The 55724-nt window shown below is 57.7% G+C and carries 56 protein-coding genes, 1 tRNA gene and 1 pseudogene (1 of these 58 cut by a window edge); 24 read left to right on the top strand and 34 right to left on the bottom strand.

The genetic code is table 11. From position 1 onward, the window contains the following. A protein-coding gene (locus ACYZT7_RS27335; RefSeq protein WP_462038949.1) for a methyl-accepting chemotaxis protein crosses the window boundary here: on the bottom strand, positions 1-1774 show its 5' portion. The gene continues 284 nt to the left of window position 1, outside the view; 1774 of the gene's 2058 nt are visible here — the first part of the coding sequence; it begins with the start codon at positions 1772-1774; its stop codon lies off the left edge, out of view. Positions 1775-2106: 332 nt separating this feature from the next. On the opposite strand from ACYZT7_RS27335, the gene ACYZT7_RS27330 reads away from it, so the two are divergent. Beyond that, on the top strand, positions 2107-3324 hold the full coding sequence (locus tag ACYZT7_RS27330; protein WP_462038948.1) for an MFS transporter: 1218 nt from the start codon (positions 2107-2109) through the stop codon (positions 3322-3324). A 246-nt stretch (positions 3325-3570) separates the two neighbouring features. Here ACYZT7_RS27330 and ACYZT7_RS27325 read toward each other — a convergent pair whose 3' ends face one another. From ACYZT7_RS27325 to ACYZT7_RS27300, 6 genes are all read right to left on the bottom strand, one after another. Beyond that, complete coding sequence (locus ACYZT7_RS27325) at positions 3571-4254, bottom strand: helix-turn-helix transcriptional regulator (protein WP_462038947.1); 684 nt, start codon at positions 4252-4254, stop codon at positions 3571-3573. A gap of 125 nt (positions 4255-4379) precedes the next feature. Next, entirely contained in the window at positions 4380-5444 is a 1065-nt protein-coding gene (locus ACYZT7_RS27320) for a hypothetical protein (RefSeq protein ID WP_462038946.1), read from the bottom strand. Beyond that, on the bottom strand, positions 5431-6639 hold the full coding sequence (locus tag ACYZT7_RS27315) for an SDR family oxidoreductase (RefSeq protein WP_462038945.1): 1209 nt from the start codon (positions 6637-6639) through the stop codon (positions 5431-5433). The genes ACYZT7_RS27320 and ACYZT7_RS27315 overlap by 14 nt, the downstream gene beginning before the upstream one ends. Next, positions 6636-7070 carry a hypothetical protein gene (locus ACYZT7_RS27310; protein WP_462038944.1) on the bottom strand — a complete coding sequence of 145 codons (435 nt, stop codon included), beginning with the start codon at positions 7068-7070 and terminating at the stop codon, positions 6636-6638. Before ACYZT7_RS27310 ends, ACYZT7_RS27315 begins: the two co-directional genes overlap by 4 nt. 24 nt (positions 7071-7094) lie before the next feature. Continuing rightward, complete coding sequence (locus tag ACYZT7_RS27305) at positions 7095-8024, bottom strand: permease (protein ID WP_462038943.1); 930 nt, start codon at positions 8022-8024, stop codon at positions 7095-7097. 43 nt (positions 8025-8067) lie between these two features. Then, entirely contained in the window at positions 8068-8916 is an 849-nt protein-coding gene (locus ACYZT7_RS27300) for a long-chain fatty aldehyde decarbonylase (protein ID WP_462038942.1), read from the bottom strand. A 159-nt stretch (positions 8917-9075) separates the two neighbouring features. Here ACYZT7_RS27300 and ACYZT7_RS27295 point away from each other — a divergent pair, with 159 nt between their 5' ends. From ACYZT7_RS27295 to ACYZT7_RS27260, 8 genes are all read left to right on the top strand, one after another. Next, on the top strand, positions 9076-9954 hold the full coding sequence (locus ACYZT7_RS27295) for a phosphate ABC transporter substrate-binding protein (RefSeq protein WP_462038941.1): 879 nt from the start codon (positions 9076-9078) through the stop codon (positions 9952-9954). A gap of 30 nt (positions 9955-9984) precedes the next feature. Next, entirely contained in the window at positions 9985-10881 is an 897-nt protein-coding gene (gene pstC / locus ACYZT7_RS27290) for a phosphate ABC transporter permease subunit PstC (RefSeq protein WP_462038940.1), read from the top strand. Then, entirely contained in the window at positions 10878-11753 is an 876-nt protein-coding gene (pstA, locus tag ACYZT7_RS27285) for a phosphate ABC transporter permease PstA (RefSeq protein WP_462038939.1), read from the top strand. Before pstC ends, pstA begins: the two co-directional genes overlap by 4 nt. After that, entirely contained in the window at positions 11754-12608 is an 855-nt protein-coding gene (locus tag ACYZT7_RS27280; protein ID WP_462038938.1) for a phosphate ABC transporter ATP-binding protein, read from the top strand. It begins immediately after the preceding gene. A 131-nt stretch (positions 12609-12739) separates the two neighbouring features. Further along, positions 12740-14254, top strand: a complete 1515-nt coding sequence (locus ACYZT7_RS27275) for an AMP-binding protein (RefSeq protein ID WP_462038937.1) — start codon at positions 12740-12742, stop codon at positions 14252-14254. Between the two features lie 79 nt (positions 14255-14333). Next, on the top strand, positions 14334-17477 hold the full coding sequence (locus tag ACYZT7_RS27270; protein WP_462038936.1) for an outer membrane lipoprotein-sorting protein: 3144 nt from the start codon (positions 14334-14336) through the stop codon (positions 17475-17477). Between the two features lie 9 nt (positions 17478-17486). Then, complete coding sequence (locus tag ACYZT7_RS27265; RefSeq protein ID WP_462038935.1) at positions 17487-18731, top strand: hypothetical protein; 1245 nt, start codon at positions 17487-17489, stop codon at positions 18729-18731. Between the two features lie 253 nt (positions 18732-18984). Then, positions 18985-19455 (top strand): arsenate reductase ArsC, encoded by a 471-nt coding sequence (locus ACYZT7_RS27260; RefSeq protein ID WP_462038934.1) that lies wholly within the window; start codon positions 18985-18987, stop codon positions 19453-19455. Between the two features lie 276 nt (positions 19456-19731). Here the strand turns inward: ACYZT7_RS27260 and ychF are convergent, their stop codons facing one another. From ychF to ACYZT7_RS27220, 8 genes are all read right to left on the bottom strand, one after another. Further along, on the bottom strand, positions 19732-20832 hold the full coding sequence (gene ychF, locus ACYZT7_RS27255; RefSeq protein WP_449643090.1) for a redox-regulated ATPase YchF: 1101 nt from the start codon (positions 20830-20832) through the stop codon (positions 19732-19734). A gap of 22 nt (positions 20833-20854) precedes the next feature. Next, positions 20855-21439 carry an aminoacyl-tRNA hydrolase gene (gene pth, locus ACYZT7_RS27250; RefSeq protein WP_008153430.1) on the bottom strand — a complete coding sequence of 195 codons (585 nt, stop codon included), beginning with the start codon at positions 21437-21439 and terminating at the stop codon, positions 20855-20857. Between the two features lie 169 nt (positions 21440-21608). Then, entirely contained in the window at positions 21609-22211 is a 603-nt protein-coding gene (locus ACYZT7_RS27245) for a 50S ribosomal protein L25/general stress protein Ctc (protein WP_282379058.1), read from the bottom strand. A gap of 141 nt (positions 22212-22352) precedes the next feature. Continuing rightward, on the bottom strand, positions 22353-23294 hold the full coding sequence (locus ACYZT7_RS27240; protein WP_003208392.1) for a ribose-phosphate pyrophosphokinase: 942 nt from the start codon (positions 23292-23294) through the stop codon (positions 22353-22355). Positions 23295-23340: 46 nt separating this feature from the next. Then, a tRNA-Gln gene (locus ACYZT7_RS27235) sits at positions 23341-23415 on the bottom strand. A 36-nt stretch (positions 23416-23451) separates the two neighbouring features. Then, positions 23452-24303 carry a 4-(cytidine 5'-diphospho)-2-C-methyl-D-erythritol kinase gene (gene ispE, locus ACYZT7_RS27230; protein ID WP_462041871.1) on the bottom strand — a complete coding sequence of 284 codons (852 nt, stop codon included), beginning with the start codon at positions 24301-24303 and terminating at the stop codon, positions 23452-23454. A gap of 2 nt (positions 24304-24305) precedes the next feature. Next, entirely contained in the window at positions 24306-24923 is a 618-nt protein-coding gene (gene lolB / locus ACYZT7_RS27225; RefSeq protein ID WP_462038933.1) for a lipoprotein insertase outer membrane protein LolB, read from the bottom strand. 4 nt (positions 24924-24927) lie between these two features. Then, positions 24928-26652 (bottom strand): tetratricopeptide repeat protein, encoded by a 1725-nt coding sequence (locus tag ACYZT7_RS27220; RefSeq protein ID WP_462038932.1) that lies wholly within the window; start codon positions 26650-26652, stop codon positions 24928-24930. Between the two features lie 181 nt (positions 26653-26833). On the opposite strand from ACYZT7_RS27220, the gene hemA reads away from it, so the two are divergent. The 6 genes from hemA to ACYZT7_RS27190 all read left to right on the top strand — a co-directional run bounded on the left by hemA (position 26834) and on the right by ACYZT7_RS27190 (position 32198). Next, positions 26834-28123 carry a glutamyl-tRNA reductase gene (hemA, locus tag ACYZT7_RS27215; protein ID WP_449643086.1) on the top strand — a complete coding sequence of 430 codons (1290 nt, stop codon included), beginning with the start codon at positions 26834-26836 and terminating at the stop codon, positions 28121-28123. Next, positions 28120-29202, top strand: a complete 1083-nt coding sequence (gene prfA / locus ACYZT7_RS27210) for a peptide chain release factor 1 (protein WP_462038931.1) — start codon at positions 28120-28122, stop codon at positions 29200-29202. The genes hemA and prfA overlap by 4 nt, the downstream gene beginning before the upstream one ends. Further along, the gene (gene prmC / locus ACYZT7_RS27205) at positions 29203-30033 is read left to right on the top strand and encodes a peptide chain release factor N(5)-glutamine methyltransferase (RefSeq protein ID WP_462038930.1); all 831 of its coding nucleotides are present in this window, start codon (positions 29203-29205) and stop codon (positions 30031-30033) included. It abuts the gene before it with no gap. Beyond that, the gene (locus tag ACYZT7_RS27200) at positions 30027-30782 is read left to right on the top strand and encodes a molybdopterin-synthase adenylyltransferase MoeB (protein WP_462038929.1); all 756 of its coding nucleotides are present in this window, start codon (positions 30027-30029) and stop codon (positions 30780-30782) included. Before prmC ends, ACYZT7_RS27200 begins: the two co-directional genes overlap by 7 nt. Beyond that, on the top strand, positions 30775-31566 hold the full coding sequence (gene murI, locus ACYZT7_RS27195) for a glutamate racemase (RefSeq protein ID WP_462038928.1): 792 nt from the start codon (positions 30775-30777) through the stop codon (positions 31564-31566). Before ACYZT7_RS27200 ends, murI begins: the two co-directional genes overlap by 8 nt. A gap of 113 nt (positions 31567-31679) precedes the next feature. Further along, positions 31680-32198 (top strand): acyloxyacyl hydrolase, encoded by a 519-nt coding sequence (locus ACYZT7_RS27190; protein ID WP_462038927.1) that lies wholly within the window; start codon positions 31680-31682, stop codon positions 32196-32198. Positions 32199-32265: 67 nt separating this feature from the next. On the opposite strand, the gene ACYZT7_RS27185 is transcribed toward ACYZT7_RS27190, so the two are convergent. The 11 genes from ACYZT7_RS27185 to ACYZT7_RS27135 form a co-directional block, all read right to left on the bottom strand. Next, positions 32266-32571 carry a YkgJ family cysteine cluster protein gene (locus tag ACYZT7_RS27185; RefSeq protein WP_282378837.1) on the bottom strand — a complete coding sequence of 102 codons (306 nt, stop codon included), beginning with the start codon at positions 32569-32571 and terminating at the stop codon, positions 32266-32268. A 53-nt stretch (positions 32572-32624) separates the two neighbouring features. Further along, positions 32625-33128 carry a DUF2878 domain-containing protein gene (locus tag ACYZT7_RS27180; RefSeq protein ID WP_462038926.1) on the bottom strand — a complete coding sequence of 168 codons (504 nt, stop codon included), beginning with the start codon at positions 33126-33128 and terminating at the stop codon, positions 32625-32627. Further along, the gene (locus tag ACYZT7_RS27175; protein ID WP_462038925.1) at positions 33121-34392 is read right to left on the bottom strand and encodes a class I SAM-dependent methyltransferase; all 1272 of its coding nucleotides are present in this window, start codon (positions 34390-34392) and stop codon (positions 33121-33123) included. Before ACYZT7_RS27175 ends, ACYZT7_RS27180 begins: the two co-directional genes overlap by 8 nt. Further along, positions 34379-35194, bottom strand: coding sequence for a DUF1365 domain-containing protein (locus ACYZT7_RS27170; RefSeq protein ID WP_462038924.1), 816 nt, complete (start codon positions 35192-35194; stop codon positions 34379-34381). The genes ACYZT7_RS27175 and ACYZT7_RS27170 overlap by 14 nt, the downstream gene beginning before the upstream one ends. After that, a complete protein-coding gene (locus ACYZT7_RS27165; RefSeq protein ID WP_462038923.1) occupies positions 35191-36438 on the bottom strand; it encodes an NAD(P)/FAD-dependent oxidoreductase in 1248 nt (415 codons plus the stop codon). The genes ACYZT7_RS27170 and ACYZT7_RS27165 overlap by 4 nt, the downstream gene beginning before the upstream one ends. Beyond that, the gene (locus tag ACYZT7_RS27160; protein WP_462038922.1) at positions 36435-37217 is read right to left on the bottom strand and encodes an SDR family NAD(P)-dependent oxidoreductase; all 783 of its coding nucleotides are present in this window, start codon (positions 37215-37217) and stop codon (positions 36435-36437) included. Before ACYZT7_RS27160 ends, ACYZT7_RS27165 begins: the two co-directional genes overlap by 4 nt. Next, entirely contained in the window at positions 37214-37636 is a 423-nt protein-coding gene (locus ACYZT7_RS27155) for a nuclear transport factor 2 family protein (RefSeq protein ID WP_462038921.1), read from the bottom strand. The genes ACYZT7_RS27160 and ACYZT7_RS27155 overlap by 4 nt, the downstream gene beginning before the upstream one ends. After that, the gene (gene phrB / locus ACYZT7_RS27150) at positions 37629-39074 is read right to left on the bottom strand and encodes a deoxyribodipyrimidine photo-lyase (RefSeq protein WP_462041870.1); all 1446 of its coding nucleotides are present in this window, start codon (positions 39072-39074) and stop codon (positions 37629-37631) included. Before phrB ends, ACYZT7_RS27155 begins: the two co-directional genes overlap by 8 nt. A 20-nt stretch (positions 39075-39094) precedes the next feature. Then, the gene (locus tag ACYZT7_RS27145) at positions 39095-40036 is read right to left on the bottom strand and encodes a MerR family transcriptional regulator (RefSeq protein WP_462038920.1); all 942 of its coding nucleotides are present in this window, start codon (positions 40034-40036) and stop codon (positions 39095-39097) included. 10 nt (positions 40037-40046) lie between these two features. Further along, a complete protein-coding gene (locus ACYZT7_RS27140; protein ID WP_462038919.1) occupies positions 40047-41006 on the bottom strand; it encodes a YbgA family protein in 960 nt (319 codons plus the stop codon). 132 nt (positions 41007-41138) lie between these two features. Further along, positions 41139-42125: an NAD(P)/FAD-dependent oxidoreductase gene (locus ACYZT7_RS27135; RefSeq protein WP_462038918.1), complete on the bottom strand. Its 987-nt coding sequence runs from the start codon at positions 42123-42125 to the stop codon at positions 41139-41141. A 196-nt stretch (positions 42126-42321) separates the two neighbouring features. Between ACYZT7_RS27135 and ACYZT7_RS27130 the strand changes: the two genes are divergently transcribed. Then, positions 42322-43224: a TIGR01777 family oxidoreductase gene (locus ACYZT7_RS27130; protein WP_462038917.1), complete on the top strand. Its 903-nt coding sequence runs from the start codon at positions 42322-42324 to the stop codon at positions 43222-43224. A gap of 13 nt (positions 43225-43237) precedes the next feature. Next, positions 43238-44263, top strand: coding sequence for a ferrochelatase (hemH, locus tag ACYZT7_RS27125; protein ID WP_462038916.1), 1026 nt, complete (start codon positions 43238-43240; stop codon positions 44261-44263). A gap of 38 nt (positions 44264-44301) precedes the next feature. Here the strand turns inward: hemH and ACYZT7_RS27120 are convergent, their stop codons facing one another. Further along, entirely contained in the window at positions 44302-45576 is a 1275-nt protein-coding gene (locus ACYZT7_RS27120) for a uracil-xanthine permease family protein (RefSeq protein ID WP_347803319.1), read from the bottom strand. 2 nt (positions 45577-45578) lie between these two features. Further along, on the bottom strand, positions 45579-46217 hold the full coding sequence (upp, locus tag ACYZT7_RS27115; RefSeq protein WP_131059473.1) for a uracil phosphoribosyltransferase: 639 nt from the start codon (positions 46215-46217) through the stop codon (positions 45579-45581). Between the two features lie 163 nt (positions 46218-46380). On the opposite strand from upp, the gene ACYZT7_RS27110 reads away from it, so the two are divergent. The 3 genes from ACYZT7_RS27110 (at position 46381) to ACYZT7_RS27100 (ending at position 47888) form a co-directional block, all read left to right on the top strand. Continuing rightward, the gene (locus tag ACYZT7_RS27110) at positions 46381-46938 is read left to right on the top strand and encodes a hypoxanthine-guanine phosphoribosyltransferase (RefSeq protein WP_462038915.1); all 558 of its coding nucleotides are present in this window, start codon (positions 46381-46383) and stop codon (positions 46936-46938) included. A gap of 113 nt (positions 46939-47051) precedes the next feature. Continuing rightward, positions 47052-47537, top strand: coding sequence for a hypothetical protein (locus ACYZT7_RS27105; RefSeq protein ID WP_462038914.1), 486 nt, complete (start codon positions 47052-47054; stop codon positions 47535-47537). A 63-nt stretch (positions 47538-47600) separates the two neighbouring features. After that, positions 47601-47888, top strand: a complete 288-nt coding sequence (locus tag ACYZT7_RS27100; protein ID WP_462038913.1) for a PA4642 family protein — start codon at positions 47601-47603, stop codon at positions 47886-47888. A gap of 64 nt (positions 47889-47952) precedes the next feature. Here ACYZT7_RS27100 and mqo read toward each other — a convergent pair whose 3' ends face one another. Continuing rightward, positions 47953-49461 (bottom strand): malate dehydrogenase (quinone), encoded by a 1509-nt coding sequence (gene mqo / locus ACYZT7_RS27095; protein ID WP_462038912.1) that lies wholly within the window; start codon positions 49459-49461, stop codon positions 47953-47955. A 739-nt stretch (positions 49462-50200) separates the two neighbouring features. Beyond that, positions 50201-50434 (bottom strand): hypothetical protein, encoded by a 234-nt coding sequence (locus tag ACYZT7_RS27090; RefSeq protein WP_462038911.1) that lies wholly within the window; start codon positions 50432-50434, stop codon positions 50201-50203. Positions 50435-50639: 205 nt separating this feature from the next. Here ACYZT7_RS27090 and ACYZT7_RS27085 point away from each other — a divergent pair, with 205 nt between their 5' ends. Continuing rightward, positions 50640-51224 carry a YajG family lipoprotein gene (locus ACYZT7_RS27085; RefSeq protein ID WP_462038910.1) on the top strand — a complete coding sequence of 195 codons (585 nt, stop codon included), beginning with the start codon at positions 50640-50642 and terminating at the stop codon, positions 51222-51224. A 178-nt stretch (positions 51225-51402) separates the two neighbouring features. Here the strand turns inward: ACYZT7_RS27085 and ACYZT7_RS27080 are convergent, their stop codons facing one another. Together ACYZT7_RS27080 and ACYZT7_RS27075 are read right to left on the bottom strand one after the other, a co-directional pair. Next, positions 51403-51609 carry a hypothetical protein gene (locus ACYZT7_RS27080; RefSeq protein WP_462038909.1) on the bottom strand — a complete coding sequence of 69 codons (207 nt, stop codon included), beginning with the start codon at positions 51607-51609 and terminating at the stop codon, positions 51403-51405. 222 nt (positions 51610-51831) lie between these two features. Then, positions 51832-52995 (bottom strand): 1-acyl-sn-glycerol-3-phosphate acyltransferase, encoded by a 1164-nt coding sequence (locus ACYZT7_RS27075; RefSeq protein ID WP_462038908.1) that lies wholly within the window; start codon positions 52993-52995, stop codon positions 51832-51834. A gap of 142 nt (positions 52996-53137) precedes the next feature. Here ACYZT7_RS27075 and ACYZT7_RS27070 point away from each other — a divergent pair, with 142 nt between their 5' ends. From ACYZT7_RS27070 to ACYZT7_RS27060, 3 genes are read left to right on the top strand one after another with little or no spacing between them, the layout of a single operon-like run. Next, positions 53138-53320 carry a CPXCG motif-containing cysteine-rich protein gene (locus tag ACYZT7_RS27070; RefSeq protein WP_214378625.1) on the top strand — a complete coding sequence of 61 codons (183 nt, stop codon included), beginning with the start codon at positions 53138-53140 and terminating at the stop codon, positions 53318-53320. A 9-nt stretch (positions 53321-53329) separates the two neighbouring features. Continuing rightward, complete coding sequence (locus ACYZT7_RS27065; protein WP_462038907.1) at positions 53330-53590, top strand: putative signal transducing protein; 261 nt, start codon at positions 53330-53332, stop codon at positions 53588-53590. A 35-nt stretch (positions 53591-53625) separates the two neighbouring features. Beyond that, complete coding sequence (locus ACYZT7_RS27060) at positions 53626-54249, top strand: SOS response-associated peptidase (protein WP_462038906.1); 624 nt, start codon at positions 53626-53628, stop codon at positions 54247-54249. 119 nt (positions 54250-54368) lie between these two features. Here the strand turns inward: ACYZT7_RS27060 and ACYZT7_RS27055 are convergent, their stop codons facing one another. Then, the gene (locus ACYZT7_RS27055; RefSeq protein ID WP_415773844.1) at positions 54369-55112 is read right to left on the bottom strand and encodes a methyl-accepting chemotaxis protein; all 744 of its coding nucleotides are present in this window, start codon (positions 55110-55112) and stop codon (positions 54369-54371) included. Between the two features lie 114 nt (positions 55113-55226). Further along, a pseudogene (locus ACYZT7_RS27050) lies at positions 55227-55421 on the bottom strand (HAMP domain-containing protein); the annotation flags it as partial. Between the last annotated feature and the right edge of the window lie 303 nt (positions 55422-55724).

Below are 55724 nucleotides of genomic sequence, written 5' to 3'. Positions count from 1 at the left end.
AGGCGGCTTCCATCAGGCTCACCGCTTCGTTCACCGTGCTGCGCAGGCTGTCGACTGTGCCGGCAATCTGCGCGGTGGAGGACTGGGTGCGTTGCGACAGGCTGCGCACTTCATCGGCCACCACTGCAAAGCCGCGACCTTGCTCACCCGCGCGAGCGGCCTCGATGGCGGCATTCAGTGCCAACAGATTCGTCTGCTCGGCAACCCCGCGAATGGTATCCACCACCAACTGAATCTGCTGCCCTTGTTCACTGACCCGGCCCAGTGCTGCAGCGGTGTCGTTCAAGCGCTGATTGAGTTGCTGAATGCTCGCCGTCGTGCGCTGGCTGTCACGGCTGCTGTCGGCGGCAATGCGCTGGGTGTGCTGAGCGCTGCCGGAGGCCTGTTCGCAACTCTGGGCAACCCCTTGCGAGGTGGCGGCCAATTGTGTGGCGGCCGCGGCGATCTGGCTGATCTGCAGCTGCTGAGCTTCGACTTCCCCCAAGGCACCGCTGGAGTGATGGTTGAGGGTGCGCACCGCGTTGCTCAGCTGCAAGGTTTCATGATCGACCCCCAGCAGGCTGTTGCGCAGCTGCACTACCGCAACATTGAGGGCGGTGCTGATGGCGGCCAGTTCGTCGCGGCCCTGCACCGGTACTTGAAGGCTCAGATTGCCGTCACGCAAGGCTTCGGCCAGCAGGGTGATGCCGCTGGCGCTGCGACGGATCGAGGCTTGCAAGCAGATGAACAGGTACAGCGCGGCCAAGAGCAGACAGCCAAAAATTGTCGCTACGAGGATGAACTGGCGAATTGCCGAACCGTGGTAGTAATCCAGACGCTGATCCAGCGACACCAACGATTGCTGACGCAACGAAGCGAAATCGGAGAGCAGGGCGTCGAGATTGCGTTCGAACTCTTCCGGCTTGAGCTTGATGCTACCGCCGAACACGCCGTCATCGAGGACTTTCAACTCGGCGTCCAGGTGCTTGAGGCTGTCATGGTATTGCCCGGACCAGGCTTGCAACGCGCTGGGCAGCCGCGCCTCCAGCAGGCTCGCGGTTTTGACCAGCTGCTCCCGGGCATCGCCGATGCGGCTGCGCAAGTCGCGCAATTGCAGACGGCTTTGCAGGGTGAACTGTCCAGACACCACTGATGCCTGGCCGACGCTGGCGAGGCGGCCCACTCGTTCAATCAGGTCTGGTGCGTGCTGCGTGGAGATCTGGGTCAGCAGATAAGTTTCCAGCCACGGCGCCAGCGTCAGGCGATTGTCCATGGCGATCTGCTCGCGCAAGGCTTGCAGGGCACTCAAGGCATTGGTGAACCGATCGTAACCGTCCGGCCACCAACCGACGCTGCTCAAGCTTTTCGAGTCCAGGCCGTTGAGGGCGGTTTGCAGGGTTTGATAACGGGCCAGGGTTTCGCCCTCGGCGCCTTCGGTTTGCAGCGCGTTGCCGAGGTCCGAGGTGGCTTGGGCGAGGGCTGGCTGAACCGCATCGAACGCGGCCATCGCCGCGATCGTCGCTGGCGTCGGCTGGCGATTGGTTTCCGTGGCGCGCCAGCGAGCCGCGCGGTCACGCTGGGCGGCGAGCAGGTTATCGAGTGTATCCAGAGCAAGCAGTTGCCGAACCCCGGCACGTTCGCCGGAGATCAGGTTCAGTTTGTCGCGATAGTCCTGACCGATCATCCACAGACTGCCCGTCAGCGGCAGGATAAACAGCAGAAACAACAGCTGAAATTTGCGTGCGAAGCCAAAACGCCCCAGCAGCCCGATCCCCGGTGATAAAAAAGCCTGCATGCCCCAAAACTCCTTTGGACACCACGCGCCATTGGCGTGCGTCGCAACCGTTGCGGTCGCGACCTGTGCCCTTTTAAAAGGCCTCGAAAGTTCACCCTCGCCAGCTCTGTAGGCCGGCTCTGTAGCGAAACTTCCCATTCTCGGTCCCCTTTGTAAGGGGCCGCGTTGAAGCGGATTACCAAGGCAAGATTCAGACCATGGCGTTGCGCTATCACCTTTTCAGCGATGAAAATCGAGGTCGTTAGCAGGCTAAGGGGATGGCGCTGCTGCACCGAAAAATGGCACATTGATGCACCTGCCCGTGTGCACCCATCTGTTGTACGGAAACTCTTATGGCTATCAGCAATGTCCAGACCGGCGCGCAGCCGGCATCCGCGACTTCACAAAGCAGCCCTTTGGTCATGCGCATCATCGGCGCCGTGGCGCTGGCGCATTTGATCAACGACTTGATCCAGTCGGTGCTGCCGTCGATCTATCCGATGCTCAAGGCCAACTACGGCCTGACCTTCACTCAGGTTGGCTTGATCACTTTGACGTTCCAGCTGACGGCTTCGCTGTTGCAGCCGTGGGTCGGTTACTACACTGATCGGCATCCCAAGCCCTGGCTGCTACCGGCCGGGACGGTCTGCACGTTGATCGGCATTCTGATGATGTCAGTGGTGGGCAGCTTTCCGATGATTCTGCTGGCGGCCGGGTTGATCGGTATCGGCTCCTCGACCTTTCACCCGGAAGCTTCTCGCGTGGCGAGGCTGGCCTCGGGTGGGCGATTCGGTTTGGCACAATCGACCTTTCAGGTGGGTGGTAATGCGGGCTCGGCCTTTGGGCCGTTGCTCGCTGCAGCGATCATTATTCCTTACGGTCAGGGCAAGGTGGCCTGGTTCGGATTGTTCGCGGTGTTTGCGCTGTTCGTGCTCTATCGGATTAGCCGCTGGTACGCCAACCATTTGAGCCTGTTCAAACTCAAGCAAGGCCAGGCGGCGACGCATGGTTTGTCGAAGAACCGTGTGATCAGTGCACTGGTGGTCCTCGGGCTGCTGGTGTTCTCCAAGTATTTCTACATGGCCAGTTTTACCAGTTACTTCACTTTCTACCTGATCGAGAAATTCGACCTGTCGGTGGCCAGTTCGCAGCTGCACCTGTTCCTGTTTCTCGGAGCGGTAGCGGCGGGGACGTTCTTCGGTGGGCCGATTGGCGACAAGATCGGGCGTAAGGCGGTGATCTGGTTCTCGATCCTCGGCGTTGCGCCGTTCACCCTGATCCTGCCTCATGTTGACCTGTTCTGGACCAGCATTCTGAGCGTCGTGATCGGCTTCATCCTGGCTTCGGCCTTTTCAGCCATCGTGGTGTATGCGCAGGAACTGGTGCCGGGCAATGTCGGAATGATTGCCGGGGTGTTCTTCGGATTGATGTTCGGCTTTGGCGGGATTGGTGCGGCGTTGCTTGGGTATTTGGCGGACATACACGGCATCGAATACGTGTATTTCCTGTGTTCCTTTTTGCCGTTGTTTGGTGTGCTGGCGATCTTCCTGCCAAGAACCAAAAAAGTATAAACATCACCTGTCTAGTCCTGAAACAGGTTTACACCTGCTTCACCCCAACGCCCGATGCACCGCATCGGGCGTTTTGTATTTCAAAGCCAGGTGCGGCCGTTCCTGGTTATAGATCGCGACCGGCCGGAATCGACCCTGGTTGTGTAAAAACGCAGGCGCCATTTTGAAGTCTGCGCTGTGCGTAAGGGCTGCCAATCCTTGCTCAATCAGCGAACCTGAAATGCGCTCAAATCGTAAACACCTGCATCAAATCGTTGCGGCAACTCTAAGTGCCAACTCTGTTCGGTTTGTCACTTCTGCCTTGCGGAACAACGTATGGATCTGATTTCGGACCGTATTTGGGCTTGAGCCTAGTTCCCGGGCGATCTGCTTGTTGCTGATTCCGCTGGCTACTAGCTTCAGAATTTCAACCTCCCTGGTCGTAAACTGATACCAATCCAGCCCTGCGCCTATTTGCTCGAGTGGTACACAAGGTTGGAAATCGTCAGCTGCGTGAATTTGAGCAGCATGTTGAACGAGTACTGTGACCAGGCTTTTGGCAGTTTCAACGTTGTTCCAGCGCTTAGTCGAACTAATGACAGCAAAGAGAAGGTTGTTCTCGTCGAGTTGGGTGGCGTGGACGGCAAACCTTCTACCAAGGGTCGGCTCCTGTAGGAGCAAGCGACGTCCTATGCAAGTGCATTTGCCAAGGTCTATCAAGGAAGGGGCTCTCACTGCAGCCCATAGAGCGAGCAGCGAAGCACAGTGGCTCTGCAGAGTTTCGGGCTCTTCGTGAATTTCGCCTTCGAGAAAGAGGATTTTCTTGAAGTGAACGGCGGGGCCATTCACAGAGGCGATGCCAATGGCAGTGCAGTCCACGTCCAGGTCTAGAAAGGATGGCGTTCCGATGCTTGTTTGAAGCACTTGCCAGCTGTTCTTGACGCTTTCCATATTCGCTCTCCCTGCCCGATGTAAGCACATCAGATGCCCGGTTTCAGACACCTGATGCACTTTGGATTTGGATTATATGGCCAAATGGTATCCCTCGCGACAGGTGTCGACCGATTGGTACTTGTCTAGCAACATCCGCTTTCTGTGGAGCAGCAAGCTGCTGCCTGAGCCCCTTGAAAAGGAGCCAGCCCTTTGGTCACCTTCGGATCTCGAAGAGCAGGAGTGTTGCAATCGAAAGGCGCGGCCTGACCCAGCGGTGGTTCGTTCATGCTGCGAAGTCCGAGGAAGGCTCCTTGGTAAGGAGCACGCATCATCAGGTCATACGTTTTTGCACATACAGCGACCCGCTCACCACGGCGATACGCATGTCCATCATCATCATGCACCTCAAGCCAAGGACCGCGATAGATAACGGCCTGTCCTAACTCCCAGCATGGGCCCTGTTTACCTTTGTATGCCTTGACGGTGCACATGCGTACTTCAGCATCGCCAATTCTGTCGATAGCGCTTGCTGCTGTTGGCGACCAATGGAAGGTGATGCCATGGAAGCCGGCTTGTTCGAACGCAGCTATCACAGCAGTTTCTGAAGGTAACCGAAGTGGCGCTCCGGCAGGTGCGGACCTGACGGTGTGGTGAGAGGTTAAAGGTTCATCGCTTACAAGTACTGCGCAGACTACGCAACCGGTTACGTTCAGAGCGCGGAATGCTTCCCCCAATACCTGTTTTTCATCCTCGGCATCCACACGATTGAGGGTGAAGTCCATCAGGATTCGACTGGCCCAGCCATCAGAAACAGCGGGCGAACGCTCAACACCAAATCGCAGTTTCTCCTCCAATGCGATGTAACCATCGATGTCACGAAGTAATGCGCCCTGGAGTAGTGGCTCAATAACGTTGGCATCACGTGACAAATCGGAAAGCGCCATCAGGCGCACGCTGCGAGCGTTGTCCATCATCGCGGCGCTTTTGCGTAGTCGTCGTGGATCGCTATCAGCGATGATCAGTTCGCCGCGCATCTTATCTACACACATAGACAGCAATTCAGAATACGCACCTCCCCACCAAAGGATATGAGGAGTGGAGTCAGAGTGCTCATCTGTCTCGAGACCGCCATTCACTATAGCTGCTGTGTGGATCAATTCACGTTGCCAAGGCTCCAGTCGAAAGGCCGCGGTATCAAGCATGTTCATTGGCGGAAACGTCCCAGGCATCGAGGTGGTCACGGTACTCAGTGCGAGCAGGCAGGTCCGCGCCGAAGCGCTCAAGGTACCGTTGTATGGGCTGAGAGGAACGTATAAATCGGTCTTGGCAGATCTGCAGTGTGCTCAATGTAGTTTCAGTGAAGTTCAGGCCGCGCTGGCTCAAAGCCTTAAGCCACTGACGGTCGAACTGCCAAGGGTAGGCACCGATTTCGAGGTTGGTCTGAGCGAACGTCAGGTAGCCTCGCTGGCGAATGTTGATGGCCTTTAGATCAACCGCTTGGAGGCTGTCGTAGAAAATTACGGTCTTGGGGCGCGTGACTTCGCAGAACAGCCGCCATAGGTCTTTCATCGACGGACTGGTCTGATCGTCAACGACCAGGTTGACGTATTCACCTTTGGGTACCCACCGAAATACGCTGGCGATGCTGGCTTGGAAAACGTCCTGGTGCAGGAGATTGAGCGCTTGGTCTGTAGCGACCGTATGCAGTTCGGCATGATGGCGATCAGAGAGCAGCCTCTCGATACCCATCCATTGTTGATAGAGGCCATAGCGCTTACCGCTGTAGCGACCATCAGCAGAGCTACCAATCACGATTGATGGTCTGACAACAAGGAATGGAATGCCACATTCAGCAACTACCCGCTCAGCTGCCCGCTTGGTCAGCGTGTAGTTGGTAGGATCGCTCGGCGGCTCATTCAGCGCCGTTTCCGGCACTACACCTCCAGAGTAACCAGCGGAGTAGGCCGTGGAAACGAAGATAAAGAAGCTCACTCCTGCTTGTTTGGCAGCGATAGTAAGCCTTGCAGTGAAATCGACGTTCAGAGCTTGCAGCGCCTCATTATCGAAGTAGTCGAGGCAACCTGCGCAGTGAACTACCGTGTCCACTTTTCCTGAGCGAAGCATACTCTCCAGCAGCTCTACCGATGCCGTTTCAGCACCCTGCCAGTGAACAGTGGTCACCTTTTTATCGAATTCGTCAGCACTTCTTCCCAATGCCAGAAGCTCACGCTGCACTTCTTCTGGAATACCAATCTTATGGTCACCTCGCCTGGTCGGGATGACCAAGTGATCTGCCCAGCCATCGCTAAGCACTTGAGCGGCCATGAGTGCCCCGAGGAATCCCGTACCTCCTGTTAGGAAGACGCGTTTTCCGTGGCGTGGGGTCTGGAGAGGCGTTTTCATCGGACCTCTCCACTCGTGAAACCAAGGTCAGTTTCAGAAGCTGCAGCCAGTGCGTTATGAATCATCGCTTGGTCTGGCACTCCACCGTAGGAGACCAGAGTCTGGTCAACAATGACGATCGGGAATGCACTCAGACCATGAGCCATGAACAGCTCCGTGACTTGCTGGGCTACCGCGCCTTCTTTTGCGTTCAGCTCTGCGGATAGCTTCGGAAGGATCGATTGCGCAGTAGTCACGGTAATCGTGAGTACTGGCCAGTCCAGCTTGGCCTGCGTCAATGCGTTACGTGCTGCCGCTTCGATCTGTTCGTCAACCTGCGTAGTGCCTGGCATACAGCAACTTGCAGAGAGCACCACGATAGCTTCGGGCCCCAATGCGCGTTTGACTTGGGTGATATCTGCGTCCGAAGTCTTTTTGAAAAAATTGAGCATGTCTTGCCCTCTTTATTTAGATGGTTACAGCACGAGTGCGACAGCCAGGCCAAGGACCAGAGCGCAAACAATGACTGTTAGCGTGTGGGCTATCACCAGTGGGAGTTTGAAAAGCCTGAACAGCAGCATGATCTCGGGAGGGCTTGTGCCGATTGCCGCCACCAGAAAGGTCACAAGCGGTCCGACTGGAAACCCTTTCTCGATTAGGGCAAATCCGATTGGCAGTGCGGCTATGGGCGAGATGTACAGCGGTACGCCAACTAAGGCGCATGCCAGATACAGCCAGCCGGCCGGTAGCCGATCGACGAGGCTCATCAGTGTGTCTTTCGGTACGGCACCGTAGATCAAACCTCCGATGAACAAACCGATTAGCAGGTACGGCGCGACCGTCCGTAACTCCAGCTTCGCTGCAAGCCAAGCGAATCGACTCGCAGGTTGCCAACCGGGCCAAGTTCGAATCCCCTGGCCCAGGAAGGCGGCACTGCTCTTGGGGGCAGGTGCCATCGTCACGTGTCTTGCCAGTCCGAGCCTTCCTGCTACCACACCAGCAGCGGAAGTCAGGGCCAGGCCGCCGATGATGAAAACAGCGCCAGGGACAAAACCCACAGTGAGGAACAGCAGAATAAACACACCCTCGTTCACTACTGGCGAGGCCACCAGAAAAGCGAAACTGGGCACGAAGCCAACGCCTGCCCTGAGCATGCCGCTCAGCACGGGAATCGTGGAGCAGGAGCAAAAGGGCGTAATGACGCCCCCAACACTGGCGGCAAATGCCGACCGCCAGCCCGAGGATCCAAGCAGCGAGCCTTGTGTCGCTTGAAAGGGCATACGTTGTTGCAGCATTACCACAAACCAGGTGACCAGCAGGAAAAGCCCAATGAGCAGGGCACCGTCCATGAGCAGAAACTCGAAGAAGGCTTGAATACCCTGCGTTAAGGTCGTGTTATCGGACATATGAGCTCCGCCGGTACTGATGAGAGCGGGCTGATGCAACGCGTCAGGCGTTGGCCAGCCCAGCGTTCATTGACGGGGTGCCGCCATAGGTTTGCATCGACTCGATCAGTGCCGCTGTGACAACCGGATCGAAGTCCGCCTTATCGAGGGTTTCTACGTAGGTGTCCAAAGCTTCGATGCGAATTTCGTCGATGTCGGTCTTCAGTTCACCCAGTGAAAGAGCACCGCAGTCAATGTTCAGTCGGTCGCAGAGGAAGTGGCAACTGGTGCTCACCATGCTGAACAGCTCTGGCATTACACGGTGGTGGGCCCATTTAAGGCTCTCATGAACACCTTCCGGGTCTTTGGCGATCAGGCTACGAATACGCGCCAGGCCGATTTCCAGATGTTCCAATTCGTCTTCCAGGATCTTTCCAGCCAGCGCTGAAGTGTCCGGATCGCCCTGGCGCTGCAGGGTGCGGTACAACACGATGGCCATGGTTTCGGTCATCAGGTCCTGAATGATCAGGCACGCAGCCAGGTCCTTGTTTTGAACAGCAGTGCTGAAGTGGCGGCGGATATTGAACCACTGCGGCTCGACGATCTCACGCATCACGTTGTAGTCGTGGCGTTTGCCCAAGCTGGCCAGCATCAGAATATGTTTTGATTCTTCGTAGGCTTGTTTGACGGTTTCGATCTTACTTTCGGTATCTGGCATCAACGGCACCATTTCCGAATAGTTCTCTACCGCCATCACCTCTCCAGCGATTGCGTTGGAAGCGATGTACGCGAGCAGGTTGAAATAACCGTCGCTTTTGTTGTGCTCAGTGCCCAGTTCTTCTCGGCGGTTTACAGCACGTAAGTCGACTGGTACGCGTTGATTTGGCTGTGTGCTGGCAGAAACTTCGTTCATTTTTATATCCTCCCATTAGGCTCAAGGACATTCCCTTGCCGCGGCAATTGTCGGGAGGCTGCTGGCGTACTGCCATAGTACATAGCTTCTATTCAAAGTTCGGTCCGTTGCGCCTTACGATTAGTCAGATATTGACGCATCGGTCACTCGATGTGTCCCATGGAAATCGGGGAAGAAATGAATACAAGAACCTGGACGGCCCGGCACGTTGGCTTGCCTGCGCTGTGGATGCTGGGTGCGTTGCTCTGCCTGTCAGGCTGCAATCGTGAGACGGATCAAAAGACTGAAGCCAAAGCCGTGCGTGTCAGCGTGGTGGGGGCTAGTACTATCGCACCGCTGATAAGTGAACTGGCCAAAGCTTACGAGCGAGAACATCCGGGCATTAGAATCGAGGTCCAGGCAGGCGGTAGTGCTCGGGGGATTATGGATGTGCGCAGCGGCACGGCTGTGCTTGGCATGGTCTCCCGTGAGCTCAAGCCTGAAGAGCGGGATCTGCAGCATGCGCTGATTGCCAAAGATGGCATCGGCATGATCGTCAATAAAAGCAACCCGATCACTGGTCTGACAAAAGAGCAGGTTGTCGGAATCTACACAGGCCGGATCACCAATTGGAAAGACGTGGGGGGAGACGATTCGCCTATCACCGTCGTGAGCAAGGCAGAGGGGCGATCTACCCTGGAAATTTTCAGTGGGTTCTTTGGTATTCCCTACAAAGATATCCGCGCCCACGTGATTATTGGAGACAACCAACAGGGTATTCAGACTGTTGCTGGCTCTCCCGCTGCAGTCGGCTACGTGTCCATTGGTTCGGCTGAGTATGAAGCCGATCAGGGTGCCGCAATTCGGCTAATCCCTTTAGGAGATCAGATTCCATCGACAGCAGCGGTTGCGTCGGGCGAGTACGCGATCAGCCGGGACCTGAATTTGGTTTACAAAGCGCCTCTCACAGAGCCGGTTCAGGACTTCCTGGAGTTTGCCCGCTCCAATGAAGCAGCAGCCTTTGTTACTCGCATGTACTTCATTCCGGTGACGAAATGACGGCCAGGCGCTGCTGATCAGGCTCTCTCCATGACTTTATTGACAGAAGAGGTGGTCGCGAAGGCCCATCCCACGAAGCTGCGTGGATGGGCGTTTTGGTCGGCCATGTCCATGCTCGCTCTGCTCGGCGCGGCAATCGTGTTTTTGATCGTCGCTTTCTTGTGGAGTGAAGGTTTCCCACTGATCGCGCAGGGAGGGCCTATAAGATTTTTTACGGACGAGGGTTGGTGGCCGCGGGACGCTAGCTTCAACATGACCCCAATGGTATTGGCGAGCCTTTACCTGACCATTGGTGCGCTTGTCGTTGCAACACCCCTGAGCCTGGCCATTTCGCTAGTCACGACATTCAAAGCGCCCGCAAGGCTTGCTCGCGTGCTGCGCAATCTTGTGGAGCTCAGTGCTGCAGTGCCTACCGTGGTCTACGGACTTTGGGGCGTCAGTTCGATCGTTCCGATAGTGAACATCTGGAGCCCGCCAGGTGCGAGTTTATTGGCCGGTGTCCTCATTGTTGCACTGATGATCATCCCAACGATCACGGTGTTGACCCAGTCGGCACTTCAGACGGTGCCGACAGCTTATGTCCAGGGAGCCACAGCGCTGGGTGTTTCAACCAGCCAGACATTGCTTCGTGTTGTTATCCCTGCTGCCAGGCAGGGCATTTTTTCCGCAATGGTACTCGGTGCTGCCCGAGCAATCGGCGAGACAATGGTGGTGTTGATGGTCTGTGGCAACATTGTGCAGGTACCGACTTCGCTGTTTGATCCAGTACGAGCGTTGACTGCGAACATTGCCTTGGAAATGCCCTACGCGATGGGGGATCACCGCGCCTCCCTGTTCGTAGCCGGGCTGCTGATGTTGCTGTTGGTCAGCGCGTTGGTTGCTGTGGGCGAGTGGGTCGGTATGCGTCAGAGGAAGATGACCTCATGAGGCGCTTCCATGTGTTCGGTTTCGACTTCCGGGATTTCGTCTGGACTTTCGTGATGTATGGTCTGACGTTGACTGCAGTTGCAATGCTCCTGTGGCCGCTGCTAACGGTGTTCGGTAACGGACTTCAGGTGCTGAGCTGGGACTTTCTGTTGGCGAGCCCGGAAGATGCAGGCCGCAGCGGGGGGATCGCACCAATTCTCGTGTCCACCTTGGGAATTGTGTTGGTCAGCTTGACGGCCGCCTTGCCCTTAGCGTTTGGCGTCGCGGTAATGTTGACTGAAGGTTTCAATCCCGCAGGTTGGCCGGCTACGGTACTGCGATGCAGCCTTGACATACTGGCGGGCATTCCTTCGGTTGTGTTTGGATTATTTGGACTCAGCCTGTTCTGTCGGCAATTGGAATTGGGATACTCAATTCTCGCCGGCGGACTGACCTTGGCCTGCATGATCCTGCCCACTTTGGCGCGTTCACTGGCATTTTCCTTGGAGTCCGCCGGTATTGCCCATCGCGCTGGGGGAGCAGCACTTGGCCTCTCGAAACAGTCAGTTTTATGGCATGTGATGGTACCGGTAGCACTGCCTGGCATATGCGCAGGTGTTGTGCTCGCGTTGACCAGAGCCTTGGCGGAAACTGCTGTACTGCTCTTCACCAGCGGCTATTCCGACCGGATGCCCGAATCGGTTCTCGATTCCGGGCGCAGCGTCTCTGTTCATATTTATGACCTATCGACCCATGTGCCGGGCGGTACCCCTAACGCTTATGGCTCGGCCCTGGCGCTGCTGCTGCTTTTGGCCTTGCTCAGCTTCACTGTGCATGCCTTAACTCGTTGGATGCAGCGACGCATGACTGGCAACACGACACGGAGTCTCTGAATGATGATCAACGACAATAGAGCAATATCGCTTGAACCGTTTGTACGAGCGGCATCAAGCGTGCACGGGACGGTTACTCACTTGAGTACTGCTGCGCAAGGGCACATCGATATCCAAGACCTCTCCGTGAGTTATGGCAAGCGCACAGTCGTTGAGGGAGTGACGTTGCGCGTTCCGCGCAATTCAGTCACCGCACTGATCGGCCCATCAGGGTGTGGGAAGTCGAGTTTGTTGTATTGCATCAACCGCCTGAACGATCTCGTGCCAGGCTGCTCGGTAGAAGGCTCGATCAACTTCAGCTGGATGGACAATAAGCATCTGGCAAAAAACCCGACCCAGTTGCGGCGTCAGGTTGGAATGCTGTTTCAACGTCCCAATCCATTCCCATTTTCGATTCGCAAGAACCTTGAGTTCGCGCTCAGGCAGCACGGCATTAAAGGGCAGGCCGATATCAACAGCCGTATTGAATTGTCATTACGGGAAGTGGGGTTGTGGGATGAGGTTCATGATCGTCTCGACAGTTCGGCCATCGCGTTGTCCGGTGGGCAGCAACAACGACTGTGTCTTGCTCGGGCGCTGGTTCTGGATCCAGGTGTTTTGCTGATGGACGAACCCTGTAGCGCTCTGGATCCGATCTCGACTCAAAAAATTGAGACGTTGATTCTGAGCCTGGCTCAGCGGCGAACGATCATTCTTGTGACCCATAGCCTAAGTCAGGCACGACGTGTAGCAGACCAGGTAGCAGTTTTTTGGAAGCTGGAGGGGGTGGGCAAGCTGATTGAATGTGGCAAAGCAAGGGATGTGTTTGATCGGCCGCGCCATGAGTTGACTCAGACCTATTTGCAGTTTGCATGAATTGAGCAACAGGCACGTTGTAGCGCCATGGTACATCGGTTCCATTGTGGGGTGAGTGCGGCGATTTCTACTATGGCCGCATGAACAAATACTCTTCTAATACCGTGCAGTACCCTACTGCGAGAGTGCAAATGCTCTCGCTTCATGTCCATGACCTGCTCAAACATGCCGCACAGGTGCATGCAGCGGCAACGGTAACTTCTGTATCGCTAGAAGGCGCGGTTGAAACTCAAACCTATGCTCAGTTGGCAAAAGCTGCGAATAACTGCGCCACAGAGCTTCACGCCATGGGGCTTCGGCCCAGAGATACAGTTGTCAGTTTTGGCTTTAGTTCACTCGATCAAATGGCTTGGCTATACGCAGCGCTAAGCCAAGGCGTGGTAACTCATTTTCTGAACCCTCAGCATCGTGCGGAAGATCTAGGTCGTTTTCTTCAGCAGGTGCGACCCGGCATGTTGCTGCATGATGCGGCTACAGCAAGTGCTGCCAAGGCATTCGCAGCATTGATTCCTGGTACTCCGCTGCGCGCTATGGCCCAGCTTGGCACTGGAAGTGGTAGGGAATACACCACTACTGAGTTTGCGGAAGATACCTTATCCCATGTCTGCTACTCATCCGGGACCACAGGGGTTCCGAAGATCGTTGAGTACACGCACCGTTCAACAGTGTTGCATGCCTGGGCCTGTGCCTTGCCCGACGCGATGGGGTTGAACAGTGCCGATCGGGTTATGCCTCTCATGCAGAATTTCCACGCTAGTGCATGGGGCGCTCCTTTTGTTTGCCCGCTGGTCGGTGCGTCGTTGGTGCTCGTACCACCGCATCGCGATCCTGCGCAGTGGTTCCAATGGATCGAGGAACACCGCATCACGGTCTTGGGGGCAGTCTCTGCACATTGGTTAGCGCTTGTTCGGTACATGCGAACCAGCGGATTGAGCTTCAGTACACTGCGCCGCACGGTTGTCGGTGGTACTCGACTACCGTTTGATGTTGCTCAGTTCATCCAGGAAGAGCTTGGCGTCGAGGTATGTCATGCCTGGGGAATGACTGAGACATCACCATTGGCCACCATCGAGCGCTTCGATAGCAGCAGGGCATCTCTGCGTCACGGCAAGCCTGTATTTGGAATCGAGTTGGCCGTGCAATGCAAAGGCGGTGCTTGCTCGGCCCAGGGCACCGGTGAGCTGATGGCCCGTGGGCATTGGGTTGCCCACAGCACAGCAAATAACAGTAACTGGTTGGCAACCGGGGACTTCGCGACGCTGCACGAAAACTCAGAATTAGAGGTCATCGATCGCATGGAAGATTCGTTGATCGCTGATGGCATCCCTCTCAGTTCAGCCCTTGTGGAGCATCAGGCTCGATTGGTTCAAGGTGTCGCAGATGCAGCATTGCTGGTGACCGATGTTGCCAGCGGCCGGAGCGTGCTTGCCTGGGTGGCCATGCTTGAGGTCGATACCGCTTCAGTAACTGTCGAGCTCGAACAAATCCTTTCCAAGACCTTCAACGGGTGGCGTCCGACGCAATGCATCGTGGTGGATGCGTTTCCGTATACAGCGTCTGCAAAGGTCCAGAAACACCTTCTCAAAGATCACATCGCTCGGCTTCACGAAGACGACGTGGCTTTAACTCCTAACTCCTCCTGCTGATGCCTGACTTATGACGCAAATAACGAAAACCGCAGCGGTAGATTCTGTTCACGAAAACGCCAGCAAGAGCTCATTGCCCTTGGAGCAGTATGTGACTTGGGTGGTCGATCATCGGCGCTGGGTTATCGCCCTTGTGCTGGCTCTATCAGCGTTCTTCGGCTTTTTTGCAGCCAAACAACAAGTCATCATCAATCCTGCCGCGGTTGTCCCGCAGAGCCATCCATACATTAAGGCAACCAACACCATCGAGAGAATCTTCGGATCGAAGTACCTCGTGGTAATAGGACTGACACCAACCCAAGGCGATGCACTGCAGCCGCAAGTGCTCGAAGCCGTAAAGCGCATTACGGACAAGCTATATGCCGCGCCATCGGTTACCAAGCAGACTCTACTTAGCCTCTCATCGCGGCAAGCCAAGAGTATCCGTGGTAACGCCGAAGGGTTTGAGGCAAAGCCTCTGCTCGATGACCAGATCCCCACGACAACCGATCAAATTAGTGCGTTAAGGTCGGCCATTGAAGCCAACCCGGTTTATCGAGACACGGTTATTTCCAGCGACTGGCGAACCGCTACGATCATGCTGGAGTTGAAGGAGAACCCTAACGGTTTCGGGGCGATGCTCTCGGATGTTCACCGGATCCTGAGCCAGGAGAACACGCCGGGCGTCGAGATTTCTTTGAGTGGAAACCCGGTGTTCCTGCAGCAGGCTGAAGTTTTTGCAGATCGGATCAACTGGTTGTTCCCCATCGCGGTGCTGGTGATTGGCTTGCTGCACTACGAGGCCTTCCGTACGCGTCAGGGACTGATTCTTCCCTTGGTGACGGCGTTGCTCTCGGTGGTTTGGGGCGTCGGTATCATGGGATTGATGAAGGTGCCGATGGATATCTTTAACTCGCCTACGCCAATCCTGATTCTTGCCGTAGCGGCCGGGCATGCCGTTCAATTACTCAAGCGCTACTACGAACACTTCATCGAATTGGTCAACGGGCAGCACATGGACCCAGAAGTGGCTAACCGGCTGGCGACGATTCAATCGCTCGCGGCAGTGGGGCCCGTTTTGGTAATTGCCGGTGGTGTCGCAGCTTTGGGTTTCTTCTCGTTGGTAGTGTTCGAGCTTGAAACCGTCCGGGCCTTCGGCATTTTCACTGGCATCGGCATCCTCGCCGCAGTGCTACTGGAGTTCACTTTCACTCCGGCAGTTCGTGCCAGTCTGAAACCACCTTCGGCGGCACAGATTGATACCGAGACCAAACCGCGAATCTGGGATCGCCTGAGTGCTCGCATTGCTCATTTGGTGATCACGCCGCGTAGTCGTCGGTGGATCCTGGTGGCTTTCCTCGTACTGATAGGTGTTGCGATTGCTGGCTGGCCCAAGGTGCATGTCGATAACTCGAGCAAGAGTTTCTTCTCTGACTCACTGCCACTACAGCGGGACGATAACCTGCTGAACGCACAGACTGGCGGCACCAACGTTCTGTATGTAATGGTCGACACAGGGCAGGCCGATGGAGTGAAAGATCCACAGATCCTGAATGCTATTCGGGAGCTCCAGGCTGATGCCGCGAAGCGCTCGATCGTGGGTAAGACCTTGTCCATCGATGACTTTCTCCAGCGCATGCACGGCGCTGCATCTGGGGACACTGGTGCTATTAATCCACTACCTGATGATCGAAATCTGATCGCCCAGTACCTGTTCCTTTACTCGATGTCTGGCGACCCGGAAGACTTCTCGGCGCATGTCGATTATGACTACCAGCGAGCGAAGATCTCGATCATGTTGCGGACCAACAGCAACGCTGAAATTGATCGCCTGGTCATCGAGCTGCGTGAGATTGCGAACCAGCGCTTCCCCAAAAATGTAACGGTTTCGTTCGGCGGGGAGGTGGCGCAGACACTGGCAGTAACCGATGTGATGGTGCACAGCAAACTGCTGAACATCGCGCAAATTCTCGGTGTGATTCTTGCGGTATCAGTTATTGCATTCCGTTCGTTCACCGCAGGCCTACTGGTGCTGTCGCCGCTACTTGTGGTCCTTTCGCTGGTCTTCGGCGTAATGGGCTACTTCGGTGTCCCTCTGAACATTCCCAACTCGTTGATATCCGCCATGGCGGTGGGGATTGGCGCTGACTACGCGATCTATCTCATCTACCGCATTGGTGAGTACACAGCCCAGGGCAAGGCCTTGCCTCAGGCCGTCGAAATGGCAATGAAAACCGCTGGTAAAGCCTGTCTGTTCGTTGCCACTGCTGTGGCGGGTGGCTATGCCGTCCTCATGTTCTCCTACGACTATAAGGTTCATATGTGGCTTTCTACTTTCATCGTGCTGGCTATGCTGGCAAGCGTGTTGGCAACTCTGACCCTCATTCCGAGCGCCATTCTGACCTTCAAACCAGCATTCATTTTCCAGCGTCGCTCGGGTGATCGTGGTGCAGTGCTGTTGATCATCCTGGCTGCTATCGGCTTCTTGACTTACTCACAAGTAGGTTGGTCTGCAGAGTTGGAGGCGAAGCAAATCATGGAGCGCAATGCTGCTGTAACTCGGTTCAGCACCTCCACGGCGGATGCAGAGTTTGTGCTGCAGACCAAAGAGGGTGGTAAGCGCGTTCGCAAGTCGAACATGGCGTCGAAACGTCAGGAAAATGGGCAAGACACCATGCGTCTGGTTCGCTTCGAAGCGCCGGCAGACATTCGCGGGACCACGACTTTGCTCGTTGAACGCTCAGCCCAGGATGACGATATGTGGGTATACCTGCCGGCAATGAAACGTGTGCGTCGCCTAGTGGCCTCGAACAAAAAAGACAGCTTCATCGGTACTGACTTTAGCTATGGCGATGTTATGGGGCACAAGGTCGGCGACTGGAAGCACACCTTGCTCAGCCAGCAGGCACGTGACGGTGTTGAGCATTACGTTATTGAGTCGGTACCCGCTGAGGATAGCGTTCGCACTAACTCGGGATATGCCAAGCGCGTGACTTGGGTACGCAAGGACAATTTCGCCACGACTTACGTGGAAGCCTCGGATGCCAGTGGACAGCCTTACAAACAGTTCTCCTTCGCGGACATCCAGTTGGTTGATTCAGCGAATGGAAAGTGGCAGCCAATGAAAACCGAGGGCAAGAACCTACAGAGTGGGCATACCACTACGATTACTTTCTCCAACTTCAAGGTCGGCGAATCGCTGAGCGACAGCCTCTTCTCCGCGAACAACATAGCTTCCAAATAAGGAGAGGAGATGAGCGGGTCCTTTTTGCCCTGGTGGCGGGCCGGTGTTGTCGCGCCCCTGATTCTCTCCGCGAGTGCTTATGCCAGCGCTCCGGAAGTGACAGGAGAGGTCGCTTCAGGCGTGTGGTCATCCAACCGGATGTTGGATGACCAACACGCGGTGTCCTCCAATCGTGCCAAGCTCAAACTGGATTGGCAGGTGTCCGAAAGCCTGCAGTTGAACAGTGAGGTCTGGGCGCTATCGTCGCCGGAGCGTCTGGATGAGAAGCGTGAAGACGCAGGAGTCAATGAGCTGTATGTGAAAAGCAGCGAGACGGTGTGTGCGCCTGCTCTGGGTAAAAAGCTGGTCATGTGGGGGCGTGCTGATGGGATCAATCCAACCGATCAGATTTCACCGAGCAACTACCGCAGGTTGACTCCTGAAACTACTGATCAGCGCACGGGAAACTGGGGACTGCATCTGGACTGTGAGGTGGGCGCGGGAAAGCTGCAGATGCATGTATTGGATCGGTTCCAATTTAATGATGTGCCGCTGGAGAAGACACCTGGTGTTGTCTTCAGGGAGCAAGATCCGGATGTGCGCCCTACCGTTGCTGTGAAGTATGACGTGCTGGGCTCTGATGCCGATTGGTCGGTGAGTGTTATCGACGGCCATGATCTGTTTCCGACCTTCGCAGTACGAAGCGCCACGCCTGACGGTATCACGCTCGGTCAGCACGCTACTCGCATGCGTATGATCGGTAGCGACTTCACAATAGTCCGAGGGGAAATGGCCTATAGGGGGGAAATTGCGTGGGTGGATTTCGAGCAGTCATCGGATCCTGCTGTTGCCCGTCGACAGCCCTATACCTCAGCAATTGGTGGTGCTGAGTGGTATATCGGCGATCGCGAGACTGTTTCATTGCAAGGCTTCTGGCGGCACTTGAGGTCAGTTTCGAGTCTGTCGAACGACCCCTTGCTTGCCCAGATACAAGCGGCACAGGCGCTGATCAGCAATGAGCTCGACCGTGATCAGTATGGGGTTACGCTCAGGTATGCCAGGCCGCTGTTCGACTCAAAAGCCGATCTTGATCTCTTCGCCGTTTGGACTGAGCCTCGTAACGACTGGATGCTGCGAGGAAGGCTCAAGTACGCATTTACGGATTCGTGGCGGGTGAGCACAGGGTTCGACATCTTCAGGGGGCCCCAAGATTCCTTCCTTGGCCATTTGAGAACGAACTCATTGACGTTCGTTGAGGCGAGTTACATGTGGTGATGCAGAGGCAGCAACGTCAGTCGAGTCTGGTTTTTTCACCCTGTAGACCGCTGAAGCAGGGCACAGCGCTGTGAACTCCGCCGTGCTGATTGAGTTGTGCTCATGTTGACCGCGTTTTTGATTTTTCTTGTGACGATAGTTCTCGTTATCTGGCAACCCAAGGGGCCACTGGTGTCGTCCTGACACTGCCCATTCTGCTTGCCACCCTGGCCGCTTTGGCAATCCGCCTGAGCTTCTGAACCGGAGATACTTCATGAAAGTCTTGTTTATGTGCACCCACAACAGCTGCCGCAGCATATTGTCTGAAGCATTGTTCAATCACTTGGCGCCCGAGGTAATGGACGCTGTGAGCTCGGGAAGTTTTCCAAGTGGCAAGGTCAATGCTCAGGCGTTGAAGACTCTGGAAGCCGCCGGCATTTCTACCAAAGGCCTATCAAGCAAGGCTTCGGATGCATTTGAACGTTCGCCACCGGACATCGTCATTACAGTTTGCGATCGTGCTGCAGGCGAGGCTTGCCCGATTTTCTTAGGCCCTTCTCTCAAAGCCCATTGGGGCTTGGCTGATCCATCCGTTGCGACCGGTAGCGAAGCGGAGATCGAAGCCGCGTTCCAAGCGACGCTAGCCAAGATCGAAGAACGGGTCCGCGCATTCATAGCTCTGCCTGTAAGGCAAATGAGCGTGGATGACCTCAAAGTAGCGCTCACCCGCATCGGTACTCTCTAACCACTGGCTACCTACCTACGGCTATTCGAGCGACAGATCAGTAACTCTCGACCGTTCCCTTATCGTTTCCAGACCAATAGGGCCGTGAGTCGATAGTGATACCGGGTAGCGTCTTTCGGGTCTTTCGGGTCTTTCGGGTCTTTCGGGTGTTGAGTGAAACAACCCGGATCAAAAATGGAGGAGGAGGGTGATCATAAGACGCAAAAATCCCCGTATCAGCGAGTGATTACGGGGATTTTGTGTCCTGTCAAGATCCGTGTGAATCCACGGTTCCTGTTACACGTTGAAACGGAAGTGCATCACATCGCCATCTTTAACGATGTAGTCCTTGCCTTCCAGACGCCATTTACCGGCTTCTTTGGTGCCGGCCTCGCCCTTGTACTGGATGAAGTCGTCGTAGGCGATGACTTCGGCGCGGATGAAGCCTTTTTCGAAGTCGGTGTGGATCACACCCGCGGCTTGTGGTGCGGTGGCACCGACGCGGACGGTCCAGGCGCGGACTTCTTCGACACCGGCGGTGAAGTAGGTCTGCAGGTGCAGCATCTCGTAACCAGCGCGGATCACGCGGTTCAGGCCAGGTTCTTCTAGTCCTAAGGCTTCGAGGAACATGTCTTTCTCTTCGCCGTCATCCAGTTCGGCGATTTCGGCTTCGATCTTGTTGCAGACCGGAACCACCATAGCGCCTTCTTCTTCGGCAATGGCCTTGACGATATCCAGCAGCGGGTTGTTCTCGAAACCGTCTTCAGCGACGTTGGCGATGTACATGACCGGCTTGGTGGTCAACAGGTGGAAGCCACGAATCACCGCTTTCTCGTCGGCATTCATGGTTTTCATCAGGGTGCGCGCAGGCTTGCCGAGGGTGAAGTGAGCGATCAATTGCTCCAGCAGGCCTTTCTGGACTACTGCGTCCTTGTCACCGCCCTTGGCGTTGCGAGCGACTTTCTGCAGTTGCTTCTCGCAGCTGTCGAGGTCGGCGAAGATCAGTTCCAGGTCGATGATTTCGATGTCGCGTTTCGGGTCGACGCTGTTGGAAACGTGAATCACGTTCTCGTCTTCGAAGCAGCGGACCACGTGCGCGATGGCATCGGTTTCACGGATGTTGGCGAGGAACTTGTTGCCCAGGCCTTCACCTTTCGAGGCGCCAGCCACCAAGCCTGCGATGTCGACGAATTCCATGGTGGTCGGCAGGATGCGCTTTGGATTGACGATGGCCGCCAGGGCTTCCAGACGGCTGTCCGGCATCGGCACGATACCGGTATTCGGTTCGATGGTGCAGAAGGGGAAGTTCTCGGCCGCGATCCCGGATTTGGTCAGGGCGTTGAACAGGGTGGACTTGCCGACGTTAGGCAGGCCGACGATGCCGCAATTGAATCCCATGGTGTTTCCCCTTGGATAAGAGTCAGGCCTTCTGGCTGTGCAGGTTTTTCATCGCGCGGTTCCATTCGCCGGCGAGGATATCCGGCAGCACGCCGAGGGCAAAGTCGATGCTGGCATCGAGTTTTTCCTGTTCGGCGCGTGGCGCACGACCCAGGACGAAATTTGAAACCATACTGGCAACGCCCGGGTGGCCAATGCCAAGCCGCAAGCGGTGAAAGGTATTCTGATTGCCCAGTTGCGCAATAATGTCGCGCAACCCGTTGTGACCGCCATGGCCGCCGCCCTGTTTGAGCTTGGCAACGCCGGGTGGCAGGTCGAGTTCGTCGTGCGCCACGAGGATTTCTTCAGGCGTGATGCGGAAGAAACCAGCGAGTGCCGCTACGGCCTGGCCGCTGCGGTTCATGTACGTGGTGGGAATCAATAAACGAACATCCTGACCCTGATGCGAATAGCGCCCGGTCAGGCCGAAATATTTGCGATCCGCCACAAGATTTACGCCTTGCGCGTTCGCGATGCGCTCAACAAAAAGGGCCCCTGCGTTATGCCGGGTCTGTTCGTATTCAGCGCCTGGATTTCCCAGGCCAACGATCAGTTTGATGGCAGTCACGATAGGGGCCCTTCCTTGGAGTGGTGGATAACATCGCCGCCTTCAGGGAGTGCGGCGAAAGTGGACGACAAGTGCTCATTTACCATTATGTAAACTCCGCGTTCTCGCCCGCTTTCTCGCTACGCTCTAGTCCGCGATGTTTCCGCTCACTCCGGCGAACAGAGTGAAATTACTCTGCTGCGCCTTCTTCAGTAGCTTCTGGAGCAACACGTGGAGCGTGAACGTTGGCAACAGCCTTGTCATCACCGTGTGCCAGAGCAACAAACTCAACGCCTTTAGGGGCTTTGAGGTCGGACAGGTGAATGATCGAGCCGATTTCGGCGTTAGCCAGGTCGACTTCGATGAATTCAGGCAGGTCTTTTGGCAGGCAGGTCACTTCGATTTCAGCAACAACGTGCGAAATTTCGCCGCCTTTCTTGATCGGAGCTTCTTCACCAACAAAGTGTACAGGCACGGTAGCGGTCAGTTTCTGGCCAGCTACAACGCGTACGAAGTCAGCGTGCATCACGTGGCCTTTGGCCGGGTGACGCTGCAGAGCTTTAATGATTACATTTTGCTTGGTGCCGCCAACGTTCAGCTCGATGATGTGGCTGTAAGCCGCTTCGTTTTCGAGCAGTTTGGCAACTTCTTTAGCCAGCATGCTGATGGATTCAGGGGCTTTTTCGCCACCGTAAACTACAGCAGGTACCAGGCTTGCGAGACGACGCAGGCGGCGGCTCGCACCTTTCCCCAGGTCGGAACGCACTTCAGCATTCAGAGTAAAATCGTTCATGTTGTATCTCCAAAATAACCACATTCGCCCCAGCGTTTGCGACCAGCGCTAAAGGCGATATGGGCAAAAAAGCCCCGCCCCGACAGGAATGCCGGGGCGGGGCGCTTTTCGTCAACGAAATGTTCGAGAAGGGCAGGGCCCTTAACGGAACATCGCGCTGATCGATTCTTCGTTGCTGATGCGGCGGACCGCTTCGGCAACTACCGGCGCGATATCCAGTTGACGGATACGCGAGCAGGCTTGAGCAGCAGCGGACAACGGGATGGTGTTAGTCACCACCAGTTCGTCCAGCATGGAATTTTCGATGTTTTCGATCGCCCGACCGGACAGCACAGGGTGTGTGCAGTAGGCGAAAACCTTGGCAGCGCCATGCTCTTTCAGGGCCTTGGCCGCGTGGCACAGAGTGCCGGCGGTATCGACCATGTCATCGACCAGAATACAGGTACGCCCTTCGACATCACCGATGATATGCATCACTTCAGAGTGATTGGCTTTCTCACGGCGTTTGTCAATGATCCCGAGATCCACGCCCAGGGATTTGGCAACAGCACGTGCACGCACGACGCCACCAATGTCCGGGGACACGATCATCAGGTTTTCGAAGCGCTGATCTTCAATGTCATCCACCAATACCGGGGAGCCGTAGATGTTATCTACCGGAATATCGAAGAAACCCTGGATTTGGTCAGCATGCAGATCAACCGTGAGAACACGGTCGATGCCGACTACGGTAAGCATGTCAGCCACGACTTTCGCGCTGATAGCCACACGTGCGGAACGCGGACGGCGATCCTGACGGGCATAACCAAAGTAAGGAATTACAGCAGTGATACGAGTAGCCGAGGAGCGGCGGAAGGCATCAGCCATCACTACCAGTTCCATCAGGTTGTCGTTGGTCGGAGCGCAAGTCGGCTGAATAATGAAGACATCTTTACCGCGGACGTTTTCATTGATCTCGGCAGTAATTTCGCCGTCGGAGAACTTACCGACAGAGATGTCACCGAGAGGGATATGCAGCTGACGTACAACACGCCGAGCCAGATCGGGGTTAGCGTTCCCCGTAAAGACCATCATCTTGGACACGCGCAGTACCTGAAGGCTGAGGGTAACCTGGATGAGTATTGGAAAATGGCAGGGGCGGCTGGATTCGAACCAACGCATGGCAGGATCAAAACCTGCTGCCTTACCGCTTGGCGACGCCCCTGTATCTGTTGCAACGATTACCCAGTAATCGGTTCCTTTAGAGCAGACTTTGCAGCTTGCGATGCAACATCGAAACGTTGCTTCCCTTTGCTACAAACCCTGTAAGGGTCTCTGTAAGAAGGGCCGAGACTTTATCAGCTTCAGCTTTGTTTGGGAAGCCCCCAAACACACAACTTCCAGTTCCGGTGAGTTTTGCTTCGGTAAATTTACCTAACAAATTCAATGCGTTACGTACCTCTGGATAACGCCTTGCTACCACCGGTAAGCAGTCATTTCGACTGTTTCCCTTGGGAACGGGGCGCACTTTAATGGGAGAAGAGTTACGTGTCAACAACGGATCTGAAAAAATTTCTGCTGTACTTACAGAGACTTGCGGCACAAGCACGAGATACCACGGCTCGATGGGGTAAACAGGGGTCAGTTTCTCCCCCACGCCTTCGGCAAAAGCCGCGTGGCCACGCACGAAAACCGGGACGTCGGCGCCAAGTGTCAGGCCCAGCACGGCCAGCCGATCCTCATCCCAACCCAATTGCCAGAGATGATTGAGGCCGAGCAAAGTGGTCGCGGCATTTGAGCTGCCACCACCGATGCCACCGCCCATGGGCAGAATTTTTTCGATCCAGATATCAATCCCGAGCGAACAACCGGATTGCTCCTGAAGTTTTTTTGCGGCCTTGACGATTAAATTACTGTCGTGAGGAACGCCATCGAATTCAGTGTGCAACCGAATCACACCGTCATCACGAACGGCGAAGGTTATTTCATCGCCGTAATCGAGAAACTGAAAAATAGTCTGCAGCTCGTGGTAACCGTCTTCGCGGCGACCGAGGATGTGCAGCATCAGATTGAGTTTGGCCGGGGAGGGCAGCGTCAAGCGAGGAGCCGTCATGTTCACTGCCCCAGTTTGCGAGGTTGCCATTCCTTGATCACCAGCGTGACGTCAAGGTCGGTGCCGTGCAGTTTGATCCGCTCAGGCAGCCAAAAGCCGTTTTGCTCGGCATAGCTGAGGTATTCGACTTGCCAACCATCCTGCTCCAGATTGGCCAGACGGCTGTCGGCATCGAGCGTCAGACGGCTTTTGCTGTCCGGAGCCGGGAGCCCGCGAACCCACCAGGCCAGATTAGACACCGGCAACTTCCAGCCCAATTGTTCTTCGACCAGCACTTCAGGCGTCGGCGCTTCATAGCGGCCCTGGTTGGCGACTTCCAGCGAGACTTTGCCGGGGCGACCGGTCAAGCGTGCTGCACCGCGACCCAGGGGGCCGGAGAGGCGAATGTCGTAGTAATCCTGTCGTTGCAGCCAGAACAACGTGCCGCTGCCCGAGTCTTTCGGGGCACGAATGCCGATTTTGCCGTTGATCTGCCAGCCGTCGAGGCTGGTCAATTGCTGTTTGTACTGGCGCCATTGGGCCGGGTTGCCTTGACCCTGGACCGATTCGCGGGCGCCGAAGCCGGCGCAACCGGTAAGCAGGGCGATGAAACTGAAAACGATGATGTGGCGCAAAAACATAATCTTAAAGAGTCTCTGATCCGGTCAGGCGCTTGATGGTGCTGCGCAGGATAGGGCTGTCGGGCTGTTCCTTGAGGAACTTGCTCCAGATTTGCTTGGCTTCGCGTTGCTTGCCGTTGGCCCACAGGACCTCACCCAGATGAGCGGCGACTTCCTGGTCGGGAAAGCGCTCCAGGGCCTGGCGCAAGTAACGTTCGGCCTCATCGAGATTGCCCAGGCGGAAATTCACCCAGCCGAGGCTGTCGAGTACCGCCGGGTCTTCCGGATTGATCTGGTGTGCCTGTTCGATCAAGGCCTTGGCTTCGACGTAACGCGTTGTACGGTCGGACAAGGTGTAACCGAGGGCGTTCAAGGCCATCGCGTTGTCCGGATCGCGTTTGATGATCAGCCGCAGGTCTCTTTCCATCTGCGCCAGGTCATTGCGTTTTTCCGCTTGCATGGCGCGGGTGTACAGCAGATTCAGATCGTCCGGGTACTTCTGCAAGGCTTGTTGCAGTACATTCCAGGCCTTGTCGGGCTGTCTATTGGCGGACAAGGTTTCGGCTTCGATCAGGTACAACTGAATCGCGTAATCGGGCTGCTCGTCGCGCTCTGCCGCCAGACGGTTTTGGGCCTCGGCGGTCTTGCCGTTGTTCATCAGGATATCGGCCTGACGCAATTGCGCCGGCAGGTAATCGTTGCCCGCGCCGACTTGGGCGTACTCGATCAGTGCGCCTTGGGGGTCGTTACGTTCTTCAGCGATACGACCGAGGTTCAGGTGCGCCGAATCGACGTGGCTTTCACGGGCGATCAGGTCTTCCAGATAGCCCTTGGCCTCGTCCCAGGCCTTGGCTTCCAGGCAGACCAGCGCCAGGGAGTAACGCAGTTCGTCGTCTTCCGGGTATTGCTGAACCAGGCTTGAGAACTCGACTTTGGCATCGTCCATGCGGTCCTGCTCAACCAGCATGCGCGCGTAAGTCAGGCGCAGGCGTTTGTCGTCCGGGTACTTCTTGATGCTTTTTTGCAGCAGCGGCAAGGCTTCATCGCCACGATCGAGCGTTTGCAGCAGGCGTGCACGCAGCAGGATCGGTGCTATTTCGCCGTCGTCCGGCGGATTGCCTTCCAGCAGGCCCAGCGCGCCTTTGGAGTCGCCGTCCTGTTGCAGCAGCAAGGCTTTGCCGAAAATCAGCTGGCTGTTGTTCGGATGGCGCTGCAATAAGCGGTCAAAACTTTTCATCAGGCCGTTGCGCGTGTCCTGGTCGGTATCGGCCGCAGACAAAGCGAGGAAGTCGAAATGCGTGTCGCCCTTGCCTTGCAGAACTTTCTCCATATAGACCATGGAGTCGTCATAGCGCCCGGCGCGAGCCAGTTGCACGGCAGCAGCTCGTTGCGCTTCGAGGTCGTCCGGGGCGTTTTTCGCCCAGATCAGCGCGGTATCCAGGGCCGCCTGATCTGCGCCCAGGTATTCGGCGATGCGAAATGCCCGTTCGGAGATGCCCGGATCCTGGGTGTTAATAGCCTGGGTGACGTAGTTGTCCAGGGCAATGTCGAAACGATTGCGCTGGCCAGCCAGTTCGGCGCTCAGCAGGCTGAAGACAGTTTCTTCACTGAATGAGCTGTAAACCTTGGGCTTTTCAGGGGCAGGGGTGTTGTCTTCGACCGGCGGCGTACCGTCCGACGAAACGGGTGCCAAGGCCTGGCAGCCGCTGAGGAAGACAAAAGCGAGGAGCAACGCGGAAGATCTATTCATATAGGAAGAGGACGACTAACCTGCGGTCGGATCATCATGACACAAGCCTTCGGCCAAACATAACCGAGTCTCAGTGATGCCTTTATAGGGGCAGGTCATGGGGACAATAGTCAGCGGTAGTTGTTCTGGCTCTGTCGAAGTAGGACAATTGCCGGCTTCACGTCACCATCAGCGACCTTGAATGGCCTTCCTTGCACTCGGTATTAACCACAAGACTGCTTCAGTAGACGTCCGCGAGCGCGTGGCCTTTACCCCTGAGCAGCTGGTGGAGGCTTTGCAGCAACTCTGCCGACTCACCGACAGCCGCGAAGCTGCGATCCTCTCCACCTGCAATCGCAGTGAACTGTATATAGAACAGGATCACCTTTCGGCTGACGTCGTGTTGCGCTGGCTGGCCGATTATCACCATTTGAGCCTCGAAGAGCTGCGCGCGAGCGCTTATGTGCACGAAGATGATGCGGCAGTTCGTCACATGATGCGGGTGGCCTCCGGGCTCGATTCGCTGGTGTTGGGCGAACCGCAGATTCTCGGTCAGATGAAATCGGCTTACGCCGTGGCCCGCGAAGCCGGCACCATCGGTCCGTTGCTCGGGCGTCTGTTCCAGGCGACGTTCAACGCGGCCAAACAGGTGCGCACCGACACCGCCATCGGCGAGAACCCGGTCTCCGTGGCGTTTGCCGCGGTCAGCCTGGCGAAACAGATTTTCAGTGATCTGCAACGCAGTCAGGCCTTGCTGATCGGCGCCGGTGAGACCATCACCCTGGTCGCCCGCCATCTGCACGAATTGGGTGTGAAGCGCATCGTGGTCGCCAACCGCACCCTGGAGCGCGCGAGCATTCTGGCGGAGCAGTTCGGCGCTCATGCGGTGTTGCTCTCGGAGATCCCGGCCGAACTGGTGCGCAGCGACATCGTTATCAGCTCCACCGCCAGCCAGTTGCCGATCCTTGGCAAGGGCGCGGTGGAAAGCGCCTTGAAACTGCGCAAGCACAAGCCGATCTTCATGGTAGACATCGCCGTCCCCCGGGATATCGAACCGGAAGTCGGCGAACTGGACGACGTTTACCTGTATAGCGTCGACGATCTCCACGAAGTGGTCGCCGAGAACCTCAAGAGCCGCCAGGGCGCAGCCCAAGCGGCAGAAGAGATGGTCTCGGTCGGTGCCGAAGATTTCATGGTCCGCCTGCGTGAACTGGCTGCGGTGGATGTGCTCAAGGCCTATCGCCAACAAAGCGAGCGCATGCGCGACGAAGAACTGCAGAAGGCCCAGCGCATGCTGGCCAACGGCAGCAGCGCCGAAGACGTGCTGGTGCAACTGGCGCGGGGCCTGACTAATAAACTCTTGCACGCACCGAGCGTGCAGTTGAAAAAGCTTTCTGCCGAAGGTCGCCTCGATGCGCTGGCCATGGCCCAGGAACTCTTTGCCCTGAATGAGGGCTCATCGGATAGCTTTTCGGATAAGAAACCGCAATGAAAGCGTCACTGCTCAATAAGCTGGACATCCTCCAGGACCGTTTCGAGGAATTGACTGCCTTGCTTGGCGACGGCGAAGTCATTTCCGATCAGAACAAATTCCGCACCTACTCCAAGGAATACGCGGAAGTCGAGCCGATTGTCGATGCCTATAAACAGTTGCTCAAAGTGCAAAGCGACCTTGAAGGCGCCCAGGCGCTGCTCAAGGACAGCGACCCGGACATGCGCGAAATGGCCGTGGAAGAAGTCCGCGAAGCCAAAGAGCAGCTGATCGAAATCGAAGCCAGCCTGCAACGCATGCTGCTGCCCAAGGATCCGAATGACGGGCGTAACGTGTTCCTCGAAATCCGCGCCGGCACCGGCGGTGATGAGGCGGCGATTTTCTCCGGCGACCTGTTCCGCATGTATTCGCGGTACGCCGAGCGGCGTGGCTGGCGGGTGGAGATCCTTTCGGAGAACATCGGCGAGCACGGCGGTTATAAAGAAGTCATCGCTCGAGTCGAAGGCGACAGTGTCTACGGCAAGTTGAAATTCGAATCCGGTGCGCACCGCGTACAACGGGTTCCGGCCACTGAATCCCAGGGCCGCATCCACACCTCGGCCTGCACCGTAGCCGTATTGCCCGAGCCGGACGAGCAGGAAGCGATCGAGATCAATCCCTCGGATTTGCGCATCGATACCTACAAATCCTCCGGTGCCGGTGGTCAGCACGTCAACAAGACGGACTCGGCGATCCGCATCACGCACTTGCCGTCCGGTATTGTCGTTGAGTGCCAGGAAGAGCGTTCCCAGCACAAGAACCGCGCCCGGGCGATGTCCTGGCTGTCGGCCAAGCTCAACGACCAGCAGACCAGCGCCGCCGCGAACGCTATCGCTAGCGAGCGTAAATTGCTGGTCGGTTCGGGCGATCGCTCGGAGCGGATCCGCACGTATAACTTTGCCCAGGGGCGGGTCACCGACCACCGGGTCAACCTGACGCTGTATTCCCTCGACGAAATCCTCGCGGGAGGTGTCGACGCGGTGATCGAGCCGTTGCTGGCCGAATACCAGGCTGACCAATTGGCAGCGATAGGTGAGTAAATGACGATCATTGCCAGTTTGTTGCGCGCCGCCGACCTGCCGGATTCGCCCTCCGCGCGCCTGGATGCCGAATTGTTGCTGGCCGCTGCGTTGGGCAAGTCCCGCAGTTTTCTGCACACCTGGCCCGAGCGCATCGTTCCGAGCGAAGCGGCGCTGAAGTTTGCCGAATACCTGCAACGCCGTCGTGGCGGTGAGCCGGTGGCCTACATCCTCGGCCAGCAAGGTTTCTGGAAGCTTGATCTGGAAGTTGCGCCACACACGCTAATCCCGCGCCCGGACACCGAGCTGTTGGTGGAAGCGGGGCTTGAACTCTTGCCAGCCACACCTGCCAAGGTCCTCGACCTCGGCACCGGCAGCGGCGCCATTGCCCTGGCCCTGGCCAGCGAGCGTCCGGCCTGGAAGGTGACCGCCGTGGATCGCGTGCTCGAAGCCGTGGCCCTGGCCGAGCGCAATCGCCAGCGCTTGCACCTGAACAACGCCACCGTGCTGAGCAGTCATTGGTTCAGTGCCCTGGAAGGTCAGCGTTTTAGACTGATCATCAGCAACCCGCCTTACATCGCCTCCGCCGACCCGCATCTGGTGGAAGGTGATGTGCGCTTCGAACCGGCCAGTGCCTTGGTGGCCGGCGTCGACGGGCTCGACGATCTGCGTCTGATCGTCGCCCAGGCGCCGGATTACCTTGAAACGGGCGGTTGGTTGATGCTCGAACACGGTTACGATCAAGCCCATGCAGTACGCGATTTGCTACTGACCCGCGGCTTTGAAGAAGTCCACAGCCGCACCGATCTGGGCGGTCACGAACGTATCAGCCTGGGGCGCCTGCCGTGCTGAATGATCAGGAATTGTTGCGCTACAGTCGGCAAATTCTATTGCAGCACGTCGACATCGACGGCCAGTTGCGACTGAAAGAAAGCCGCGTGTTGATCGTCGGTCTCGGCGGTCTCGGCTCCCCTGTTGCGCTGTATCTGGCAGCGGCCGGCGTCGGTGAGCTGCATTTGGCAGACTTCGACACCGTCGACCTGACCAATCTGCAACGCCAGATTGTTCACGACACCGACAGCGTCGGCCTGAGCAAGGTCGATTCGGCCATTCGCCGACTGAGCGCGATCAATCCCGAGATTCAGTTGATCGCCCATCGCTCCGCGCTGGACGAAGATTCCCTGGCCGCCGCCGTGGCCGCGGTGGATCTGGTGCTGGACTGTTCCGACAATTTCTCCACCCGCGAAGCGGTCAACGCTGCGTGTGTCGCCGGCGGCAAACCTCTGGTCAGTGGCGCGGCAATTCGGCTGGAAGGGCAGCTGTCGGTGTTCGACCCGCGCCGTCCGGAGAGTCCGTGCTACCACTGTTTGTATGGTCACGGCAGCGAAGCCGAACTGACGTGCAGCGAAGCCGGCGTCGTGGGGCCTTTGGTGGGGTTGGTCGGCAGCCTCCAGGCGCTGGAAGCCATGAAATTGTTGGTGGGTTTCGGCGAGCCGCTGGTGGGGCGCTTGTTGTTGATCGATGCCTTGGGCTCGCGCTTTCGCGAATTACGGGTCAAGCGTGATCCAGGCTGCAGCGTCTGTGGTTCGACGCATGCGTGAAGCGCCGATTGGCGTGTTCGACTCCGGCGTCGGTGGGCTTTCGGTGCTGGCCGAGATCCAGCGGTTGCTGCCCAACGAGTCACTGTTGTACATCGCCGATTGCGGGAATGTTCCCTATGGCGAGAAAACCCCGGAATTCATTCGTCATCGTTGCAGTGTGATGGCCGGTTTTTTTCAGCAGCAAGGCGCCAAGGCTTTGGTGCTGGCCTGTAACACGGCGACTGTCGCTGGCGTTGCAGACTTGCGGCGCGATTATCCCGAGTGGCCCATCGTCGGCATGGAACCGGCGGTCAAACCGGCCGCTGCAGCCACCCGCAGCGGCGTGGTCGGCGTCCTCGCCACCACCGGCACTTTGCAAAGTGCCAAGTTCGCCGCGTTGCTCGACCGTTTCGCCACCGATGTGCGCGTCCTCACTCAGCCGTGCCCCGGCCTGGTGGAGCTGATTGAAAACGGCGATCTGCACAGTCCTGCACTGCTCCAGTTGCTTGCCAGGTATGTCGAGCCGCTGCTCGGCGCCGGGTGCGACACAATAATTCTCGGCTGCACGCATTACCCCTTCCTAAAGCCATTGCTTAAGCAGATGATCCCTGAAGACATCAGCCTGATCGACACTGGCGCCGCTGTAGCGCGGCAACTTCAGCGTCTGTTGGCCGAGCGAGAATTGCTCGCCGAGGGGCCTGCACGTGCTGCGCAGTTCTGGACGAGTTCCGATCCGGAGCATTTCAGAAATATCTTGCCGATACTGTGGAATACCGCTGGCGATGTGCAAAGCTTTAAAGGGTAAGTTAAAGCCTGGGGCAAACGAGTAATTGGGGTGAACTTCTGATTAAACGTCGACTTCTATAGCGTTAAGCAACAAAAAAACCATACGAAATCGTTCGGAAAAGGATGTTTCTAATGAAGCGACTATTCTGCTTGGCTGCGATTGCGGCCGCACTGATGGGGCACAGTTTTACCGCACAGGCGGCAGGCGTTGAGTTCGCGGTTGGCCAGACCAGCGAGTCGACCATGACCTACCGACTGGGCATGCAATTCGATTGGGACAAGAGCTGGTTGCAGAGTGATGTCGGTCGTTTGACCGGTTACTGGAGCGGTGCCTACACCTATTGGGAAGGCAGCAAGACCTCCAGCAACCACAGCCTGTCGTTCTCGCCGGTGCTGGTTTACGAGTTTGCCGGGCAGGCCGTCAAACCCTATGTGGAGTTGGGGGTTGGCGTGGCAGTGTTCGCCAATACCGAAGTCGAAAACAACAATCTCGGCAATGCCTTTCAGTTTGAAGACCGGTTCGGCTTTGGGCTGCGCTTTGCGGGCGGACATGAAGTCGGGATTCGTGCGACGCACTATTCCAATGCCGGGCTCAGCAGCCCGAACAATGGTGTAGAAAGCTACGCGCTGCATTACACGATGCCGCTCTAAGCACACTGCACAATCAATGTGGGTGCGAGCTCGCTCCCACATTATTTGTACTCCGATAACGTCGACTTCAGCGATACGCCGTAGTAATCCCCTGGCGTTCGTCGATGCATTCCGGTGCGCCCATCTCGAACTCCCTGCAGATCAGCGGGCGTTTCTCGTAGATGGTGCACATCATGGTGTTGCGATCCAGCGCAGCACACCAACCGTCATCCAGACGCAACATGACTTCCCCACCCCAGTCATCGGTATCGATAAAACGTTCGGGCACGCCTGTGTCGGTGATCAGCATGACTTCGAGCTGACAGCAGCAAGCTGCGCAGGTCGAGCAAGTGACCACCGGTTCGGCGATTTGCGTGTGGGGAATGGTTTTCATGGCTCGCAGTGTAAGGCAGTGGGCCGGGGCTGTGTGAAAGGCCTGACGGACGCTCAGCTGTGAGTATCGGACGCCAGCCGCTGAGCCATGAAATGCAGCGTGGGAAACAGCAGCGCCCACAGTAATCCGATGCCAATCAGTGTCGGCGATTGTCCATAGGGAAATTGCACCCCGGCCAATTGTCCTCCCGCGTAATACGACAACGGCCCACCGACGGCGCCTAGTAGGCTGCCGAGCCACCAGGGATTGGCGGTCCATTGCAGGCAATGTCGCAAAGTGGTTGCCAGCAGCGCCCACAACAGCATCAGCCACATCGGAATCAGCGGCGCGACATCGTTGAAGTCGAACACCCCCAGCCAGCGCAACGAACTGTCGACCGTCGTTCCCAGCAGCACCACGCTGAGGATCAGTCGGCCTTCATCAGCCCAGCGACTTATCCACAACAGATGAATCACCAGCACCGCCAACGCCACCAGCAACCACAGACCACTGCCTCCGATCACGCAGGCAAACCAGCCGACCTGAAACAGCGCGGCATTTGCCCATCGTTCAAGCATCGAATCGGCCGAGCAGCGGCGCCGGCATCGCGGCGGGTTTGGCCAGCAGCAATTGCGCCGTGCCGATGGTGCGTTCCAGGAAACCACCTTCGCAGTAGCACAGATAAAACTCCCACAGCCGCAGGAAATAGTCGTCGTAGCCCATTTCGCTCAAGCGACCGTGGGCGCGGCGAAAATTCTCATGCCACAGGCGCAAGGTTCGGGCGTAGTGCAGGCCGAAATCCTCCATGTGCAGTAGGTTCATGTCGGTGTCACGGCTGACAATCTCCAGCATTTTCTGCACGCAGGGCAGGGCGCCGCCGGGGAAGATGTAACGCTGAATGAAATCGACATTGCTCTTGGCTTGTTCGTAGCGCTGCTCACGGATGGTGATCGCTTGCAACAGCATCAAGCCGTTGCTCTTGAGCAGCTGCGCGCATTGCTTGAAGTAGGTCGGCAGGAAGCGATGACCAACCGCTTCGATCATCTCGATCGACACCAGTTTGTCGTACTGCCCGGTCAGGTCGCGATAATCGGACAGCAGCAGTGTGACCTGGTCTTGCAAACCCAGGGCTTCGATCCGTTGCGCGGTAAAGGCGTACTGCTCTTTCGACAGCGTGGTGGTGGTGACTTTGCAGCCGTATTTCTGGGCGGCGTAAAGCGCCATGCTGCCCCAGCCGGTGCCGATTTCCAGCAGGTGATCGCTGGGTTGCAGCGCGAGTTTCTGGCAGATACGTTCGAGCTTGTTCAGTTGCGCCTGTTCCAGGGTGTCTTCAGGGGTGAGGAACTGCGCGGCGGAATACATCATGGTCGGGTCGAGAAACTGCTCGAACAAGTCATTGCCGAGGTCGTAATGTGCCGCGATGTTTTTCTGCGAGCCCTTGCGTGTGTTGCGATTGAGCCAGTGCAGGCTCTGCACGAACGGGCGGCTCAGTTTTGCCAGTCCACCTTCCAGCGCATCCAACACGTCAAGGTTGCTGACGAAGACACGCACCACTGCCGTCAAATCCGGCGAACTCCAGTAGCCGTGGATAAACGCTTCGCCCGCGCCAATCGAGCCGCTACTCGCCACCAGTCCCCAGGCCGCGGCGTCGAGGATATGGATTTCGCCCACGGGATGGCTGCCGGCGGTACCGAAGACGTGCCGTTCGCCGTCTTCGAAGACCACCAGTTGCCCGTGTTTGAGCTGCGCCATCTGCCGCAACACACCACGGCGCAGCAACGATCCGGTCAGGCCGTTGGTACTTAACAGGTTGGTTTTGGCCGAGACACTAGAGGATTTCATGGCGGCGATCCTTGGGGGGAACAGTGGTGGTCTGAAATCTGCCATCGGCAGCCGGATGAGCAAATATCGGTGCGCGTTTCAGTAGCAAGCGCACGGCCTGCCAATAAATCGCCAGACAGGTTTTCGCGGTCATCCACGGAAAGCGCCGCAAGTAACGGTGCAGGCTGCCCCGGGTGAGGGCTTCGCGGTGCAGGTTGAGTGTGGCGTCGAACAGTTTCAGTTCGCCTTGCCAATCCGCCATGTGCACGCCGAGTTTTTGCGCGGCGGGGCTGAAGCTCATGCGGTATTCAATATCGCGCGGCAGAAACGGCGACACATGAAACGCCTTTGCCACGGCGAAATGCTGGTGGAAGTCCTGCACGTTCGTCGGTGCCTTGGCCGGTAACACGTAGTGGTAACGCTCGCGCCACGGCGTATTGGTGACTTCGCAGAGAATCGCCGCCAGTTGGCCGTCGGCCTCATGGCAGTAGAAAAAACTCACCGGGTTGAACGACAGGCCCCAACTGCGGGCTTGGGTCAGGAGGCAGGTCGAGCCGTTTGGCACATGGCCGATTACCTCGGCGACTTGCTGGCGTACCGCGTCGATCAAGCGCATGCCACTGCCAGTGAATGCTTTCAAGTAATCGGTTTCGCGAAACGAGAACGGCGCGAAACGGCTGGTGCCCGACAGCGGCGACAAGCCAAGCACCGCGTCCTGTTCGTCGAGGTCCAGGTACAGCAGACCGATCCGGTAACGGAATTCATGGCGCCGCGGGGCAAACCGCCGATGGGCGATCCAGCCGCTGTAAAGGGCGCTGTTCACAACACTTCTCCCAGCGAGCGAGCAACCCGCAGCGCACTGACCACACCGTCTTCATGGAAACCACTGGCCCAATAAGCGCCGCAAAACCAAGTGTGCTGCGCGCCGTCCAACTCATCCCAGCGTGCCTGCGCGGCGACGGCAGCCAAGCTGTATTGCGGATGGGCGTAGATGAATTTGGCGAGCACTTTGTTCGGGCTGATGCCTGCACTCTGATTGAGGCTGACGCAAAACGTGGTGTCGCTCTGGATGCCTTGCAGAATGTTCATGTCGTAAGTGACGGCGGCCAGCGTGTGACCGGGACCACCGAGGCGATAATTCCAACTGGCCCAGGCAAGCTTTCGCACCGGCAGCAAGCGCGTGTCGGTGTGCAACACCACTTCGTTGTCGGCGTAGGGCAGGGCGCCAAGGATCGACTGTTCGGCGCTGCTCGGTTTGGCCAGCAGTTTGAGGGCCTGATCGCTGTGGCAGGCGAACACCACTTTGTCGAAACGCTCGCTGCCGACGGCGCTGTGGATAACGACGCCGTCTTCATCGCGTTCAACGCGGGTCACCGGGCAATTGAGGCGGATCTTGTCTTTAAAAGACGCGGTCAGAGGTGCGACATAAGCGCTTGAACCACCCTCGATCACACTCCATTGCGGACGATTGCTGACGGACAGCAAGCCGTGATTCTTGAAAAACCGGATGAAGAACTGCAACGGGAAACCGAGCATGTCGGCCATGGACATCGACCAGATCGCCGCGCCCATCGGCACGATGTAATGCAGGATAAAGCGCTCGCCGTAGCCGCCGGCCTTCAGGTATTGATCGAGGGTGGTGTCGGCGGCGATCCGTTGTTCTTCGAGGTCGCGCTGGGCTTCTTTGTTGAACCGCAGGATGTCGCGCAACATGCCCCAGAACCCTGGCGACATCAGGTTGCGACGTTGGGCGAACAGGCTGTTGAGGTTGTTGCCGTTGTACTCAAGGCCCGAGTCCGGGGCGGTGACCGAGAAACTCATCTCGGTGGGTTTGAAGCCCACGCCGAGCCGGCCCAGTAGGCGAATGAAATTCGGGTAGGTCCAGTCGTTGAACACAATAAAACCGGTGTCCACTGCATAGCGCTGGCCATCGACAGTCACGTCCACCGTGTGGGTGTGACCGCCGACCCAGTCGCTGGCCTCGAACAGAGTGATCTCGTGCCTGCGATTGAGCAGGTAGGCGCTGGTCAGCCCCGAGATCCCGCTGCCGATGATGGCGATGTTCAAGGGACGTCCTTGATCGGTGGACTGCTGCGCACCATGCGCTTGCCGATGGCCAGTTTCACGCCGTTGGGCATTTTTGACAGCGGCCAGAGCGCAGCCATGAACAGTCCGGGAAACGCGATCTCCAGTGGGCGGTTTTTGAGTTTGGCGAAGATGTGCTGCGCAGCTTTATCCACAGGCCAGCTGAGCGGCATCGGGAAATCGTTCTTCGCCGTCAACGGTGTCTCGACAAACCCCGGGCTGACCACGGTGACTTCAATGCCTTCCGGCGCCAGATCAATGCGCAACGATTCGAACAAGTAGCGCAGCCCGGCCTTTGACGCGCCATAGGCTTCGGCGCGGGGTAGCGGCAAGTACGTCACCGAACTGGCGACGCCCACCAAGTGCGGCTCGGTACCCTTGCGCAGCAGCGGTAAGGCCGCCTCGATGCAGTACGCGCTGGCGAGCAAATTGGTGCGCACCACATGCTCGACAATCGACGAATCGAATTGCTGAACGTCGACGTATTCGCAGGTGCCTGCATTGAGAATCACCGTGTCCAGGGACCCCCAGTCTTCGGCAATTTTCGCGCCGATTTCGCGGACTGTCTGGCTGTTGGTCAAGTCACCGGGCACCACGAGCACTTGCCCCGGATAACGCAGGGACAAGACTTTCAGCACCGCCGCCGAGCGTGAACTGACGGCGACGTGGGCGCCGGTTTTCAGTATTTCTTCGGCCAGCGAGGCGCCAATGCCGCTGCTGGCGCCGGTTAACCAGTAACGCCGTGGAGGTGTAAAACTCATCCCATTCTCCTTTTCAGCCAGGCAATCGCCCGACCCAATACGGGTACATGTTCGTAAAGCAGCGCCCCGGCATCGAAGTAATCTCGGTGGCGATAAACCTTATCGCGCCAGAGCAGGTGCGAGCAGCCATCGACCCGAATCAACTGACCGCCGGCCAGGCGCGGATGGCGATAACTCATGACCCAGCGCAAATAGCCCTCGCCTTCACTGATCTGGTCGAAGCCATGAAAGTCGAAGTGCAGATCGCTGACGTTGGCGTAGAGCTCGGTGAAGTAGCTGCGCATTTTCACCAGGCCCTGAACTTCGTGCAGAGGATCGGTGAAGTGCACGTCGTGGGTGTAGAGCTGATTGAGGTGTTGCAGGCAGTCCTTGTCCAAGGCTGCAAACTGTTGGGCAAAACGGCGCAGGAAATCACTCATCGTGTCCTCCGGCCTGTTGTCTTGATGGCAGGTTCTTGAACGCGGCCAGTGCCCGTTGGCGCGAGGTGCTTAGGTTGACGATTGGCGACGGATAATCTGCCACGCCGAACAACCCACCAAGGTTGGCCGGGTTGTGTACTTCCTTTGTGTTTAGCCCGGCCAGTTCCGGCAGCCAGTGCTTGATGAATACGCCTTCGCTGTCGAATTTTTCAGACTGGCTCAACGGATTGAAAATCCGGAAGTAGGGCGCCGAGTCGGTGCCGGTGGACGAGCTCCACTGCCAGCCACCGTTGTTCGCCGCGAGGTCGCCGTCGATCAGGTGCCGCATGAAAAAGCGCTCGCCTTCACGCCAGTCAATCAGCAGGTTTTTGGTCAGGAACATCGCCACGACCATGCGCAGTCGGTTGTGCATCCAACCGGTTTCGAGCAATTGGCGCATGGCCGCGTCGATGATCGGCAGGCCGGTGCGGGCTTCTTGCCACGCCAGCAGTTCTTCCGGGGCGTCGCGCCAGGCCAGGGCTTCGGTTTCCGGGCGGAAAGCACGGTGACGCGAGACCCGTGGGTAGCCCACCAGAATGTGTTTGTAAAACTCGCGCCACAGCAGTTCGTTAATCCAGGTCACCGCGCCGACCTTACCGCTTTCGAATTCCCCTTGATTGCTTTGCAGGGCGGCGTGCAGGCATTGGCGAGGGGAAATCACCCCGGCGGCGAGATAAGCCGAGAGCTGACTGGTGCCCGGTTTGGCCGGGAAGTCTCGCTCGTTTTTGTAATAGTCGATCTGGGCGTCGGCGAAGGTGTCGAGACGGCGCCGGGCTTCGGCTTCACCGGCCGGCCAGAGTGTGCGCAAACTGTCGAACGGCGTTTTGAAACCTTCAACGCTTGATGGGATTTTGTCGCTGCGCATAGCAAGTGGCACCTGAACCGCGGGTGCGACGACCAGCCCTGGTAACGACGCACGCAGACGGTCGTAGCAGACTTTGCGGAACTGGCTGAAGACTTGAAAGTAAGTGCCGGTCTTGGTCAGCACGCTGCCCGGTTTGAACAGCAGTTGATCGAGGTAGCTATAGAAGTCGATGCCATGGGCCTTGAGCGACTCGGCCACGGCGTCATCACGACGGCTTTCATGAACGCCGTACTCTTCGTTGAGGTGCACCGCGTCAATCTTCAATAGCTGACACAGTTCGAGCAGCACCTTCGGCGCTTCATCCCAGCGTGATGCCGTGCGGATCAGCAAAGGAATATTCAGTTCGCCCAGCGTACGGCTCAACTCGCCAAGATTGCGCAACCAGAAATCCACTTTGCACGGCGCGTCATCGTGCTCCAGCCATTGCTCCGGACTGAGCAGGTACACCGCCACAGTCGGGCCGCGAGCAGCGGCGGCCGAAAGGGCGGTGTTGTCATGTAGACGCAAGTCGCTGCGCAACCAGATCAATTGCATGGTGGTGTCCGTACGTTTCATTAAATTAGTCCACGCTGAACCAGGTCCTGATGGGCCGTTAACGGGTCTTCGGCCAAGAACAAATCAGCGATCTCATTAGTTTTTACGGACAACTCGGCGTGGTGGATGCATACCGTTGGTCCGGCAATCATTTTTGGGCAACTGACACCATTCAAAAGTTTCGGCAGCTGTGAAAGGATCATGGCTTTGCTGGAGTACAGCAGTACGCCGCGGGCTTGCAGATGATCGACCGCCAGCGCGAGTTCGCCGGCGGGAAGTGGCCAGTCGAACACCTCCACCGGGCAATCGGCGCTGCTGATCAGCCAGGCGGTCAGCCACAGGTGAGGTTCCAGTGGCAGGTCCGATTGATTGATCAACAACAGTGGCGCGGTCCGTAACTGACGGTTGTTATGGTAGATGCGTGCGCCAAATTTGCTGCGTAACCAGGAGTAAAAAAACACCCGCTCCATCTGCGCGCCGAACTGTCCTTGCCAGCGTTGCTCCAGTTCAGCCAGCAACGGCATCAGCAGTTGTGCGCACAAGGTACGCGGTGGATACAGCGCCATGGCCTGATTGACAGTGTCATCGACGGTGCGTTCGTTCAGTTGAGTGACCGCTTGCAGCAGCGTATGGCGCATCACGTGCCAATCGTTTTCGACGGATTCGGTAAAGGCCTGCGGGGTGTCGAGCAGTGGCTTGACCTGGCTGACGGCCACGCCGCGGTTTAGCCAGGTGAGGATCGTCAGGATGCGTTGAACGTGTTCGGCAGAGAACAGCCGATGACCCTTGGGCGTGCGTTGCGGCACGATCAATCCATAACGCCGTTCCCAGGCTCGCAGGGTGACGGCGTTGACGCCGGTCTGCCGCGCGACCTCACGGATCGGCAGCCAGCCTTCGTCGAGGGCTTTCTTGAAGTCGGCGCCGAGGTCTTCGCTGGCGCTGGTGTCGAGTGGGCTTTTCATTAGATTGTCATTAGATCGCGTTTCGCAGACTGAGATTTTCCGGATGCGGTTGCAGGTAAACCTGTTGCGCAATGTATGGATCCGGGTGTTGACGGAAGTAGTGTTTGAGCAGCGTCAACGGCACCACCAGCGGCACGATACCGAGGCGGTACTGGCCGATGACGTGTTGCACTTCCTGTTTGTCTTCAGGGCTGATGGCCTGTTTGAGATAGCCACTGATGTGTTGCAGGACATTGGTGTGGGTGTGGCGTGTGGCGCATTTTTTCAAGGCCGCCATCAGCTCGCCGAAATAGCGTGGACCGAGTTCGTTCGGGTCGGTCTGGCCCATGTTGCCCAGCAGGTTGCCCAGGGTTTTGTATTGCACCGGGTTGTGGGCCATCAGCAGGTATTTGTAGCGCGAGTGAAAGTCCGTGAGGCCACGGCGAGTCAGGCCTTCGCGCAGCAACTGCTGCCAGGCACTGTAGGCGAACACGCGGGTGAGGAAGTTTTCTCGCAGCACCGGGTCGTTGAGTCGGCCGTCTTCTTCCACCGGTAATTCCGGATGCCGCGCGCAGAACGCCTGGGCGTAGATGCCACGGCCACCACCGTCCACCGGCGCACCGTTGGTGTGGTAGACCTTGACCCGATCCAGGCCGCATGACGGGGATTTCTGCATGAAGATGTAGCCGCATAGGTCGCCCAGTTCCGCAGCCATTTTCTGTCCGTACTCGGCCAGCGGCCGGGTGACATTGAGCTCAGGGTTGACGGTGCCGACAGCCTCGGGATGTTCGGGATCGCCAACCAGCCTGATCGGCTCCCGAGGAATACCGAGGCCAATGGCGACTTCGGGGCAAACCGGGACGAAATCGAAATAGTCAGTGAGGGTGCGACTGCACAGCTGCGACGCTTTGTGCCCGCCGTTGTAACGCACTTCTGCGCCCAACAGGCAGGCGCTGATGGCAATTTTCGGTTTCACGGTGACGTCGGGCATCGGAGCACCTCGAATCTAAACCTGTACAGGCTGATCGGTCTGTACAACATAACTTCATCATAGATTCAAAGGTGTACAAGTCAAATTGTTTGTATAGGTTTTAGCGTCGCCCCCCTACCAGATCGATGCGATTCACTGCAGATGCGCATGCAAGCGGCGGGCGGCTTCCTGGCCGCTGAGCCAGGCGCCTTCGACACGACCGGACAAGCACCAGTCGCCACACACATACAAGCCTAGATCGGCATCGGCCAGGGCGCCCCATTCATGGCTGTTGGCCGGGCGGGCATAGAGCCAGCGGTGGGCGAGGCTGAAGGTCGGGGCGGGCATGGCATCGTGCAGCAGTTCGGCAAATGCGCCGTGCAATTGCTCGATCACCGCTTCCTTGGACAGGTCGATATGTTGCCGGCTCCAGGCACTGGTCGCATGCAGCACCCACGTATCGAGGGTGTTATCGCGCCCGGGTTTGCTGCGGTTGCGAGCCAGCCAGTCGAGTGGGCTGTCCTGTACGAAGCAGCCTTCCATGGGCGTATCCAGCGGTGTCTCGAACGCCAGCGCGACAGCCCAGGTAGGGTCCATTTTCACCCCGGCGGCGGCACCGGCGAGTTTCGGCGCGGAGGCCAGCAGTGCAGTCGCCTGAGGCGCTGGCGTGGCGATAATCACATGACTGAACGGGCCGTGGGTGAAGCCTTCGGCGTCCTGCAGGTGCCAGTGCTCTTCGCCGCGATAGACCTCGGTGATGCGGCAGGCGAAATGCACTTCCAGATCGCCGAGCAGGCCACGGGTGATGGCGCTCATGCGCGGCGTTCCGACCCAGCGCGTCTGTTCGTCCGGCGACAGGTTGAGCTGGCCGCCGTGGTAGGTGTAGAGCTGTGGCATCCATTCAGCGACCCAGCCGTTGCCTTGCCAGCGCTGGACTTCAGTGACGAAGCGGCGATCGCGGGCGGTGAAATATTGCGCGCCCATGTCCAGAGCACCCGCATCGCTGCGCTTGCTCGACATGCGTCCGCCACTGCCGCGGCTTTTATCGAAAAGTTGAACGACATGCCCGACCTCTGTCAGGGCCTGGGCGGCGGAGAGCCCGGCGATGCCGGTGCCGATGATTGCGATAGGTACAGTCATAGGGGCCTCGTTTACCTTTCTGTACAGACTACGCCGTGGTTTAAACCTGTACAATATTGTTTTTTGGTATAACTTTTAGCGTTCTCGTTCTGACAGCTTGGCCTATTGTTAATCACAGAGCCTGCCCGATACCAAAGATCCCTGCTTATAAAAATAGACTAGGGATCAGGGTAAAACGCTACGCGAGGAAGTAGTCATGCACATATTGCTGACCGGCGGTACTGGTTTGATAGGACGTCAGCTCTGCCGACACTGGTTGAGTCAGGGTCATCGTCTGACGGTCTGGAGTCGAAGTCCTGAAAAAGTCGCGAAAATATGCGGTACCCAGGTGCGCGGAGTGGCCCGCCTCGAGGACATCGGCCAGGAGCCGGTGGATGCGATTATCAACCTCGCAGGTGCACCGATTGCCGATCGCCCCTGGACAACCAGACGCAAAGCGCTGTTGTGGAGCAGCCGCATCACCCTGACCGAAACCCTGCTGGCCTGGCTCGAAACCCGAGAACAAAAACCGCAGGTGTTGATTTCGGGGTCTGCGATCGGTTGGTACGGTGATGGGGGTGAGCGGGAATTGACCGAGAAGTCTCCACCGGTCATCGATGATTTCGCCAGCCAGTTGTGCATCGCCTGGGAAGAAACCGCCCAGCGTGCCGAAGCCTTGGGCATCCGCGTGATCCTTATTCGTACCGGGCTGGTGTTGTCGGCCGAGGGCGGCTTTTTGTCGCGGCTGTTGCTGCCGTTCAAACTGGGGCTGGGTGGGCCTATCGGCAATGGCCGGCAGTGGATGCCGTGGATCCATATCAACGATCAAATCGCCCTGATTGATTTTCTTCTGCATCAGAAAGACGCCAGCGGTCCTTATAATGCCTGCGCGCCCAAGCCGGTGCGCAATCGCGAGTTCGCCAAGACGTTGGGTAGCGTGCTGAACCGCCCGACGTTCATGCCCATGCCGGCCCTGGCTTTAAAGGTGTGCCTGGGCGAATTGTCATTGCTGTTGCTGGGCGGTCAGAAGGCCGTACCGGCTCGCTTGCTGGAAGCGGGTTTCACTTTCCAGTTCACTGAATTGCGCGCGGCTCTGGACGACGTTTCCAGCCGCCTTTGAAATAGGACGTTGCATGACCGATCACGCATTGCTTCTGGTCAATCTGGGCTCACCGGCCTCCACCTCGGTGGCGGATGTGCGCAGTTACCTCAATCAATTTCTGATGGACCCGTATGTGATCGACCTGCCATGGCCGGTGCGACGTTTGCTGGTGTCGCTGATCCTGTTCAAGCGCCCGGAGCAGTCAGCCCACGCCTACGCCTCGATCTGGTGGGAGGAGGGCTCGCCGTTGGTGGTGCTCAGCCGTCGCCTGCAACAGGCCATGACTGCCCAGTGGACCCACGGTCCGGTGGAGTTGGCGATGCGTTACGGTGAACCGTCGATTGAATCGAAATTGGTGCAGCTGGCCGCCCAGGGCCACAAAAAAATCACTCTCGCGCCGCTTTATCCACAGTTCGCTGACAGCACCGTGACTACGGTGATCGAAGAAGCCAAACGAGTGGTGCGCGAGAAGAAGCTCGACGTACAGTTCTCGATTCTCCAGCCGTTCTACGATCAGCCGGAATACCTTGATGCGTTGGTGGCCAGCGCCAAGCCGTATCTGCAGCAGGATCACGATCATCTGTTGCTAAGCTTTCACGGCTTGCCGGAGCGGCACCTGACCAAGATCGACCCTACCGGGCACCATTGCTTTAAAAGCGATAATTGCTGTCTGAACGCTTCGCCAGAAGTATTGGCGACCTGCTACCGCGCCCAATGCCTGCGCACGGCGTCCGAGTTTGCCAAACGTCTGGGCCTGCCGGACGGCAAGTGGTCGGTGTCGTTCCAGTCGCGACTGGGTCGAGCCAAATGGATCGAACCCTACACCGAAGCACGCCTCGATGAGTTGGCTGGAATGGGCGTGAAGAAAGTGCTGGTGATGTGCCCGGCATTCGTCGCCGATTGCATTGAGACGCTGGAAGAGATCGGTGATCGCGGCAAAGAGCAGTTCCGCGAGGCAGGAGGGGAGGAGTTGGTGCTGGTGCCGTGTCTCAACGATGACCCGCAGTGGGCGAAGGCGTTGAACACCTTGTGCGAAAGGGCCCCGTTGGCGTTGTAGATGATCGTTCCCACGCGCGTGGGAACGATCAGGTGGGGTTACAGCAGCGACTCATTCGCCTTCTTGTGCTTCCAGCTGTCATTACCCGGCAGCAACAGGTTCAGCGCAATCGCCGTCACCGCGCACAGCGCGATGCCTTTGAGGCCAAAGTCGTCAGGCCCTGTGCCGGTGCCGACCAGCACACCGCCAATCCCGAACACCAGGGTCACCGACACAATCACCAGATTGCGCGCTTCGCCCAGGTCGATCTTGTGGCGTATCAGCGTGTTCATGCCCACCGCCGCAATCGAGCCGAACAACAGGCACAGAATCCCGCCCATCACCGGCACCGGAATGCTTTGCAGCAACGCGCCGAACTTGCCGACGAACGCCAGGCTGATGGCGAAAATCGCCGCCCAGGTCATGATCTTCGGGTTGTAGTTCTTGGTCAGCATCACCGCGCCCGTCACTTCGGCATAGGTGGTGTTGGGCGGGCCGCCAAACAGTCCCGCCGCGGTGGTGGCAATGCCATCGCCGAGCAGGGTGCGATGCAGGCCGGGTTTCTTCAGGTAATCGCGACCGGTCACGCTACCGACTGCAATCACACCGCCGATGTGCTCGATAGCCGGCGCCAGGGCGACCGGAACGATGAACAGAATCGCCTGCCAGTTGAATTCCGGCGCGGTGAAGTGCGGGATGGCAAACCACGGAGCGGCGGCAATCTTTGCGGTGTCGACGACGCCAAAATAGAACGCCATCGCAAAACCCACCAGCACGCCCGAGATGATCGGCACCAGGCGGAAAATGCCTTTACCGAACACCGCGACGATCAGGGTGGTCAGCAGCGCTGGCATAGAGATCAACATTGCCGTTTGGTAGTGAATCAGCTCAGTGCCGTCGCCCGCCTTGCCCATCGCCATGTTGGCGGCGATCGGCGCCATGGCCAGGCCGATGGAGATGATCACCGGGCCAATCACCACCGGTGGCAGCAGACGGTCGATGAATCCGGTGCCTTTGATCTTCACCGCAAGGCCGAGGAAGGTGTAGACGAAACCCGCCGCCATCACGCCGCCCATGGTCGCCGCGAGGCCGAACTGACCCTTGGCGAGGATGATCGGGGTGATGAAGGCAAAACTCGATGCCAGGAATACCGGCACCTGACGCCCGGTGACGATCTGGAACAGAATCGTCCCCAGGCCGGCGGTGAACAGCGCCACGTTCGGGTCGAGACCGGTAATCAGCGGCATCAACACCAGGGCGCCGAAGGCCACGAACAGCATCTGCGCGCCCGACAGCACCGTGCGCCAGAGCGGATCGTTGAACTCATCCTGCATGCTCAAGCGTCCTTCTGCTTGGTGCCGAAGATCTTGTCACCGGCATCGCCCAGGCCTGGGATGATGTAACCGTGTTCGTTGAGTTTCTCGTCAATGGAGGCGGTGTAGATCATCACGTCCGGGTGAGCTTTCCCTACAGCAGCGATGCCTTCAGGCGCGGCAACCAGCACCATGGCGCGGATGTCCCGGCAACCGGCCTTTTTCAGCAGGTCGATGGTTGCGACCATGGAGCTGCCGGTGGCGAGCATCGGGTCGATGATCATTGCCAGGCGTTCGTTGATTTCCGGAACCAGTTTTTCCAGGTAGGTGTGGGCCTGCAAGGTTTGCTCGTTGCGGGCCACGCCGACGGCGCTGACTTTGGCGCCCGGGATCAGGCTCAGCACGCCTTCGAGCATGCCGATGCCGGCGCGCAGGATCGGTACTACAGTAATTTTCTTGCCAGCGATTTTCTCGACCGACACAGTGCCGCACCAGCCTTCGATATCGTAGGATTCCAGCGGCAGGTCTTTAGTGGCTTCATAAGTCAGCAGGGCGCCGACTTCCTGAGCGAGCTCACGGAAATTCTTTGTGCTGATGTCGGCGCGGCGCATGAGGCCAAGTTTATGACGGATCAGCGGATGGCGGATCTCGAGGATGGGCATGGGGAAGGCTCCGGCGGCGGGCAAAAAAACCGGCCTAGATTAATCTATCCGAGGGTGTTGTCCTATAGACATAGAGTACGTTAGTCCACAAACGCTTGATCTGGCCGTGAGGGATGCGTACCTTTGCCCGCTTTTCCCGAATCCGTCACCCCTGGAGAGCGCCATGTCTGCTGATCTCGAGCATATCCGTCAAATCATGCGAGAGGCTGACTGCCTGTACACCGAAGCTGAAGTCGAGGCGGCCATCGCCCGTGTCGGTGCACAAATCAACGATCAGATGGCGGAAAGCAATCCGGTGGTGTTCTGTGTGATGAACGGCGGGCTGATTTTCTCCGGCAAGCTACTGACCCATCTGAACTTCCCGCTGGAAGCGTCCTACCTGCACGCCACCCGTTATCGCAACGAAACCAGCGGCGGCGACCTGTTCTGGAAAGCCAAGCCGGAAGTCTCGTTCCTCGACCGTGATGTGCTGATCATCGACGACATCCTCGATGAAGGTCACACCCTGGGCGCGATCATCGACTACTGCAAACACGCGGGTGCCCGCGCCGTGCACACAGCCGTGCTGATCGACAAGGACCACGACCGCAAGGCTCGCCCGGACCTGAAAGCCGATTTCGTCGGCCTGCCATGCATCGACCGTTACATCTTCGGTTACGGCATGGACTACAAAGGCTACTGGCGTAACGCCAACGGGATTTTTGCTGTTAAAGGCATGTAAAAAACCAAGCAAATTCCCTGTGGGAGCGAGCTCGCTCCCACAGTGGGTCGCCTTCACAAATTCATTTTCGTACGCTCATGCTAGAGTGCTCGGCTTCGCCTTGGGAGCCTGTCATGAGTCTTTTGATCCGCAGCTGCGCCGCCCTGTTGCTGACTCTCAGCCTGCCTCTGGCTGCCGCGCCGGCGCCGATGCACGCGCAGTTCCTGCCCCCGGATGACCTGACCCTGCGTGACGCGGAACCCGAGCAGCAACAGCTGTTGCAGGTCACCGAGTACTCGGTGGTGGTCGGCAGTCAACGCCAGTCCAACCAGCAGCCGATTCCGGTTACCTCACCGTTGCTGATCCGTCTCAAGGGCAAACCCTTGAACAAGGGCGCGACCATCATCCAGGTGCTGGTGAACTTCGATGGCGAAAGCAAAAGCCTGAAAAAGCCGATTTACGACGAGAAGAGCAAAACCCTGACGCTCTTTTACCCGATGGCGCAGTACCGGGTGGTGATCGACTTGTTGCGCAATGACACGGTGTATTGCCAGTTCCTCAGCTACGCCAACGGCCATATCTGGGCCGATCTGCACACAGGCAGCGTTCGTCCGCGTTGAGCCCTGTGCCCGGGGAGGGGTAAACTGCCCGTCCCGTGAAATGTCTGCGAGCTGGAGTCGGCAATGCGTAAAGATAAGAAGCAAGTGATTGGTGACGAGATCGGCGATGAGCAGATCAAGCTGTTCCTCGATTTCGAACCGGTCGACGCCACGTCGCCGTCGCTGCACAAACTGATCAAGGCCTACCGCGGCCTGCGCATCGATGACTTCGAGCGTTTTCTGACGTTTTTTGGCGAAGCCGGTCTGGATCTGGACGGCAAGGATGAGCACGGTAATGACTTCGTTGCCTTGATCAAGGATCAGCGCAACGCCGCCGAGTACATCGAGCTGATCAACAAGGCTCGCGGTTAATATTTAAAGGCACAAAAAAACGCCCCGCTCTCAATGAGAACGGGGCGTTTTTTATGCGGCCGAATCAAGCGTAGCTTTCGGTCTCGTTGCTGACTTCAACCAGTTCCAGCGCGACGTTGTTCTGCACATTGAGCTTGCGATACAGCGCAGCATCGGTTTCCAGAACTTTTTCGCGAGCCGGGAAGATTTCCGCGAGCTTGGCAGCCCACTCACCAGACGCTTTGTTCGGGAAGCACTTTTCGATCAGTTCCAGCATGATCGAAACGGTCACCGACGCGCCTGGCGAAGCGCCGAGCAGGGCAGCAAGCGTACCGTCCTTGGCCGCGACCAGTTCGGTACCGAACTGCAGAACGCCGCCCTTTTTCGGGTCTTTCTTGATGATCTGCACCCGTTGGCCGGCCACTTCCAGGCGCCAGTCTTCGGCTTTCGCTTCAGGGTAGAAGCGACGTAGCGAGTCCAGACGCTGTTCCATCGACTGCATCACTTCGCTGACCAGGTACTTGGTCAGGTCCATGTTGTTTTTGGCCACGGCCAGCATCGGGCCGATGTTGCCGGCGCGAACCGACATTGGCAGGTCCATGAAGGAACCGTGCTTGAGGAACTTGGTGGTGAAGCCGGCATAAGGCCCGAACAACAGGGACTTATTGCCGTCGACCACGCGGGTGTCCAGGTGCGGCACGGACATCGGTGGCGAACCCACCGCAGCCTGGCTGTAAACCTTGGCCTGGTGGTGCTTGACCACTTCCGGGTTGTCGCAACGCAGCCACTGGCCACTGATCGGGAAGCCGCCGAAGCCTTTGCTTTCTTCGATGCCCGAAGCTTGCAGCAGCGGCAGTGCTGCGCCGCCAGCGCCGAGGAACACGAATTTCGCGTCGACGTCACGGGAATTGCCGCTGTTGACGTCCTTGATGCTGACGGTCCAGCCGTTGCCGTTACGCTTGAGGCCGGTCACGCGCTTGCAGTACTTGACCTGGGCATCGGGTGCGCTGGTCAGGTGCTTGAGCAGTTGATTGGTCAGGGCACCGAAGTTGACGTCGGTGCCGTTCATGACGCGGGTGGCGGCGACGACTTCGTCGGCCGGCCGGCCAGGCATCATCAGGGGCATCCACTCGGCCATGGTGGCCTTGTCTTCGGTGTATTCCATGTCCGAGAAGGCGTGGTGCTTGCTCAGCGTCTTGAAGCGTTCCTTGAGGAAGGAAACGCCATCGTCGTTCTGGACGAAGCTCAGGTGCGGCACCGGGCTGATGAACGTCTTGCACGAGCCGAAGGTGCTTTTCTTGGTCAGGTAGGACCAGAACTGCTTCGACACCTCGAACTGGGTGTTGATGTGCACGGCTTTCTTGATGTCGACGGTGCCGTCGGCGGCCTGCGGCGTGTAGTTGAGCTCACACAGCCCGGCGTGACCGGTACCGGCGTTGTTCCACGGGTTCGAACTCTCCGCGGCACCGGAATCCATCAGCTCGACGACTTCCAGCTTGATCGCGGGGTCGAGCTCTTTGAGCAGTACAGCGAGGGTGGCACTCATGATGCCGGCCCCAACCAGTACTACGTCGACTGCTTCGTTATGCGCCATTTAACGCGTCTCCAAAATCTGCAGCACCAAATTGTCGGCATGGCTGCCAGGCGTTCAGGGGCGTGTCAGTGATGCCCCAGGTACCCATGGCAGTATCGCCATGTCCGAATCTTCGCAATTTTTCGCAACTTCGACGGACGCTACCGGCCGGGTCTAAAAGAGTTACATGAACTCACTTCAACGCGCGGCTGGCAATTCGACTTATGGTCGATACATCCGTTTGTGCAACCAAATCCGTAGAGGACAGGCTTCAGGCTCCGGTATTCGAGGCGTACTCGGTCCTGTGTCGTTGGGCTGTTTCAGACGCTAATGGTGCATATTCAGACGCAAAACTATTCATTTGCTCGCCACACTCTTGTGAAGTTGTGAAAACCCGTTTTTTTCACGCTCTTTTGAAGACGTGAACCTCAAAAAAGGGCTGCCCCAGCCTGGCACCGTGCCCGGTTGGATTGCCGCCATGGGATACATGACAGGCAAAACGGGCAAACAGCTCAGTAACCGAGCGTAATGACAGCTCTGCAGATTCGCGAAAAGTGGGGGGTTTGCTCAAGGAACAGCAAGCGCGCCAGCTTCACTCGATCTGTGTGGGCGGCTCTCTGTGGGCGGTGCGGGGTGTCAATACAAGCGCATTGACGATGCTGCGAGGCCCGATCAGGAGACGTCCTTATAATCGGGGGGAGATTGTAGCGAAGAAACGCAGGGAAATGGTCGTGTTTAATGACTTTTATTAGGTGTTCGGTCAGGTGGTCAACAGTTGCTGAGCCCGCGCACGTGGCTGGCGCTGGCTGACACGGGCGCTAGGGGGCAGGGGATGGTGCAACCAGTTGAGACGGATTTCTTCGATTTCGACCCAGCTATCGCCCATGGGCTGGAGGCTGCACTGTTTGAACGCCTGGCAGTGACCGTTGCGGTCGAGCAGGGCGAAGCAGCGATGCAGAGGGCGTGGCGTGAACAGCGAGGTGAGATAGCGCATGGCGAAGTACCTTGTGGGGTGACTGCTGTGAAGGTTGCCAGTGGACCGTGACGTGAAAGTGTATGGGCGGTGACAGATGTGTGACAGGAACCGCGGTCTGAAGGGTTTGTCAGAGATTTCAGTATTCACTGTGAGGTGCTAGTTACCCGCAGTGGCCCACCGCTATACTGCCGGCCTGTTTGTGCCTGATTCTGGAGAGAAGAGCATGTTGCAACGCCTGTTGTTCGGTTTGATCACTGTGACCAGTTTGACGCTGGTAGGCTGCGCCCACAGCCCGCAACAACTGAATCCGGAACCCAAGCTGACGACTCAGCTGGCACCGGTCGGTCATGGTCAACCGGTGGTGGTGCGTGTGGTGGACGGTCGTCCGTCGCCGACGTTGGGCACCCGTGGCGGTCTGTACCCTGAGACCAGCGCGATCACCGTGCAGGGCGCGCAGATCCTGCCGAAGTTGCAGGCTCAGGCTGAGGCAGCCGTGCGTTTGCTGGGTTTCACCCCGGTGTCCAACGGTATGAATGCACCGCAGTTGACCGTGACCCTGGCCGAGCTGAAGTATCAGTCGCCTAAAGAAGGCATGTACGTGACGGAAGCGACCATCGGCGCGACCTTCCGCTCCGATGTGCAGAATGCCAACCGTCGTTACAGCGGTCGGTACGGTGCGTCCCTGGATCAGCGTTTTGGTATGGCGCCGAATCAGGAGACCAATACCAAGCTGGTCAGCGATGTGTTGAGCGATGCGTTGACGCGTCTGTTCAAGGACCCGACGATTGGTCAGATTCTCGGCGAATAACTTTCGCGAGATTCAAAAAGCCCGGTGCCAGTGATGGTTCCGGGCTTTTTCACGTCTGCACCGCCGATCCCTTGTAGGAGCGAGGCTTGCCCGCGAAAGCGGTGGGTTAGCCAACATCAATGTTGAATGTGAGGCCGTCTTCGCGGGCAAGCCTCGCTCCTACAAGGGGGGGCGGTGGTCAGGCTGCTTCCGAATAGAAATCCAGCACGCTCACCCCAGTCAACAAATCCGTCTCCGGCAAATCCGCATGTTGATGCCCACTCAACGCGCAATACACCAGCCAGTGGCGGTCCTGAACGTTAAAGGCGAGGCTGCCAACGAGGTTTTGTTGTTCGTCGCTCTGGGCGATGAGGTAGAGGCGATCCTGGTTTTCGGCGTGCAGCATGACGGTATCCGTGTCGGTTTCGAGGGCGCCAGACTGGCGTATCCAGATGACGGAGCCGTGACACAGGGCAGCATTTGGCCAGATGTTCGTTATTTGTCGCAAAGGCAGGGCAGCTGGGGTTGGCGCTGCTGGTGTCGTGGATCAGCACGCGAGTCTGACCGCAAGAATCGCAGCAATGAAAACGGCGCCCAAAGGCGCCGTTGTCGTATCCAGCCAAAAACCTTACAGCGGCAAACCTGCTTTCACACGGTACTGATTGCGCACCGGCGTCGCGTATTGCAGCACCAGGAACGGACGATGTTCCTCAGGGCAAGCGTCAAGACGCTGTTGCCATTGCTCCTGAGCCTTGGCCAGTTCATCGGCCGCAAACACCTCGGCAGCTTTCGGGACCTGCAATTGCGGGTCGGCGTCTTTCCATTGGGCATAGGCCAGGTAGTGCACCGGGAACAGGCGGTAGCCGCCGAGGATCTGCCGGTCCATTTCGATCGCCAATTGCTTGGTGTCGTCGAACAGCTCGGTGATCGGCGAGGCGAAGTTTACGTGGACCCGGCCCTTGTAGCCGGTGATGCCCTTGGCGATGCTCACATCGTCCTCGCCCGGCACTTTGCAGTAGCTGCCGGTGCTGGCGCGGATGAATAGCTCGCGAGCCTTGGCTTGATCGCACGGGTCATATTCGTAGCTGATCGACACCGGGGTGACGTTCAGCGAACGGATGACCTCGCCGAACGGCTCGTCCTTGCGGCTCATGTGGAACATCTTGAGGATGGCCGACTCGGTGCGATCGTCGCCGTCCTTGGCCCGGCCTTCGGCCTGGGCGATCCAGATCGAGGCGCAATCGTTGCGGATCGAGTGGTTGATGTAGGCCGACAGCAGTTGATACGCCGCCATCTTCTCGCGGCGACCGGTGATCGAACGGTGCACGATGAAACTCTTGTTCAGGCGCATCAGATCGCTGACGAAGGGTTTTTGCAGCAGGTTGTCGCCGATCGCGATGCGCGGTGTCGGCAGGCCGGCGTGGTATACGGCGTAGTTGACGAAGGCTGGGTCCATCACGATGTCGCGGTGGTTGGCGATGAACAGGTAGGCGCTGCCGGACTTGAACTGCTCGACGCCGGTGTACGTCACACCGTCCGTGGCGCGCTCGATGGTGTGGTCGACGTACATCTCGACTTTGTCCTGCAGCGTCGCGACTGATGTGACGCCAGCGAACTCACGGCGCAGCCGATGAGCTATAAGAGGTTTGAGCGCCCAGCCGAAAGCACCGGCAAAACGCGGGAAACGGAAGTGGATGAGGATATCTAAAAACGCCTTGTCGCCGAGCAGCCGGTCCAGCACCGCTGGGACTTCGCTATCGTCGTACGGTCGGATGGCATCGAATTCGCCCATCATGCTCTCTTGTTAGAAACGGCTAGGGTAAGTAAAGGTTTTGATCGAAAACCAACGGGGCACGGTCTGAAACGGTAGCCAGACAAAAATAGCCCTGCAAATAGACCGGCGATTATACGCACAAGTCACCTGGGAGACCGCGATGCTGGAAACTGCGCAGTATGAATGTCCGTATTGTGGTGAAGAGGTTGAGACGACGGTGGATCTGTCCGGGGGCGATCAGACCTATATCGAGGACTGTCAGGTGTGCTGTCGGCCGATAACGTTTGTGTTGCAGGTTGACGGAGAGGAATGGCATCTCGAAGTGTTCAGCGAAAACGAGTGAGGGGCGTCTATGCAGCGAATCTACGAGCCGGAAAACCTCATGGAAGGCGAGTTGCTGCAAAGCATGTTGGCCAGCGAGGGCATCGAAGCGCATCTGGTGGGGCGTGATTTGCTCGGTGGAAGCGGCGAACTGCCGATTTACGGCTTGCTGGGTTTATCGGTCGATAACGAACAGGCCGAATACGCCCGGGAGCTGATCACCGCGTACAATGCCGCGCTGCCACTGCCCGGCGACGAACCGGAAAGTTTTCCCGGCACGCTGGTCTGTTAGGCTGACGTTCGTTTTATTTAGAGTCGTGTTGCCCCATGTGTGGACGTTATGCCCTGTTTCGCTGGAACCCCGCCTTCGCGGCCCTGCCTGGCTTCCCCGCCGATCAGCAGGCCCTGTGGAATATTTCTCCCAACGATTCGGTGCTGATGTTGCGTGCAGGCGGTGACGGTCAGCGCGAGTTGGCTCGGGCGCGTTGGGGTTTGACGCCGCCATGGCTGACCGATCTTTCCCGTACCCCGGCCCATGCCCGTGCCGAAACCGTCGCTGAACAACCGATGTTTCGCCAGGCCCTGCGCGAACGCCGCTGTTTACTGCCGGCCAATGGTTTTTTCGAATGGCGCGGCACGACCCGCAAGCGACCGTATTGGTTGACGCCGGGGGAGGGTTCGACGCTGTTCTTTGCAGCGATCTGGGAAGCGTATCCGGTGCAGGAGCAGGTGTGGCTGAGCACGGCGGTGATCACGCAGCCGGCGGCGAGTCAGCGCCGGCCGTTGATTCTCGATGCAGAGGGGCAGGAGGCGTGGCTGAATCCTGAAACACCGTTGCATGCGTTGCAGGCGTTGCTCGCCAGTGAACCTGCTGCATTGCGCGAGCGGGTGTTGGCGAATTTGGTGAACGATCCGAAGTTGAATGGGCCGGAGTGTCTTACCCCCGGCTGATTGGGCGCTTGTACCGCCGCCATCGCGAGCAAGCTCGCTCCCACAGGTTTTGTGAACGCCACAAATCCCTGTGGGAGCAGCTTGCTCGCGATAAGGTCCGCAGGACCTTCCAGCTATTTTTAAACCTTGAACTGATTGATCAGCCGCCGCTGCTGCTCAGCCAGCTTGGTCAAATCCGCACTCGCCGCACTCGATTCATCCGCTCCGCCAGCCACTTCATTGGCCACTTGCCCAATGTTGATCACATTACGATTAATGTCGTCAGCCACCGCGCTCTGTTCCTCGGCCGCGCTGGCAATCTGCGTGTTCATGTCGTTGATCACCGACACCGCCTGAGTAATCGTCTCCAACGCCTCGGCCGCTTTCGCCGCATGCTGCACGCTTTCGTCGGTGCGGTTCTGGCTGTCTTCCATCACCCGCACCACATCGCGCGTGCCTTGTTGCAGCTGCTGGATCATGGTCTGAATTTCTTCAGTGGCTTTCTGAGTTTTCTGCGCCAGATTGCGCACTTCATCGGCCACCACCGCAAAACCACGTCCCTGCTCACCGGCACGGGCCGCTTCAATGGCCGCGTTCAAGGCCAGCAAATTGGTTTGTTCTGCGATTCCGCGAATGGCGGTGAGGATTGCGTTGATGTTCTCGCTGTCCTTGGCCAGGGTCTGTACCACGCTGACGGCCTTGCCGATTTCCACCGCCAGTACGCCGATCGAGTTCGACGTATCGCGCACGATCTGCATGCCCTGCGCCGCTGCTTGATCGGCATGGCTGGCGGCTTGTGCCGCCTGGGTCGCGTTGCGCGCCACGTCTTGAGCGGTCGCTGTCATTTCATGCACCGCAGTGGCGACTTGATCAATCTCGGCCATTTGCTTGTGCACGCCGATGTTGGTGCGGATGGCGATGTCGGCGGTGTGTTCCGACGAATCACTGACGCTCTGCACCGAAGTCACCACCTGGGTAATCATCACCTGCAACTTGGCCAGGAATGTGTTGAAGCCTTTGGCGATCGAGCCCAATTCGTCGGCGCGATCGCTGGTCAGGCGGCGAGTCAGGTCACCTTCGCCCTGAGCGATGTCGTCAAGCATGGCAACCATCTGCTTCAGCGGCCGGGCAATGCCGTGGCCCACCAGCCAGATCACCAGCAAGCCGATACCGGCAATCAACAAGCCGACCATGGCCATGCCGAAGGTGTCGGACTTGCGCTGGGTGTCCAGATCGCCCTGAAGTTTTTGCAGGTCGGCCATCACTGCGTTCAACGGCAGTTGCAGCATGAGGGTCCAGCGAGCGTCGGTCTGGCCGATGCCAAACGGCAGGTACAACTCGATCCGGCCCTGGGCCTTGTCGACGGTGTAGGTGACTTCACCGCGCTTGAGATTGGCCATGTTGGCGATCTGCTGGCTGTCGAGGATGTCGCTGACTTTCTCGCCGAATTTGCTCGGGTCCTTGGTGTAGGCAACGATCCGACCGTTTCCGCCGAT

It is taken from the genome of Pseudomonas sp. RT4P38, assembly GCF_054897765.1.
Note: the sequence above shows the minus strand (reverse complement) of the source record. Positions and strands in the feature narration are given on the sequence as shown.

Bases quoted from the DNA above. Each gene is read 5' to 3' on its own strand.
- ACYZT7_RS27330 (WP_462038948.1), top strand. From the start codon at position 2,107: ATGGCTATCAGCAATGTCCAGACCGGCGCGCAGCCGGCATCCGCGACT.
- ACYZT7_RS27325 (WP_462038947.1), bottom strand. From the start codon at position 4,254: ATGGAAAGCGTCAAGAACAGCTGGCAAGTGCTTCAAACAAGCATCGGA.
- ACYZT7_RS27320 (WP_462038946.1), bottom strand. From the start codon at position 5,444: ATGAACATGCTTGATACCGCGGCCTTTCGACTGGAGCCTTGGCAACGT.
- ACYZT7_RS27315 (WP_462038945.1), bottom strand. From the start codon at position 6,639: ATGAAAACGCCTCTCCAGACCCCACGCCACGGAAAACGCGTCTTCCTA.
- ACYZT7_RS27310 (WP_462038944.1), bottom strand. From the start codon at position 7,070: ATGCTCAATTTTTTCAAAAAGACTTCGGACGCAGATATCACCCAAGTC.
- ACYZT7_RS27305 (WP_462038943.1), bottom strand. From the start codon at position 8,024: ATGTCCGATAACACGACCTTAACGCAGGGTATTCAAGCCTTCTTCGAG.
- ACYZT7_RS27300 (WP_462038942.1), bottom strand. From the start codon at position 8,916: ATGAACGAAGTTTCTGCCAGCACACAGCCAAATCAACGCGTACCAGTC.
- ACYZT7_RS27295 (WP_462038941.1), top strand. From the start codon at position 9,076: ATGGAAATCGGGGAAGAAATGAATACAAGAACCTGGACGGCCCGGCAC.
- pstC (WP_462038940.1), top strand. From the start codon at position 9,985: ATGACTTTATTGACAGAAGAGGTGGTCGCGAAGGCCCATCCCACGAAG.
- pstA (WP_462038939.1), top strand. From the start codon at position 10,878: ATGAGGCGCTTCCATGTGTTCGGTTTCGACTTCCGGGATTTCGTCTGG.
- ACYZT7_RS27280 (WP_462038938.1), top strand. From the start codon at position 11,754: ATGATGATCAACGACAATAGAGCAATATCGCTTGAACCGTTTGTACGA.
- ACYZT7_RS27275 (WP_462038937.1), top strand. From the start codon at position 12,740: ATGCTCTCGCTTCATGTCCATGACCTGCTCAAACATGCCGCACAGGTG.
- ACYZT7_RS27265 (WP_462038935.1), top strand. From the start codon at position 17,487: ATGAGCGGGTCCTTTTTGCCCTGGTGGCGGGCCGGTGTTGTCGCGCCC.
- ACYZT7_RS27260 (WP_462038934.1), top strand. From the start codon at position 18,985: ATGAAAGTCTTGTTTATGTGCACCCACAACAGCTGCCGCAGCATATTG.
- ychF (WP_449643090.1), bottom strand. From the start codon at position 20,832: ATGGGATTCAATTGCGGCATCGTCGGCCTGCCTAACGTCGGCAAGTCC.
- ACYZT7_RS27245 (WP_282379058.1), bottom strand. From the start codon at position 22,211: ATGAACGATTTTACTCTGAATGCTGAAGTGCGTTCCGACCTGGGGAAA.
- ispE (WP_462041871.1), bottom strand. From the start codon at position 24,303: ATGACGGCTCCTCGCTTGACGCTGCCCTCCCCGGCCAAACTCAATCTG.
- lolB (WP_462038933.1), bottom strand. From the start codon at position 24,923: ATGTTTTTGCGCCACATCATCGTTTTCAGTTTCATCGCCCTGCTTACC.
- ACYZT7_RS27220 (WP_462038932.1), bottom strand. From the start codon at position 26,652: ATGAATAGATCTTCCGCGTTGCTCCTCGCTTTTGTCTTCCTCAGCGGC.
- hemA (WP_449643086.1), top strand. From the start codon at position 26,834: ATGGCCTTCCTTGCACTCGGTATTAACCACAAGACTGCTTCAGTAGAC.
- prfA (WP_462038931.1), top strand. From the start codon at position 28,120: ATGAAAGCGTCACTGCTCAATAAGCTGGACATCCTCCAGGACCGTTTC.
- prmC (WP_462038930.1), top strand. From the start codon at position 29,203: ATGACGATCATTGCCAGTTTGTTGCGCGCCGCCGACCTGCCGGATTCG.
- murI (WP_462038928.1), top strand. From the start codon at position 30,775: ATGCGTGAAGCGCCGATTGGCGTGTTCGACTCCGGCGTCGGTGGGCTT.
- ACYZT7_RS27190 (WP_462038927.1), top strand. From the start codon at position 31,680: ATGAAGCGACTATTCTGCTTGGCTGCGATTGCGGCCGCACTGATGGGG.
- ACYZT7_RS27185 (WP_282378837.1), bottom strand. From the start codon at position 32,571: ATGAAAACCATTCCCCACACGCAAATCGCCGAACCGGTGGTCACTTGC.
- ACYZT7_RS27180 (WP_462038926.1), bottom strand. From the start codon at position 33,128: ATGCTTGAACGATGGGCAAATGCCGCGCTGTTTCAGGTCGGCTGGTTT.
- ACYZT7_RS27175 (WP_462038925.1), bottom strand. From the start codon at position 34,392: ATGAAATCCTCTAGTGTCTCGGCCAAAACCAACCTGTTAAGTACCAAC.
- ACYZT7_RS27160 (WP_462038922.1), bottom strand. From the start codon at position 37,217: ATGAGTTTTACACCTCCACGGCGTTACTGGTTAACCGGCGCCAGCAGC.
- ACYZT7_RS27155 (WP_462038921.1), bottom strand. From the start codon at position 37,636: ATGAGTGATTTCCTGCGCCGTTTTGCCCAACAGTTTGCAGCCTTGGAC.
- phrB (WP_462041870.1), bottom strand. From the start codon at position 39,074: ATGCAATTGATCTGGTTGCGCAGCGACTTGCGTCTACATGACAACACC.
- ACYZT7_RS27145 (WP_462038920.1), bottom strand. From the start codon at position 40,036: ATGAAAAGCCCACTCGACACCAGCGCCAGCGAAGACCTCGGCGCCGAC.
- ACYZT7_RS27140 (WP_462038919.1), bottom strand. From the start codon at position 41,006: ATGCCCGACGTCACCGTGAAACCGAAAATTGCCATCAGCGCCTGCCTG.
- ACYZT7_RS27135 (WP_462038918.1), bottom strand. From the start codon at position 42,125: ATGACTGTACCTATCGCAATCATCGGCACCGGCATCGCCGGGCTCTCC.
- ACYZT7_RS27130 (WP_462038917.1), top strand. From the start codon at position 42,322: ATGCACATATTGCTGACCGGCGGTACTGGTTTGATAGGACGTCAGCTC.
- hemH (WP_462038916.1), top strand. From the start codon at position 43,238: ATGACCGATCACGCATTGCTTCTGGTCAATCTGGGCTCACCGGCCTCC.
- ACYZT7_RS27120 (WP_347803319.1), bottom strand. From the start codon at position 45,576: ATGCAGGATGAGTTCAACGATCCGCTCTGGCGCACGGTGCTGTCGGGC.
- upp (WP_131059473.1), bottom strand. From the start codon at position 46,217: ATGCCCATCCTCGAGATCCGCCATCCGCTGATCCGTCATAAACTTGGC.
- ACYZT7_RS27110 (WP_462038915.1), top strand. From the start codon at position 46,381: ATGTCTGCTGATCTCGAGCATATCCGTCAAATCATGCGAGAGGCTGAC.
- ACYZT7_RS27105 (WP_462038914.1), top strand. From the start codon at position 47,052: ATGAGTCTTTTGATCCGCAGCTGCGCCGCCCTGTTGCTGACTCTCAGC.
- ACYZT7_RS27100 (WP_462038913.1), top strand. From the start codon at position 47,601: ATGCGTAAAGATAAGAAGCAAGTGATTGGTGACGAGATCGGCGATGAG.
- mqo (WP_462038912.1), bottom strand. From the start codon at position 49,461: ATGGCGCATAACGAAGCAGTCGACGTAGTACTGGTTGGGGCCGGCATC.
- ACYZT7_RS27090 (WP_462038911.1), bottom strand. From the start codon at position 50,434: ATGCGCTATCTCACCTCGCTGTTCACGCCACGCCCTCTGCATCGCTGC.
- ACYZT7_RS27085 (WP_462038910.1), top strand. From the start codon at position 50,640: ATGTTGCAACGCCTGTTGTTCGGTTTGATCACTGTGACCAGTTTGACG.
- ACYZT7_RS27080 (WP_462038909.1), bottom strand. From the start codon at position 51,609: ATGCTGCACGCCGAAAACCAGGATCGCCTCTACCTCATCGCCCAGAGC.
- ACYZT7_RS27075 (WP_462038908.1), bottom strand. From the start codon at position 52,995: ATGGGCGAATTCGATGCCATCCGACCGTACGACGATAGCGAAGTCCCA.
- ACYZT7_RS27070 (WP_214378625.1), top strand. From the start codon at position 53,138: ATGCTGGAAACTGCGCAGTATGAATGTCCGTATTGTGGTGAAGAGGTT.
- ACYZT7_RS27065 (WP_462038907.1), top strand. From the start codon at position 53,330: ATGCAGCGAATCTACGAGCCGGAAAACCTCATGGAAGGCGAGTTGCTG.
- ACYZT7_RS27060 (WP_462038906.1), top strand. From the start codon at position 53,626: ATGTGTGGACGTTATGCCCTGTTTCGCTGGAACCCCGCCTTCGCGGCC.
- ACYZT7_RS27055 (WP_415773844.1), bottom strand. From the start codon at position 55,112: ATGGCCGAGATTGATCAAGTCGCCACTGCGGTGCATGAAATGACAGCG.